This window comes from Allohoeflea poritis, assembly GCF_027889715.1.
Lineage (GTDB): Bacteria > Pseudomonadota > Alphaproteobacteria > Rhizobiales > Rhizobiaceae > Hoeflea_A > Hoeflea_A poritis.
In genome coordinates this window covers 1-57,671 of sequence record NZ_JAPJZH010000022.1, presented here as the reverse complement: position 1 = coordinate 57,671, position 57,671 = coordinate 1, and the positions used below count along the sequence as shown (strand labels likewise).

General features: G+C 61.1%; 53 protein-coding genes (1 of these 53 running past the window's edge). 27 read left to right on the top strand and 26 right to left on the bottom strand.

Annotated features, from left to right (window positions below; all coding sequences use genetic code 11):
- The 3 genes from OOZ53_RS23775 to OOZ53_RS23765 form a co-directional block, all read right to left on the bottom strand.
- Window positions 1-39 carry the 5' end (the start) of a hypothetical protein gene (locus OOZ53_RS23775; RefSeq protein WP_271092265.1) on the bottom strand. Its footprint begins 168 nt before the window's first position, so the window shows 39 of its 207 coding nt (coding positions 1-39); its start codon is at window positions 37-39; its stop codon lies beyond the left edge, outside the window.
- 155 nt (window positions 40-194) lie between these two features.
- Window positions 195-473 (bottom strand): hypothetical protein, encoded by a 279-nt coding sequence (locus OOZ53_RS23770; RefSeq protein ID WP_271092264.1) that lies wholly within the window; start codon window positions 471-473, stop codon window positions 195-197.
- 277 nt (window positions 474-750) lie between these two features.
- Window positions 751-2,007: a helix-turn-helix transcriptional regulator gene (locus OOZ53_RS23765; protein ID WP_271092263.1), complete on the bottom strand. Its 1,257-nt coding sequence runs from the start codon at window positions 2,005-2,007 to the stop codon at window positions 751-753.
- Between the two features lie 159 nt (window positions 2,008-2,166).
- Between OOZ53_RS23765 and OOZ53_RS23760 the strand changes: the two genes are divergently transcribed.
- Window positions 2,167-2,547: a hypothetical protein gene (locus OOZ53_RS23760; protein ID WP_271092262.1), complete on the top strand. Its 381-nt coding sequence runs from the start codon at window positions 2,167-2,169 to the stop codon at window positions 2,545-2,547.
- Between the two features lie 3 nt (window positions 2,548-2,550).
- Here the strand turns inward: OOZ53_RS23760 and recQ are convergent, their stop codons facing one another.
- Window positions 2,551-4,389, bottom strand: coding sequence for a DNA helicase RecQ (gene recQ / locus OOZ53_RS23755; RefSeq protein WP_333780609.1), 1,839 nt, complete (start codon window positions 4,387-4,389; stop codon window positions 2,551-2,553).
- A gap of 333 nt (window positions 4,390-4,722) precedes the next feature.
- Here recQ and OOZ53_RS23750 point away from each other — a divergent pair, with 333 nt between their 5' ends.
- The 6 genes from OOZ53_RS23750 (at window position 4,723) to OOZ53_RS23725 (ending at window position 11,850) form a co-directional block, all read left to right on the top strand.
- Window positions 4,723-5,358, top strand: coding sequence for a hypothetical protein (locus tag OOZ53_RS23750; RefSeq protein WP_271092261.1), 636 nt, complete (start codon window positions 4,723-4,725; stop codon window positions 5,356-5,358).
- A 67-nt stretch (window positions 5,359-5,425) separates the two neighbouring features.
- Complete coding sequence (locus tag OOZ53_RS23745) at window positions 5,426-6,121, top strand: DUF2272 domain-containing protein (protein WP_271092260.1); 696 nt, start codon at window positions 5,426-5,428, stop codon at window positions 6,119-6,121.
- 51 nt (window positions 6,122-6,172) lie between these two features.
- Entirely contained in the window at window positions 6,173-7,264 is a 1,092-nt protein-coding gene (locus tag OOZ53_RS23740) for a hypothetical protein (RefSeq protein WP_271092259.1), read from the top strand.
- A 227-nt stretch (window positions 7,265-7,491) separates the two neighbouring features.
- Window positions 7,492-8,199, top strand: a complete 708-nt coding sequence (locus OOZ53_RS23735; protein ID WP_271092258.1) for an ABC transporter ATP-binding protein — start codon at window positions 7,492-7,494, stop codon at window positions 8,197-8,199.
- Window positions 8,200-8,201: 2 nt separating this feature from the next.
- The gene (locus OOZ53_RS23730) at window positions 8,202-10,637 is read left to right on the top strand and encodes an ABC transporter permease (protein ID WP_271092256.1); all 2,436 of its coding nucleotides are present in this window, start codon (window positions 8,202-8,204) and stop codon (window positions 10,635-10,637) included.
- 4 nt (window positions 10,638-10,641) lie between these two features.
- Window positions 10,642-11,850, top strand: coding sequence for an efflux RND transporter periplasmic adaptor subunit (locus OOZ53_RS23725; protein ID WP_271092255.1), 1,209 nt, complete (start codon window positions 10,642-10,644; stop codon window positions 11,848-11,850).
- Window positions 11,851-11,857: 7 nt separating this feature from the next.
- On the opposite strand, the gene OOZ53_RS23720 is transcribed toward OOZ53_RS23725, so the two are convergent.
- A complete protein-coding gene (locus OOZ53_RS23720) occupies window positions 11,858-12,649 on the bottom strand; it encodes a formate/nitrite transporter family protein (RefSeq protein ID WP_271092254.1) in 792 nt (263 codons plus the stop codon).
- A gap of 144 nt (window positions 12,650-12,793) precedes the next feature.
- On the opposite strand from OOZ53_RS23720, the gene OOZ53_RS23715 reads away from it, so the two are divergent.
- Both OOZ53_RS23715 and pap read left to right on the top strand, forming a co-directional pair.
- On the top strand, window positions 12,794-13,093 hold the full coding sequence (locus tag OOZ53_RS23715) for a hypothetical protein (protein WP_271092253.1): 300 nt from the start codon (window positions 12,794-12,796) through the stop codon (window positions 13,091-13,093).
- Between the two features lie 149 nt (window positions 13,094-13,242).
- Window positions 13,243-14,817, top strand: a complete 1,575-nt coding sequence (gene pap / locus OOZ53_RS23710; protein ID WP_271092252.1) for a polyphosphate:AMP phosphotransferase — start codon at window positions 13,243-13,245, stop codon at window positions 14,815-14,817.
- 13 nt (window positions 14,818-14,830) lie between these two features.
- Here the strand turns inward: pap and OOZ53_RS23705 are convergent, their stop codons facing one another.
- On the bottom strand, window positions 14,831-17,332 hold the full coding sequence (locus OOZ53_RS23705) for a tetratricopeptide repeat protein (protein WP_271092250.1): 2,502 nt from the start codon (window positions 17,330-17,332) through the stop codon (window positions 14,831-14,833).
- Between the two features lie 395 nt (window positions 17,333-17,727).
- Here OOZ53_RS23705 and OOZ53_RS23700 point away from each other — a divergent pair, with 395 nt between their 5' ends.
- Window positions 17,728-19,566, top strand: a complete 1,839-nt coding sequence (locus OOZ53_RS23700) for a hypothetical protein (RefSeq protein WP_271092249.1) — start codon at window positions 17,728-17,730, stop codon at window positions 19,564-19,566.
- 12 nt (window positions 19,567-19,578) lie between these two features.
- Here the strand turns inward: OOZ53_RS23700 and OOZ53_RS23695 are convergent, their stop codons facing one another.
- The 9 genes from OOZ53_RS23695 to OOZ53_RS23655 all read right to left on the bottom strand — a co-directional run bounded on the left by OOZ53_RS23695 (window position 19,579) and on the right by OOZ53_RS23655 (window position 31,310).
- Window positions 19,579-20,412 (bottom strand): methyltransferase, encoded by an 834-nt coding sequence (locus OOZ53_RS23695; RefSeq protein WP_271092247.1) that lies wholly within the window; start codon window positions 20,410-20,412, stop codon window positions 19,579-19,581.
- 53 nt (window positions 20,413-20,465) lie between these two features.
- Complete coding sequence (locus tag OOZ53_RS23690) at window positions 20,466-21,761, bottom strand: twitch domain-containing radical SAM protein (protein WP_271092246.1); 1,296 nt, start codon at window positions 21,759-21,761, stop codon at window positions 20,466-20,468.
- 146 nt (window positions 21,762-21,907) lie between these two features.
- On the bottom strand, window positions 21,908-22,939 hold the full coding sequence (locus OOZ53_RS23685) for a trans-3-hydroxy-L-proline dehydratase (protein ID WP_271092245.1): 1,032 nt from the start codon (window positions 22,937-22,939) through the stop codon (window positions 21,908-21,910).
- A 12-nt stretch (window positions 22,940-22,951) separates the two neighbouring features.
- Complete coding sequence (locus OOZ53_RS23680) at window positions 22,952-23,953, bottom strand: 4-hydroxyproline epimerase (RefSeq protein WP_271092244.1); 1,002 nt, start codon at window positions 23,951-23,953, stop codon at window positions 22,952-22,954.
- A 21-nt stretch (window positions 23,954-23,974) separates the two neighbouring features.
- Window positions 23,975-24,922 carry an ABC transporter permease gene (locus OOZ53_RS23675; protein WP_271092243.1) on the bottom strand — a complete coding sequence of 316 codons (948 nt, stop codon included), beginning with the start codon at window positions 24,920-24,922 and terminating at the stop codon, window positions 23,975-23,977.
- Entirely contained in the window at window positions 24,919-26,478 is a 1,560-nt protein-coding gene (locus OOZ53_RS23670) for a sugar ABC transporter ATP-binding protein (protein ID WP_271092242.1), read from the bottom strand. Before OOZ53_RS23670 ends, OOZ53_RS23675 begins: the two co-directional genes overlap by 4 nt.
- Before the next feature lie 14 nt (window positions 26,479-26,492).
- Window positions 26,493-28,205, bottom strand: coding sequence for a hydantoinase B/oxoprolinase family protein (locus OOZ53_RS23665; protein WP_271092241.1), 1,713 nt, complete (start codon window positions 28,203-28,205; stop codon window positions 26,493-26,495).
- Window positions 28,202-30,235 (bottom strand): hydantoinase/oxoprolinase family protein, encoded by a 2,034-nt coding sequence (locus OOZ53_RS23660; RefSeq protein ID WP_271092240.1) that lies wholly within the window; start codon window positions 30,233-30,235, stop codon window positions 28,202-28,204. Before OOZ53_RS23660 ends, OOZ53_RS23665 begins: the two co-directional genes overlap by 4 nt.
- Before the next feature lie 73 nt (window positions 30,236-30,308).
- The gene (locus tag OOZ53_RS23655) at window positions 30,309-31,310 is read right to left on the bottom strand and encodes a sugar ABC transporter substrate-binding protein (protein WP_271092239.1); all 1,002 of its coding nucleotides are present in this window, start codon (window positions 31,308-31,310) and stop codon (window positions 30,309-30,311) included.
- A 236-nt stretch (window positions 31,311-31,546) separates the two neighbouring features.
- Here OOZ53_RS23655 and OOZ53_RS23650 point away from each other — a divergent pair, with 236 nt between their 5' ends.
- Genes OOZ53_RS23650 through OOZ53_RS23630 form a run of 5 tightly spaced genes read left to right on the top strand, consistent with a single transcriptional unit; the run spans window position 31,547 to window position 36,635 of the window.
- On the top strand, window positions 31,547-32,365 hold the full coding sequence (locus OOZ53_RS23650; RefSeq protein ID WP_271092238.1) for a GntR family transcriptional regulator: 819 nt from the start codon (window positions 31,547-31,549) through the stop codon (window positions 32,363-32,365).
- Window positions 32,362-33,477, top strand: a complete 1,116-nt coding sequence (locus OOZ53_RS23645) for a M24 family metallopeptidase (RefSeq protein ID WP_271092237.1) — start codon at window positions 32,362-32,364, stop codon at window positions 33,475-33,477. The genes OOZ53_RS23650 and OOZ53_RS23645 overlap by 4 nt, the downstream gene beginning before the upstream one ends.
- 3 nt (window positions 33,478-33,480) lie before the next feature.
- On the top strand, window positions 33,481-33,984 hold the full coding sequence (locus tag OOZ53_RS23640; protein ID WP_271092236.1) for a GAF domain-containing protein: 504 nt from the start codon (window positions 33,481-33,483) through the stop codon (window positions 33,982-33,984).
- A gap of 49 nt (window positions 33,985-34,033) precedes the next feature.
- Entirely contained in the window at window positions 34,034-35,260 is a 1,227-nt protein-coding gene (locus OOZ53_RS23635) for a metal-dependent hydrolase family protein (RefSeq protein ID WP_271092235.1), read from the top strand.
- 55 nt (window positions 35,261-35,315) lie between these two features.
- Window positions 35,316-36,635: an MFS transporter gene (locus OOZ53_RS23630; RefSeq protein ID WP_271092234.1), complete on the top strand. Its 1,320-nt coding sequence runs from the start codon at window positions 35,316-35,318 to the stop codon at window positions 36,633-36,635.
- Here OOZ53_RS23630 and OOZ53_RS23625 read toward each other — a convergent pair whose 3' ends face one another.
- Window positions 36,636-37,634, bottom strand: coding sequence for a LacI family DNA-binding transcriptional regulator (locus OOZ53_RS23625; RefSeq protein WP_271092233.1), 999 nt, complete (start codon window positions 37,632-37,634; stop codon window positions 36,636-36,638).
- A 138-nt stretch (window positions 37,635-37,772) separates the two neighbouring features.
- On the opposite strand from OOZ53_RS23625, the gene OOZ53_RS23620 reads away from it, so the two are divergent.
- From OOZ53_RS23620 to OOZ53_RS23595, 6 genes are all read left to right on the top strand, one after another.
- Entirely contained in the window at window positions 37,773-38,963 is a 1,191-nt protein-coding gene (locus OOZ53_RS23620; RefSeq protein ID WP_271092232.1) for a CaiB/BaiF CoA transferase family protein, read from the top strand.
- Window positions 38,960-39,754: an enoyl-CoA hydratase/isomerase family protein gene (locus tag OOZ53_RS23615; RefSeq protein WP_271092231.1), complete on the top strand. Its 795-nt coding sequence runs from the start codon at window positions 38,960-38,962 to the stop codon at window positions 39,752-39,754. Before OOZ53_RS23620 ends, OOZ53_RS23615 begins: the two co-directional genes overlap by 4 nt.
- Before the next feature lie 9 nt (window positions 39,755-39,763).
- Window positions 39,764-40,714 (top strand): MBL fold metallo-hydrolase, encoded by a 951-nt coding sequence (locus OOZ53_RS23610; protein ID WP_271092230.1) that lies wholly within the window; start codon window positions 39,764-39,766, stop codon window positions 40,712-40,714.
- Window positions 40,689-41,660 carry a 3-hydroxyacyl-CoA dehydrogenase family protein gene (locus tag OOZ53_RS23605; RefSeq protein WP_271092229.1) on the top strand — a complete coding sequence of 324 codons (972 nt, stop codon included), beginning with the start codon at window positions 40,689-40,691 and terminating at the stop codon, window positions 41,658-41,660. Before OOZ53_RS23610 ends, OOZ53_RS23605 begins: the two co-directional genes overlap by 26 nt.
- 18 nt (window positions 41,661-41,678) lie before the next feature.
- Window positions 41,679-42,860, top strand: a complete 1,182-nt coding sequence (locus OOZ53_RS23600) for a cobalamin-independent methionine synthase II family protein (protein WP_271092228.1) — start codon at window positions 41,679-41,681, stop codon at window positions 42,858-42,860.
- An 83-nt stretch (window positions 42,861-42,943) separates the two neighbouring features.
- Window positions 42,944-43,801 (top strand): formylglycine-generating enzyme family protein, encoded by an 858-nt coding sequence (locus OOZ53_RS23595; RefSeq protein WP_271092227.1) that lies wholly within the window; start codon window positions 42,944-42,946, stop codon window positions 43,799-43,801.
- On the opposite strand, the gene OOZ53_RS23590 is transcribed toward OOZ53_RS23595, so the two are convergent.
- Window positions 43,798-44,802, bottom strand: a complete 1,005-nt coding sequence (locus OOZ53_RS23590; protein WP_271092226.1) for a LacI family DNA-binding transcriptional regulator — start codon at window positions 44,800-44,802, stop codon at window positions 43,798-43,800. The genes OOZ53_RS23595 and OOZ53_RS23590 overlap by 4 nt on opposite strands.
- A gap of 100 nt (window positions 44,803-44,902) precedes the next feature.
- On the opposite strand from OOZ53_RS23590, the gene OOZ53_RS23585 reads away from it, so the two are divergent.
- From OOZ53_RS23585 to OOZ53_RS23560, 6 genes are all read left to right on the top strand, one after another.
- Window positions 44,903-45,850, top strand: coding sequence for a Bug family tripartite tricarboxylate transporter substrate binding protein (locus tag OOZ53_RS23585; RefSeq protein ID WP_271092225.1), 948 nt, complete (start codon window positions 44,903-44,905; stop codon window positions 45,848-45,850).
- Window positions 45,851-45,939: 89 nt separating this feature from the next.
- Window positions 45,940-46,395 (top strand): tripartite tricarboxylate transporter TctB family protein, encoded by a 456-nt coding sequence (locus tag OOZ53_RS23580; RefSeq protein ID WP_271092224.1) that lies wholly within the window; start codon window positions 45,940-45,942, stop codon window positions 46,393-46,395.
- A gap of 3 nt (window positions 46,396-46,398) precedes the next feature.
- Window positions 46,399-47,895, top strand: coding sequence for a tripartite tricarboxylate transporter permease (locus OOZ53_RS23575; RefSeq protein WP_271092223.1), 1,497 nt, complete (start codon window positions 46,399-46,401; stop codon window positions 47,893-47,895).
- Window positions 47,892-49,391 (top strand): sulfatase-like hydrolase/transferase, encoded by a 1,500-nt coding sequence (locus tag OOZ53_RS23570; RefSeq protein ID WP_271092222.1) that lies wholly within the window; start codon window positions 47,892-47,894, stop codon window positions 49,389-49,391. The genes OOZ53_RS23575 and OOZ53_RS23570 overlap by 4 nt, the downstream gene beginning before the upstream one ends.
- Window positions 49,388-50,125: an SDR family oxidoreductase gene (locus OOZ53_RS23565; protein ID WP_271092221.1), complete on the top strand. Its 738-nt coding sequence runs from the start codon at window positions 49,388-49,390 to the stop codon at window positions 50,123-50,125. Before OOZ53_RS23570 ends, OOZ53_RS23565 begins: the two co-directional genes overlap by 4 nt.
- A gap of 7 nt (window positions 50,126-50,132) precedes the next feature.
- Window positions 50,133-50,879, top strand: coding sequence for an SDR family NAD(P)-dependent oxidoreductase (locus tag OOZ53_RS23560; RefSeq protein WP_271092220.1), 747 nt, complete (start codon window positions 50,133-50,135; stop codon window positions 50,877-50,879).
- Window positions 50,880-50,896: 17 nt separating this feature from the next.
- On the opposite strand, the gene OOZ53_RS23555 is transcribed toward OOZ53_RS23560, so the two are convergent.
- From OOZ53_RS23555 to OOZ53_RS23515, 9 genes are all read right to left on the bottom strand, one after another.
- Entirely contained in the window at window positions 50,897-51,895 is a 999-nt protein-coding gene (locus OOZ53_RS23555) for a zinc-dependent alcohol dehydrogenase (RefSeq protein WP_271092219.1), read from the bottom strand.
- A 321-nt stretch (window positions 51,896-52,216) separates the two neighbouring features.
- Window positions 52,217-52,933: an SDR family NAD(P)-dependent oxidoreductase gene (locus tag OOZ53_RS23550; protein WP_271092218.1), complete on the bottom strand. Its 717-nt coding sequence runs from the start codon at window positions 52,931-52,933 to the stop codon at window positions 52,217-52,219.
- Entirely contained in the window at window positions 52,930-54,042 is a 1,113-nt protein-coding gene (locus OOZ53_RS23545; RefSeq protein WP_271092217.1) for an extracellular solute-binding protein, read from the bottom strand. The genes OOZ53_RS23550 and OOZ53_RS23545 overlap by 4 nt, the downstream gene beginning before the upstream one ends.
- Before the next feature lie 264 nt (window positions 54,043-54,306).
- Window positions 54,307-54,513, bottom strand: a complete 207-nt coding sequence (locus OOZ53_RS23540) for a hypothetical protein (protein WP_271092216.1) — start codon at window positions 54,511-54,513, stop codon at window positions 54,307-54,309.
- Window positions 54,514-54,664: 151 nt separating this feature from the next.
- On the bottom strand, window positions 54,665-55,111 hold the full coding sequence (locus tag OOZ53_RS23535; RefSeq protein WP_271092215.1) for a hypothetical protein: 447 nt from the start codon (window positions 55,109-55,111) through the stop codon (window positions 54,665-54,667).
- 82 nt (window positions 55,112-55,193) lie between these two features.
- Entirely contained in the window at window positions 55,194-55,541 is a 348-nt protein-coding gene (locus tag OOZ53_RS23530) for an RHS repeat domain-containing protein (protein ID WP_271092214.1), read from the bottom strand.
- 224 nt (window positions 55,542-55,765) lie between these two features.
- Window positions 55,766-56,098, bottom strand: coding sequence for a hypothetical protein (locus tag OOZ53_RS23525; protein WP_271092213.1), 333 nt, complete (start codon window positions 56,096-56,098; stop codon window positions 55,766-55,768).
- Window positions 56,099-56,126: 28 nt separating this feature from the next.
- Window positions 56,127-56,492 carry a DUF7668 domain-containing protein gene (locus OOZ53_RS23520; RefSeq protein WP_271092212.1) on the bottom strand — a complete coding sequence of 122 codons (366 nt, stop codon included), beginning with the start codon at window positions 56,490-56,492 and terminating at the stop codon, window positions 56,127-56,129.
- A gap of 47 nt (window positions 56,493-56,539) precedes the next feature.
- Window positions 56,540-57,671 (bottom strand): RHS repeat-associated core domain-containing protein (locus OOZ53_RS23515; RefSeq protein WP_271092211.1); only part of this gene is annotated, 1,132 nt, incomplete at its 5' end.

The window sequence follows — 57,671 nt, the reverse complement described above, 5'->3', positions numbered from 1 at the left end:
GAAGACCAGCCAAGCCGATATCCATACCGCGATAGCCATTTGAATGCTGCTCCTGACAAAAGCCAGCCCGCTTGCTGGGCGCGCGACTCATCCGTCTGGCTGCGCCCCAAGAGGCGCGGGCCGGCACGCACTCCCGCTAAATCAGAATTGCTCCAGGTATCCATTGGCCTGAAGGCGGGACCGGCCCGGCGCTTTCAGCGCATATCGATCGATTCCAGATACGTCATCGTTTCGGGCGTTGCGGCGAACGTGGATGCAAGATCGCTCCAGATCGCCTTGATCTGCTGCGTGGAAGCGGCCGCGGCAGTTTGAGAGTCGTAGACCGCGAAGGTTATGCCCGAGCCGTCCGTGTTCCAGACGACATGGCACGACACAAGGCCGGGCACGGCCATGATCTGCTCGCGCTTGGCTTCCACCTTCGCCCGGATGGTCGCTGCATCGTTTGCCTGCCAAGAGGTCATACGGGTAAACACTGTCTGTCTCCTTAAGCTCCGATGAACTTCCGGATCCTGCCGGTGCCGCTGGATGTCCAGATATCTTTCATGACATCGCCGAACGCCTTGCTGCGCTTCGGCGAGGCAAGGCCGATACGCTGGCGCAAAGCCTCATGGTCCACGCGGACATGCGCTGTTCTGTTTATAGATCCGTTGTCCTGTTCTCACCGCACCAAGGACATGCCGCCTTGCGTCATATCCATGGTGTGGGGACAGGTATGGCGGCTGCGCACACGGCCCGCATGGGCAAATTTACCTATGCCGGGTCCTTTTTTCGGCCCAGCCCTGGGGTCGTCTCGACCCCTGCCTCGTCGCCTTCGAACAAGGTGCCGACGGTGCGAAACACCAAAAGCGCATCCAGCAGGCTGGTATTGGAGGCGACGCCGGTCTTGTCATAGATGGTCTGGATCTGGTTGCGGATGGTTTTGGGCGAACGCCCGAAGATCTCGGCGATTTGCGGCACCTTCCGGCCCATCAAAAGCTCCTTGCAGACCTCAGCCTCGCGCACCGTCAGGTCGAATACATCCTCCAGTAACGCGCTGGAAATGGCCTCATTCGACGTTTGCCCGACCACGATCGCGTAAAGCCGCTCTTCCGCCAGAAGATGGCGATCGATCGCGCTGGCCTCGCGCAAAGCCGGGCGGAAGGGGGCAATGATGAGTGACAGCGGGTCCGGCTCTCCCTCCAGCCGCATGCCGCCCGGCGCATGGTGCGCCTCAAGCTGCCTCAGCTTGTTGTGAAGCAATCTGGTGTCCAGCGGGTCGGACAAGGTCAGGATGCCAGAAGCGCTTACCTTGAACGGCGCATTACGGTCGATCATCCGCCGGCCGGCAGCATTGCCAAGCAGGTATTTCCCGGCCGCATCGGTGACGAGCAGAGGCAGGACGATCCCGTCAATGAATCCGGCAAAAACTTCATTGGCCCGCTTCGACAGCGCAATCGCCCGCGCGAGCCTGGTTGCCCGCAGCACATGGGGCGACAGGAGCTTGAGCAGATCGAAGAGCGGATCATGAATCTGCGCTTCCAGCTCCGGATCGGCCGGGAGGGCAAAGCCGATCATCACGCCCTTATCGCCCAGATGCTCGATCTTCATCTGCAAGGCATGTTTGAAGCCACCCGGCTCCAGCAGTTCCTTGTAGATCGGCGTCTGTACCCAGATCGCCTCGTCGAAAAACATCCTGGTGCGTGCGACAAAGCCGTTCTGCATATGCCGCATTCCTTCGGCAACGGCCATAGAGGCGGGCGTTGCGAGGTTGAGGTAATCCGGGACATTGAGTCCCTGCTCCATCAGGTCAACCGGAATCGGATCGCGATAAAATTCGCGCCCCCCCGAATAGGTATATTCCGGCAGGAGCCCTTTTTCATCATAGCCGTAGACATTCGCGCCAACGCCCGGAAACAGCTCGGTCAGACGATCCAGCAAAGACTGCCAAGGCCGGGGCTCAAACGCCGAATCATAGGCCAGGCCAATGAGTTCGCTCAGCTCTTCCGGAGACAGGTTCACATCGCTCATTTGGATATTAGATATCCAACACATCCTTGGCCGCAAGGGTAAAACACACACTGGTCCGGGGGCCGAAAACGTGGTCAGGTTTTCTGCGGTTTGCCGAGCGGCAACTCGAAAGCCTCGATAACGTTATTCGGACTCGCAGCGATGAAAAGGAAAACTTCCATGGCACATATCCGTCTTTTCGCCCTCATGATCGCGGCGCATTTAATCGGTGTGACGCCGGCGCTTGCCGAGCGCATCGCCAGCAAGCAGGCATTTGTCGAGAAGATCGGCGGCAAGAAGCTGACCGAACGCAACAGGCACGGCGCCAAGCCCCGGGGCTGGATGACGATTGAAGCCAATGGGCGCATCAGCGGACAGACGCCCAATCTCGGCATCATCTCCGGCACCTGGCAGTGGAAGGACCGCTTCTACTGCCGCAACCTCATCGTCGATGCAGTTGCCGTGCCGCCCGATTGCCTGACCGTCTCTGTGAACGGCAACGAGGCCATCTTCACCCGGCATCAGGGCAATGGGCTCGCCAATATCTGGACCGTCGAATAGCGCCTACGTGTTGATCGCTTCCAGGAACACCTCACCATATTCGGCAAGCTTCTTCGGACCGACGCCGCTGATTTCGGCGAGCGCTTCCTGATCGGCCGGACGTGCCGCGGCCATCTCGATCAGCGTCGCGTCGGGGAAGACCACATAGGCGGGAACGTTCTTTTCGCGGGCAAGTTCCAGGCGCAAGGCCTTGAGTTTTGTCAGCAGTTCGTCATCGGCGGTGGAAAGCGACGCAGCGGCGGCGGTCTTTTTCTTCTTGCGCTCGCGCTTCGAGACGATCGGCGCGTCGTGATATTCGAAGCCGCGTTCGCCGCGCAGGATCTGCGCCCCCTCCTCCGTGATCTCCAAGCAACCGTATTTCTGGATGTTGATGCGCAGCGCGCCGCCGGCGACAAGCTGGCGCACGAAGGCCTGCCAATAGGGTTTCGACTGCTCGGCACCGACGCCGAATGTGGGCAGGCGGTCATGGCCGCGTTCCATGATCTTCTGCGTTTCGGCGCCGCGCACAACGTCAATGACATGGGCCGCCCCGAAAACCTGGCCGGTGCGGTAGACGGCGGACAGAAGCATCTGCGCATGGCGGGTGCCGTCGATGCGTTTCGGCGGATCAAGGCAGGTGTCGCAGTTGCCGCACGGTTCGATCTCCTCGTCGAAATAGGCGAGCAGGACCTTGCGCCGGCAGGTGGCGGCCTCGCAATAGGCGAGAAGCGAATCCAGCCGCTTGTGCTCGCGCAGCCGGTGCGCGTCGTCCTCGCCGTCCTGATCGATGAACATGCGGCGCATGCGGATATCGTCGAGCCCGTAGAGCATCAGCGTCTCGGCCGGCGCGCCGTCGCGGCCGGCGCGGCCGATCTCCTGGTAATAAGCCTCGACGCTGCCCGGCAGGTTGAGGTGGCAGACAAAGCGGATATCGGGTTTGTCGATGCCCATGCCGAAGGCGATTGTGGCGACCATGATCACCGCGTCCTCGCTCATGAAGCGGTCCTGGCTATGCCTGCGTGTTCCGGTGTCCTGACCGGCATGATAGGCGATGGCGTTCCAGCCCTCGTCCTTCAGGAAACCGGCCACTTCCTCGGTATATTTGCGCGACAGGCAATAGACGATGCCGCTCTGGTCTTTCCTGTCTTCAAGGAAACCGAGGAGCTGGCGTCGCCAATTGTCCTTCGGGGTCACGGCGAGGCGCAGGTTCGGCCGGTCGAAGCCCTGGACAATCGTCGTCCCCTCGCCCGGAAAGAGCTTTTCGGCAATGTCCTTGCGTGTCGCGGCATCGGCCGTGGCGGTAAACGCGCCGAAGGCCGCTCCCGGGAAGCGCTCCTTGAGCCCTGAGAGCATCTCGTATTCGGGCCGGAAACTGACGCCCCATTTGGAGATGCAGTGGGCTTCATCGATGACGAACATGAAGAGATTCAACCGAGACAGCGCGTCGAGCATGCGCTGACCCATCAGCCGCTCCGGCGACAGGTAGAGCAGTTTCGTCCTTCCGGCCTGCACGGCCTGCCAGGCATCGATCTGTGCCTCGCGGTCCATGCCGGAATGGATCGACACGGCTTCGACGCCGTTGGCATTGAGCGCCGCGACCTGATCGTCCATCAGCGCCACCAGCGGCGAGACGACGATCGTCAGCCCGTCCGCCAGGATCGCCGGAATCTGATAACACAGAGACTTGCCGCCGCCTGTCGGCATAACGGCGAGCACGTGCTCGCCGGCCATCAGCTGTTCGATGATGCGCGCCTGACCCGGCCGGAATTCATGGTAGCCGAAGACATGGCGCAGCACGGAATGCGGGTCGGCGCCCGTTTCCACCGTTGATATTTGCGCATCCGGTTGTCCGATGGTTTCCACACGCCTCTCCGCTTCTTAGGAATCGGCGTAAAGTATGGACGATCCAAAGCTGATTGAAAGGCGGAACCCAAGATAAATCCACCTGGCCATACCGGCCAGCCATTGTCACCCGATGCCGGCTGGCGCGATCGTGCCGTTGTTCGCCCCCCAATTTCGAGTTGCAACGCCACAAAAGTGCAAGCAAGTATAGCGTGTCTTCAACTTGCAATACATCTATAAGTCAACTACGCTTCAAGAAGACACTGCAATTTGGGGGGTGCAATGCCAAGGTCAAAGCTGACGTATTTGCTCGCTGTGTTGGTGCCGGTTCTGCCGATATCGGGTTGCATCAACATGTCCAGTGTCAACACCGCGGAAGAAAACGCACTCACGGAAAACAATGTCACCCTGTCGCTCAAAAATCTGCCAAGCATCGAGATCTATCTTGGGCGTCTTGCCGGTGCGTATAATACTTTGGCAGGAACCGCCGACAATTATCAGACCGCAGCGGCGCTGACGATTATCGGCGCGGCAGGAACCGCGGCGGGCGCACTCACCTATGGCGGGAATATGGACCTGTTGAAAGGCGCGGCGCTCACGGCTGCTTCGGCAAACACTCTGGCTGGACACTTCCAGCCTGGAAAATCGACCACTGATTTCCTTGATGCCGCGCGGCAGGCCACCTGCATGAAACAAGCGACAACCGATGCCCGGCTGGCAATCGGCAGCAATGGAAAACAATTGGATGAAAACCCCGTTGCCATCGGAATCCTGACATCGGGAATTCTTCAGGTGCGGACCAATCTAAAAATAAAACTGGCTCGCGGCAGACCGAACTATGAAAAAATAGTCGCCGAGCTTGTCGCGGCGGCAAAAAAACAGGCTGAGGCCGAAAGGGCCCAGTTCGAAAAATATGGCACTAGGGAGCACGATACACCGGACGTTGTCTTGGCCAAACTTAAGAAGGACGTAACCTCCTGTGTTGCGTGAACAGTTGCCGCAATAATTCGGTGCGGCCCAGAAATGTGGGTGCATCAACAGCTGACGAGAGGGAAATATGCCGGTATCGGAACTTGATCAACGGACCGCAAGGGTTGCGGTGACCGAATGGTGGGCTTGGGGCGGCCAGTTCGTCGACGGGGAATCGTCATCGCTTCCCAAGAAGAAAATATCGAACGGCCCGGGTGCTGCAGGCCTCGAAACGAAGTCCGGCTACAAGCAGCGTGTTTACACCTATTTCAAGATGGGTGTTTACCCAAGCTCCAATGGCTGGAAAAAAAACAAACAAGATCCCTGGTCTGCGGCATTCATATCCTATTGCCTCAGACTGGGTGGAGCCGGGTCGAGCTTTCCCTATTCAGTCGGTCATCACCGCTACGTATCTGAGGCGGCGAGAAACACGATGGCCGGCAACAGCCAGAACACAATCGCCGCATACGACAGCGCCGATATCGCTCCGAGTGTGGGAGACCTTTTGTGGCGCGGTCGAAAACCAAAAAAAGGCCTCGACACATCCAAATGGGATCTGCAAGACATCATCAAGCACGTCAAGGCTGGAAAAGGCGGCTTTCCGTCGCATTGCGATCTCGTGGTCTCAATAGACGACGACGCGGGCCATGTGTATTCCATCGGCGGCAACGTCTCTAATCGGGTGCTCAGAATGCGCTCCCAGATTGATGAGTACGGTATTTTGACGAACACGCGGTACAGGGTGATCATCAGGAACAATATCACTGAAACTGCGGGTGTATAAATTGAACTGTCGCCGTCTCAATTGCGTCGGTCGGGAGTCAGGGGATTTGCTGTGGCCAATATCGGCATTCCGGCCTGTATAATGATGTTGGGCATCGGTTTGTGCATTAGCAGCACAAGTACCGCTCCTGCCGAATCGCAGGTTTGCGACAATCCGGCTCAGGTATTGGATGCCGATTCCGACGTGTATCTGATGCATCTGCTATTCAACGCGACCAGCTCTTCAAGGCGACTGTTTTCCGAAGTTCACTATTACGAACCAGAGGACCCTCATCTCACCATAGGAATGGGGCACTGGGTCGGTGGAAACATTGCGGATTTGTTCCACAAGATGCAGAACAACAATGAGGTGTGGGTTCGTATTACCGAGAAGTGGGCCGGTCAACTGAGCGGCAGTCACTGGGAGCAATTCCGCAAAGAGACAGGTGAAACAGGTGGAGACGCTAACTCCATTTCTGACGGCCTGGGAAAGGTGCTTTGCGCGTCAAATCCAACGAAAGCATGCGTTGTCGACAACCTCGTGCCCTGGACCAAAAACGTCGGTGAGAGGTTTAACAGCACCGGACACTGGTTTACCAAGGGATGGAAGGCGATAAGCCGGGACAAATCGGTTGCCCGAATTCAGGCTGAACACTGGAGCAGCAGTGTCTTGGAAACAGGAGCCGAGGACGCGCGAAAACGGGGTATTACAAAACGCGGAGGTATCGCCTCCGTGATTTCAGCCAGAAGCAGCGGACTCGGTGCAACAATGTTCCCCGTTGGAACCACGGTAGCAAAGGCTAAGAAGGGTTCTCTGTCGCGTCGGTGGTCGCTTACTGAAGTTCCCGATGCAGCGCGCCCAACTCAGTCGAATGTCGACGAAGAACAGCTCCTCAAAGACTGGATCTCAGTTGCTGCGTGGCAATACTATACGTTAAAAAAGGGTCGGGTCCGCAGTCGGATGAGAGCTATCTGGGATGTCTTCTATTCACAAAGCTGGGGACCTTTGACAAATCCATCCTCGCTGTCGAAATCCACAGTACCGGTTCCCCACAACGGCTGTGTAATGGTCAGTGAGCCATTTGACTTTACGGTAACGCTCTCCCAAGACCCGACTGATTGCACCAAACCAATAAAAAAAATTGTGATTCAGAGCCCCTGTTAGGTGCAATGAAATCCGAATATCCGAAAAGGGCATAAGCTAGCGACCGGTCTTCGCTGCATTGAAAAACCATCAGGCACCGTGGCCCCTTACAAGCCCCAAACCACTGCGATGCCTACAAACGGGCGGCAAATGCCGTCACGCTGTCAGTTGCGGCCGTGCCTTTGATGAAGATCAATGCGGATATATATTAAAAGGTGCATGGGTTGCGCGGCGAAAGGTGTTGCGCAATGGCTAAAGCCGTCTTCAGGACCGAAGGCCTGACGAAAATCTATGGCAGCGGCGACGTCGAGGTGCGGGCGCTGAACGGTGTCGACGTCACGCTCTATGAAAGCGAGATGGTGGTGCTGCTCGGCCCGTCGGGAAGCGGCAAATCGACCTTTCTGAACATTGTCGGCGGGCTCGACACGCCGACCAGCGGCACCGTGCATTTCCGCGACCGGGAACTGACCGCCTATAGCGAACGGCAATTGACGCGCTACCGGCGCGATCATGTCGGCTTCGTCTTCCAGTTCTACAACCTGATTCCCAGCCTGACGGCCTGGGAAAACGTGGCTCTGGTCACGGAAGTGGCGCGCGATCCGATGACGCCGGACGAGGCGCTGGCGCTTGTCGATCTCTCCGACCGGATGTCGCATTTTCCGGCGCAGATGTCCGGCGGCGAACAGCAGCGCGTCGCCATCGCCCGCGCGATCGCCAAGCGGCCGGAAGTGCTGTTGTGCGACGAGCCGACCGGGGCGCTCGATTCCAAGACCGGTATCCTGGTGCTCGAGGCGCTGGCACGCATCAACAACGAACTGGGCACGTCCACCGCCATCATCACCCACAACGCGACGATCCAGGAAATCGCGCACCGGGTCATCTTTTTCATCGACGGAAAAATTTCCGAGGTGAAGACAAACGAGACACGCATCCGGCCGTCCGAGGTGGTTTGGTAACGATGGCCGTTCTCGACAGAAAGCTTTATCGCGATCTCGGCCGCCTGTGGGCACAGGCACTGGCCATCGCGCTGGTGATGGCCTGCGGCGTCGCGACACTGATCCTGTCCGTCGGAGCCTATCGCTCGCTGGAGGAAACCCGCGCGGCCTTTTACGACCGCTACCGTTTCGGCACCGTCTTCGCGTCGGCCGTGCGGGCGCCGCGGCATCTGCAGTCCAGGATCGAGAACATCTCCGGTGTCGCCTCGGCCGAACTGCGGATCGTGCGCCCGGTGCTGATCGATGTCGTCGGAATGGCGGAACCGGCCTCCGGCAAGGTCGTTTCCATTCCCGAATTCCGCGAACCGTCGGTGAACCGGCTTTACCTGCGCCACGGGCGGCTGCCGGAATCAGGCCGCGAGAACGAGGTGGCGGTCAGCGAAACCTTTGCCGAGGCGCACGGCTTCCGGCCGGGCGATACGTTCGAGGCGATCATGAACGGGCGCAAACGGGCGCTGAAGATCGTCGGCACGGTGCTGTCGCCGGAATATGTCTATGCCATCGGGCCGGGCGACATGGTGCCGGATCCGCGCCGATACGGCGTCTTCTTCATGGCGCAGAAGGCCCTCGAAGGGCTGTTCGACATGGAGGGCGCGTTCAACGATGTCAGCCTTTCGACAGTCCGCAACGCCGAAATCCCGGCGATCATCGAGACACTCGACGAGCTTCTCGATGCCCATGGCGGCACCGGCGCCTATGACCGCGACGACCAGTTCTCGCACGCCTTTCTCGATTCCGAATTGCAGCAGCTTGAGGCCATGTCGTCGATCATCCCGCCGATCTTCCTCGTCGTCGCCGCCTTCCTGGTCAACATGATCCTGTCGCGGCTCATCGCGCTGGAGCGGGAGCAGATCGGCCTGCTGAAAGCACTCGGCTACGGAAATTTCGCCATCGGCGGCCACTACGCGAAGCTCGTCATCGCCATCGCGCTCGTCGGCCTCGTTATCGGCTCGGTTGCCGGGCTGTGGCTGGGGCGCGGCATGACGCGGCTTTACGCGGACTTCTTCTCCTTTCCGTTCCTGATTTTCCGCCAGAGCATCGATCTCTATGTGCTGGCCGGCACCGTCACCGTCGCGGCGGCGCTTGCAGGAGCGGCAAAGGCCATCTGGTCGACCGTCTCACTGCCGCCGGCCGTTGCCATGAGCCCGCCGGCGCCGACCACCTATCACAGCCTGTTCCTGGGCCGGCTGGAGCGGCTGGGCATCTTCTCGCAACTTACCGTCATGGCGTTCCGCCATCTCATCCGCTGGCCGGTACGCTCGCTCCTGACGACGCTCGGCACAGCGATGTCGGTCGCTCTGCTGGTGACGTCCATGTTTGCCTATGATTCCATCGACTTCATGATCGACGCGATCTTCTTCCAGGCCGACCGTCAGGACGCAACGCTGACCTTCTCGGATGAACTCGGACCGGAAGCGATTTTCGCGGTGTCGTCGCTGCCCGGCGTCCTCAAGGCGGAGCCCTTCCGGCAAACCGCGGTCAAGCTGCGCAATGGTCACCGCGAGCTGCGCATGTCCATCGTCGGCGTGCCCGAGGACGCGGACCTTTCACGCATACTCGATCTCGATCTGAGCCCCATGCCGCCGCCTGCGGCAGGCCTCGTCCTTTCCGAGCGCGTCGCCGACAAGCTGCACCTCAAGCCGGGCGATTTTGTCGAGGTCGAACTCCTGGAACGCGACAACCGGACCATCGAGGTCGAGGTGGGCGCGCTGGCGCAGAGCCCTGTCGGCAGCCCCGACACGGGCGGGCCGGCCGTGCCCGGCGCGATCGCCGTCAGCGGTCTTGCGCAAAGCTATGTGGGGCTTACCGCCTATATGCGCGCCGAGGCGCTCGATCGCCTGTTGCGGGACGGACGGCGCATCTCCGGCGCCCGTGTTCAGGTGGACGAGGCGGAACTGGCGGCGCTTTACGGAGAGATCAAACGCACGCCGGCCATTGCATCGATCGCTCTGCAAGGCGTGTCGCGCCAACGCTTCCGCGAGACGATCGAGCAGAACATCACCACGAGCACCACGATCTATATCACCCTGGCGGTGATCATCACCTTCGGCGTTATCTACAACTCGACGCGCATCCAGCTTTCGGAGCGCGCGCGGGAGCTGGCCAGCCTGCGCGTCTTCGGTTTCACCAAGGCGGAGGTGTCCAGCGTGCTGATGATCGAATTGTCCGTCATCGTCTTCCTGGCGCAGCCACTCGGCTGGGCCTTGGGCTACGGTCTTTCCTGGTCCGTCGTGCGCGGATTCGAAAACGACCTTTTCCGAATTCCGCTCATCGTCAGTCCGCAGACCATGGCGATCTCCAGCCTCGTGGTACTGGGCGCCGCCATCGTCTCGGCCCTGATCGTGCGGCGGCGGGTCGACCGACTCGACCTCATCCGCGTGCTCAAAACAAGAGAGTAAACCCATGCGTGTCTGGATAAAACGGATCGGACTGCTCGCCATTGTCGCCATCATCGGCGGCGGTTTTTATCTTGCCCTGCGCGAGCAACCTGTCGCGGTCGATACCGCCCTCGTCTCGAAGGGGGCACTTCATGTGACCATCGACGAGGAGGGGGTTACGCGCGTCAAGGACGTCTACGCCGTTTCCTCGCCCATCGCCGGCTATCTCGCCCGTACCACGCTCGACGAGGGTGAGGCCGTAACGGCCAATGAAACCATCATCGCCTCCATCCATCCGCTCGATCCGCCGTTTCTGGACGAGCGCGCCCGGGCGGAATTGCGCGCCGCCGCCGAGGCAGCGCGTTCGGCCGTCTCTCTGGCACAGGTCGAGCTGCGACGTGCGCAGACGGCGCTCGACCTGGCGCAGTCGAACTACGAACGGGCTGAAAAGCTGGCGCAGTCGCGGACGATTTCGATCAGCCAGCTCGAACAGTCCTACAGCGAACTGGAGCTGAAGAAGGCTCAGATCTCCAGTGCCGAGGCGACCATCAAGCTGCGCCAGGCGGAGCTGGCGAGTGCGGAAGCGCGGCTGCAGCAGCCGGGCGGCCGGCGCACCGCCGATCCGGCCGGCGATTGCTGCGTCAGCATCACGGCGCCCATCGACGGGGTCGTGCTCAAGGTGCTTGCGCGGAGCGAACAGGCCGTCTCGCCCGGCACCCGCATTGCCGAGATCGGCGATCCGCGCAATCTCGAAATCGTCGTCGATCTTTTGTCGAGCGACGCGGCAAGGATCCGTCCCGGCGCGTCGGTGGTGATCACCGACTGGGGCGGCGACAATGATATCGCCGGCACGGTTCGCACTGTGGAGCCCGCCGCGTTCACCAAGGTGTCGTCGCTGGGCATCGAAGAGCAGCGGGTCAATGTGGTGATCGACCCGGCCGAAGTGCCGGACAATCTCGGCCATGGCTACCGGGTGCTGGCGCGCCTTGGCATCTGGCAGGAGGACGAAGTGCTGCGGGTGCCGATTGCCGCGCTGTTCCGGACCGGCGGGCGGTGGTCGGTCTTTGTTGTCGACCAAGGCAAGGCAGACCTGCGAGAAATCGAAATCGGCCAGATGAACAGTGCCCATGCACAGGTGCTCGACGGTCTGGAGCCCGACGATACCGTCATTCTCTATCCCAGCGATCTGCTGGAGAACGGCGGCCTTGTCGAGCAGCGGCCGAACGCGCGCTGACCGGCTGTTACCGCTGCGACCTGGGACCGTAGGCCAAGCGGTAGGCCAACGCCACGCCGCCCGCGCCGCCGATGATGTTGCCGATCGTCACGAAGAACAGATTATGCGCGAAATCGGCGGCGGAAACCGTTGCGCCCGCAAATATGCCCTGCGGGATCAGATACATGTTGGCGATCGAATGCTCGAAACCCAGCAGGACGAATGTTGCGATCGGCCAGACGATCGCCAGGATCTTGCCCGTCACCGTCCTTGCGGCAAGCGACAGCCAGACCGCAAGGCACACCAGCACGTTGCACAGGACTCCGCGCATGAGCGCCTCCAGCGACCCCAGCGCCGCCTTCGCCTCGGCTATGCTCGCCGCCGTGGCGCCGATCGGACCGTCCAGCATGCCGCTCAAGGCCATCGCCGCGGCAAGGCCGACCGCGCCGATGAAGTTGCCCGCATAAACGACCATCCAGTTCTGAAGAAGTTCCGCCGGCGCGACCAGCCTGTCGACGGCGGCCATGACGATAAGCGCGTTGCCGGTAAAAAGTTCCGCGCCGCCGACGACAACGAGGATCAATCCCAGGGAAAAAACCACGCCGCCCAGAAAGCGCGACGGGCCGAAGCCGGGGTCCGTTCCGGTCATGACCATGGAAAAGGCCACCGCACCGAATGCGATGAATGCACCGGCCAACACGGCGAGCGTAAACATGTTGACCAACGGCAGATGAACCTTGGCAACGCCGGCTACCCGAACGAGATTGGCAATCTCCGAGGGTTTATAGGCATCAATGCCGGTCGGATGGATCTCAGACATGGGTTTTCTCCTCAATGCCAGGATGGCAAACGCCGATCCCGCCGGCCTATTAAAGTTCAAATCGAAGGCTTCCCATTTGATCTGACGCAATGCGTTCAACGATGAACGCGCCCTAGAATCTGTCCAAAGGTACAGGAGGTATTCATGTCTGAATTTGCACGTTCAACCCTGTTTGCGGCGGCTCTGGCGTTCTGCACGGCATCCGTCTCTCCGGCGCTCTCTCAGTCCTCCGATCCGGCCTGGGTGGACGATCTCGGACTGCAGCTCCAGGCCGAACTGGAATGTGCCGTGAACTATTATCTCAATATGCGCGAAGGCGAGATCGGCACCAGCCGGTATTATGAGGCGCGCGTGCAATGCGTTGACGGTCGGATGTTCGACGCGTCGCGCACCGAGCCCGAGGAAAAGTTCACCATACGGCCCTGCGGCGTAGCGGTCTGCTGACGGTCCGTCACCATGACGACGCACGCGACGCTTGCGCAGCGCCGAAGAAACGGGTTCCGCTGCGATCCCGCCGGATTGTCATCGGCCGGACGGATCGGATAGTGTTGCGCCGGAATACAGTAGAAATGGCATGATACCAGGGATTTGACATGTTCGAGACCGCGGAACTGGGCCGGACGATCGCCAAGGCCGAATTCAAGCGGATGGCGCCCAATCTGCGGCAGGAGCTTCTTGAACTTCAGGACACGCTGCACAAGAGCAAGCTGTTTCCGGTCATTCTGGTTTTTGCCGGCGTGGACGGCGGCGGCAAGGGAGAGACCGTCAGCCTGCTCAACGCCTGGATGGATCCGCGCTGGCTGATCACGCGGGCCTATGACGGCGACGGGGATGGCGACTGGAGCCGGCCCGAATTCTGGAAATACTGGCGTGACCTGCCGCCGCGCGGACGCATCGGCATGTTCCTGAGCGCCTGGTATTCGCGTCCCATGCTCGACCGGGTGTTCGAGAGGACCGACGAGGCCACGTTTGTCAACCAGCTTGAGCGGATCGTCGGATTTGAAAGGGCGCTCGCCCGTGACGGTGCCCTGATCCTCAAATTCTGGATGCATCTGAGCCGCGACGCCCAGGAGAACAGGCTGAAAAACCTGGAGAACGACCCCCTGACGGCGGCCCGGGTTACCGAGCGGGACTGGGAGCATTGGCGTATCTACGACAGGTTCATCGGCGCGGCCGAACAACTTGTCTCGCGGACCAATCGCGGCATAGCGCCATGGACCGTTGTGGAAGGGACGGATGCGAACTACCGGGCGGTGACCGTGTCGACGATCCTGCGCGACGCCATCGCGCACCGGCTGGATGACATGGAGAGCAAGGGCGGAGCGAGCAAGAACGGGCCTGCCGCCAAGAAGAAATCCAAGGGCGGCAAGAACAAACACCGACAGGCAGCGGCGGCATCGGCCGCTGCCGGCAATGCCAGCGCCTACCAGGATGCCAAATCGATCACCGTGCTGAGCGGGCTCGATATGGCCCAACGTCTGGAAAAACATCGCTACAAGGAACGGCTGCTCGACCTTCAGGCGCGGCTGCATCGCCTGCACCTGTCAGCCAAGACAAAGGGTGTCTCGAGCGTCCTGTTGTTCGAAGGTCCCGACGCCGCCGGAAAGGGCGGCGCGATCCGGCGCATCAACGAAGCGCTTGACGCGCGCAACTACCAGGTACACGGGTTTTCCGCACCGACCGAGGAAGAACGGGCACAGCATTATCTGTGGCGTTTCTGGCGGCGCATCCCGCGCGCAGGACACGTCACGATCTTCGACCGGTCCTGGTACGGACGGGTGCTGGTCGAACGCGTCGAGGGCTTTGCCACCGAGGACGAATGGCGGCGTGCCTACGCCGAGATCAACGATTTCGAGGAGCAGCTCAACGACGCCAGTACGGTTCTCGTCAAGTACTGGATACACATCACCGAGGACGAGCAGCTCGCCCGATTCAAGCTGCGGGAGAAGACGCCGTACAAGCGTTGGAAACTGACGGACGAAGACTGGCGCAACAGGGACCGCTGGGACGATTATGAAGAGGCGGTCAACGACATGGTGCAGTACACCAGCACCTCGGCGGCGCCGTGGACGCTGGTCGAAGGCAATGACAAGCGCTTTGCACGTATCAGGGTGCTGGAGACCTATTGTCAGAGGCTGGCAACAGTTCTGGGCGAATCCCAGGACTGAAACGGAACCGCGCCTATTCCGGTATGCCCAGCGCCGCAACGCGCTCCAGAAGCGGCTCCATGAATTCCGGCTTCATGCCGGAAAACATGACGCCCAATTTTCTGCAGTTCATATCGGGGCGTTTTTCCAGCGCCATTCTGACAGATTGGCGTGCTTCCTCCAGCCGGCCCTGCTGGCTCAATATGATGGCAAGGAATAAATGACCGATCATCTCGCCGCTGCCGACCTCCACGGCCTGCTGCATCAGTTCCTCGGCCTTCTGTAAACGGCCGAGAGCAAAGTATGCGGCCGCCTTGACGGTCAGTTTGAAGACGAGCCCCTGGTTGTATTTGCCGAGTTTGAGCGAGAGTTCGATGATCGGCAGCACCTCGGCGGGCTTGCCGGCCCAAAGCATGGCGATTGCCAGCCAAAGATGCGCCGATGACGAACTGGGATTGAGTGAAACGGCGGTTTCGGCTTCTCTGACGGCCGGAGCGATTCGACGGGCGAACAGGTAGGCCCGGGCCAGGGATTCATGCGCGTAGCTGCTGCCCGGATCCAACGACACCGCGCGGCGGGCCAGGTTCACCGCGTCCTCCATTTCGCCCTCGCTCCATTCGTTCCAGCCGAAAAAGAAAGAGCGGATCTTGATTTGCGTGAGCAGTGCATGGGGTGCTGCATAGCCCGGCATCTTCTCGACTGCCCGGAGCGCCAGTTCGCGGGCGGCCTCGTTGTCCTCCCTTGTCATCTGGGACATATGCCAGCGCGCCCGCATGACCAGTCCCCAGCAGTCGGGGTCTTCCGAGCTGGCGCGCATCGCATTGTCCTGCTCGTTGCGGTCGACCTCCGTATCGATGCTTGCAGCGATGGTGTTCGCGATGATGTCCTCGTTCGTCAGAAGATCGTCGACCCCGGAATCGAAACGGTATTTTTCAGACCAAACCTCATTGCCGGACTCCGTCTCGATCAGGCGAATGGAGACCTGAATATTGTCCTCCACCTTCCTGACGGAGCCGCAGGCCACATAGTGTGCATCAAGTTCACGGCCCGCCGTCCGCGGATCGATATCGCCGCTGCGATAGGATCGCATCGCCGAGCGCGCCACGGTGGTGAACCAGTCGATCCGAGACAGGTCGGATATGATCCCGTCGGTCACACCATCGGCGATCTGTTCCAGGGCCTGCTGATCATTCGAACACAGAAGGGGAAGCACCGCCACGACCCTTTTCGGCGGGCGATTGAGCGGCTGTCCGGGCGCCGCGGCAGATTGTGGCTTGCCAATCGCCTCCGTACCCGCGCCGACAACGGACGAATAGCTTCCCTCATAAAGGTTCTGGATTGCGAATTCGGGACCGTGCCTCGGCCAGTCGAACTCATGCAACGCAAGGTAATCCTTCAGATTGAATGCCGCGTAGAGGAACCCGAGCGCCCGTGACACGTCGTCCCGGCGCTGATGGGAAACCGCCAGGCCGGCGGCAATCCGGGCGAGCATGTACTGGCTTTCCAGAAAGGACAGGCGGTTCGGCTCGTGACGGTCGATCCAGTGCCGTGGTTTGTCGCGGAACTCGCGCACGAGCTGGAGGATGCCGATATCCTCGCCGACGAGTCCGGCATCCCTCGGCCCCTGCGAACCACGCCGCAGGTTCTGCATGATGGTCTTCCAGTGCCGCGGCCTTATCGCTTCGCGCGAGGTGAGAAGATAGTCCAGCTCGAACATTGCGTGATCGTAAAACAGGAACCCGTCGTCGCGGTAGAAATCGAGGTCGATCAGATAGTAGTTCGGATCGATTTCCGCCTGTTTGGTGACCAGCACATTCTTGCCGTGCAGATCGCCGTGCTGGTTGCCCCGGATTGCCCTCAAGTGTGCGGTGTCGGGCAATGATACAAGGCCGACGGCGAATGCCAGCGGATTGGGCAGCCAGTCACCGTCGAACAGCAATGTCGGCGCGCTAGCGTTCAGCGAGCATTTCGATTCGATGAAGTCGTGGATACGGCTGCCGCTCTCCCGGTGAATCCGGTAATCCAGCCATTGGCTGAGCAGGTCTTGCGGCAGGAGCATGTCCGGCTCGAGGCTGTAATTCGCGTTCCAGCGTTCAAGCAGGTCGTCGGAAAGACGGACCGCCGTTTCAAGTTGCGGGCCATAGGAGCAAGCGCTCCACGGCAAGGCATATTCGAGACCGCGGCCAGCGATGGTGGTCAGGGCCGCCACCTTGTCCGCCTCGGTCACCGCGCAAACGAGCTTGGGCAGGTAGTGCGCGGCGTAATCGGGTGCGACTTCTATGGCCCTGCGATGCCGCTCATGTTCCAGCGCCTCGGCGCGGCGAGCACTCTGAGCCCGGTCCAGTTTCAATATCGCCAGCCCGGTAAATTTCTCGCTCGTCACATCGGCAACCATTACGTGGGCACCGGACTTGCCCTCGCTAATGAGCCGATGCAGGAAAATCCGGCTGTCTCCGCCAAGCTCGGCAAGCAGCAAGCCCTCGAGCGCCGTGAAGTCTTCAGGCCATGGAATCCTTGAATTCGGGTTTGACTGCATGGAGTCAGGCAATTCCTTTCGGTGTATGAGTGCCGGACACCGCCGGGCTTCCGGCCAGGTGCAAGGCAAGCTGCGTTCTCACTCTATGGTAGGTGTGCGACAAGGCTGAAACAAGGATTAGGCTGTGGTGACGATTTAACTTATGTGCCGGTTTGTCCAGATTTGTTCAGTGATCTGGCGCGGCGCGCCGGTCATCGGAAGCGGCGGGTGAGCAGGAAAAAGCGCGCAAGTGAGCAACCGCAATCATTCATTTGCACACAGAAACAGATTATGCATTTGTTTTTCCGCAGATTTGAGATTAACCGTCCGAACGTAAATCATACGATCGCACACGGAATATTATGAACCACGACCGAGCCATATTATCAGCGGTCATCGTTGGATATTCGCGATTGATGCGGGTCGATTCGGCCCGCACCAGAAAAGCCGTCGACGCTATCAACCGCGATCTGGTCCAGGCCAGCCTGGCCGCTCACCAAGGCCGCCAGCTCCGCGAACTAGAAGGCCGGGCCGTCCTTGAGTTTCCGGACACACGGAACGCCGTGCTCTTCGCCGTGACGATGCAGCTTGCCCTTCTGGCAAGAAACAAGAACATACGTACGGACCGGCAAATCCAGTTCCGTATCGGCATAGACAAAGTTCAGCAGGAAGGGCTCGAAGCCGCCGAGCAGATCGCCTACGGTCTGATGGAACTGGCCGAACCCGGTGGCATCTGCATCTCCGAAACCGTCAGGAACGAGGCGTCATCCGGTCTGGATCTGACGATCGAGCCGGTGGGTTCGGCGATGCTCAATGCCATTCCCGACACGACGTCCGCCTACGAAATCATACTCAATGAAAAATCCCGCAGTGCTGCGGTTGACGGGCAGCAACGGGACAAGCAGCCAATGCGCGTGATCCTCACTGCCGGCCTTGCGGCGGTGGTGCTGGCGGCGATTGTGGTCGTTGCCGGGATCTGGATCTGGGGCGGCGAGCGGTCATCGCGCGTTACCACCGCTTCCCAAACGCAACTGTTCGACCGGCCATCCATTGCCGTTCTCCCCTTCGATAGCGTGACGACGAACCCGGAGGGCGCGATGTTCGCGCATGGCATCACGGTATCGATCATCTCGGCATTGTCCGAAGTTCCGCAGATCGCCGTCATTTCGTCGAGCGCCGCCTTCGCGGTCGCTGAACAATCGCAGGCGCCGCAAGCCGCAGGCGCGGAACTGGGCGTGGAATATGTGCTGACCGGATCGGTTCAGCTCAGGGACAACCAGATACGAGTGATCGCCGAGCTTTCAGACGTGCAGACCGGTGAATCCCTGTGGAGCGAGCGGTTTGACCGTAGCGAGAACGATGTCTTTGCCGTTCAGGACGAGATCACGTTGAGGGTGCTGGTTGCGCTTGAGGTCACGCTGTCGGACAGGCGTGAACTTGCGAGCCGCGGCGCGGGGACGACCGATGTGGATGCCTATCTCGGCCTCATGAAGGCGCAGAAAGCCTTCCAGAACTATACGAAGGATTCGATGATCGAGGCCCGCCGCCTGCTGAAACAGGTGCGCGAACGCGATCCGGACTATTACCATGCGCTGATCCTGGAGGCGCGGACCCACACGTTCGATGCGCAATGGGGTTTTTCGGACGACAAGCTTGCCTCGCTTGAAGCGGCGACGGAACTGCTTCGGGAAGCCTCGCTTCTGGACGGCAACCTTACGGACGCGGAAAATGCCGAACTGAACATTGCGCAAGCCTATATCGACCAGATTGCCGGCAAATATGAAAACGCCCTTTCGCTGGCCCTTTCGGCAGCGCGGAACAGCCCGAACAATTCGGAACTGCTGGCGACCGCCGGCTGGGTTGCCTCGTTCGACCGGGATTACGACCGCTCCATCAGCCTGTTGAAGAACGCGATCGCGCTCAATCCGGTCTATCCGAGCTGGTACGCCAATTTCATTTCCCGCGACTTTACGTTCAAGGGGCAGTTCGAGGAGGCAATCGCGTGGTCAAAAACCGGTGTTGAGCGCGCCGAAAACGACCACCGGCGCGCATGGGCGCTGGTCAACCAGGCCTTTGCCTATGCCGAGGCCGGCAGAACCGATGATGCCGAAGCCGCCGGCGCAGCGGCGTTGCAGGCCTGGCCGGACATTTCGATCGACACGCTGAAGAAGGCGCAGCCATTCCGCTTCGAGGAGGACTGGCTGAAGTTCGAGCAGGCAATGAGGATTGCAGGCATCGACGGCGGCTCCGGCTGATATCAACTGTCGTCAATCCGTCCGGCGCGCCAGAACAAGATGTCCGGGCACCGGCTCGCCATCCTCCAAACGCACCGCGATTTGCTGCAGCTCGATCAGGCTAAAACCGTTTTGCTCCAACACGCTGCGGAGATAGCTCAGCGCGTGCGCGAAACGCTGCCGCTGCCCGACCTTGTAGTCCTTTCCGCCAAATGCCGCATTGTCGAGCGTTTCGGTCGAAAAGCCGAAATGCCCGGACGGATTCAAACGTTTGGCCGCCGCCGAAACGATGGGCTCAATGGCGCCCAGATAGGGAAATACGTCGGTCGCGACAATCAGGTCCCAGTTTGGCCGGTGCCCGTCGTCATCCTCGAATTCCTCGAGAAACCCGACGGCCTCCCCGACATAGAGATCGTCATATATCTCCCGGTCAAAGGCCAGCTCGACGATCCGTTCGGAAAGATCCACGCCGGTCAGGTGGCCGGCCACATCCCGCAGGGCCAGCCCCGCAAGGCCGGTCCCGCAACCGAGATCCAGCACATGGGCGAAGCGGCGGTCGCCATGCGCGCGCAGCACTTCACGCAACTGCAAGGGCACGCAATATCGCAATTGTTCGACCAGAATGTCGTCGAAATCGTCGGCGTGCTGGTCGAAGAGCGTGGCGACATAGGCATCGGGCATCCTGTCCGGCGTTCCGCCGAGGCCCATCGCGGCAAGACGGATGGCAACGCCGCCGTGGTCCTGCGGATCGAGCGCAAGGACGCGCCGATAGGCCTCGGCCGCACCCTCCCGGTCGCCGGCCTTCTCGAGCGAAAGCCCCTGATTGTAGGCTTTCGCGACCGCCGCTTCGTCGAATTCGCTCACCATGTCCGTCTCAAAACAATTCACCTGCTATCGGTTCGCACCCCTGCGCTTAGGCTTCAGACCCGGCCGGGCAACAGCTTGTTGACCTTGCGCAACATCCGCGGCAGCTTCTTTTGCGACCGCCCGAGATAGGGTGCCAGCTCCGGAAGAAGGCCCAGGCTGTCCTCGCCGCGCAGCGTGTCGAGTTTCCGGGTCATCCTGGCAAATTTTTCAAACTGTGCCGACAGGTCACGGCCATTCATGTAATCGATGATGCCGCGCACCAGCCGAATATGATCATCGCGTCCCCGACCGGCCGGACCGGTCCGTTGCGCGATTGCCTCCACATAGGCTTCAAGGTCTTTTGACACCCGGCGCTTTTGCCAGGCGGGAAGAATCTGCGTGCTGTAGAATTCGGGCTCCTGAAGCGAGTGCAGGTAGATTGCGCCCGGCGGCGCACTGAATTCCCTCTCAAGCGCTTCCAGCAATTCGCGCAGGTTCCGTATGTTCAGCACCGAAACCGTCACACCGAATTCAAGGTCCACATGCGGACAGCTTTCGCGCAGCGTTTGAATGTTGGAGGCAAAAACCTCCCAATCAAAACCGTTGCGGACCATTGCGCCGAGGTCTCCCGTCGCGTCCACACTAGCGGCCACTTTGATGTTCGGGAACTTTCTCCACAGATCGAAAATCGATTGGCCGCGAAACGCGTTCACCGACATGTTGCTGTTATAGGCCAGCGCCACGTCCGTGCGCCCGCACCGGATCAGTTGCTCAAGCAGCGCGTAGTGTTCCGACATCATCAGCGGTTCACCGCCGGCAAAATATATTCGCTCGACGCCGTCAAGACCTGCACCGACCTGACCGATGAAATCGTCGACGTTCCTGAAGCTGTTGATCTCCGCCTTGTCGGCCATGGTGACGCCGATGGCCTTGCCGTCGGAATACCATCTGGAACTCGATCCGTGCCAGCAACTGCGGCACCTGAAATTGCAGAGATTGGAAAACCGAAGGTCGTAGGATACCGGATGCGGAGGCGCCTCCGGCACTTCGCCGGCACCGGCGTCATAACGCTCGATCCAGTGGGAAAACAGCCGATTGGATTCAAGCCGCAGACTCGCACCCTCATGGGTCTCCCGGTCGAAACATTTGCGGCAGGCCGGCAGCGGCCGACCTTCCAGAAATGCGTTGCGGATTTCCTCCAGCGCATTGCTGTTCCAGGCTTCGTTCAGCGAGGATTGCGACAGGTTCGCCACGTCTCCATCGAACTCGCAGCACGGCGAAATCGCGCCCGTCGTTGCGATGTGCTGATTGATCCAGGGAAGAATACAGAAACCGCGCGGCAGGTTCTGACTTTTGCTACCGTCTGCCATCGGGACGCCCAATATCCGGTTGTTTACGCAACAGGCGCCGATGTTGGCCCGCACGGGCGACAAATGCAACATATGGGCGGGTTTTCATGGGCGGCTCGAAGGCATCTGTACTACGGGCCGCAAGGCAGCCCGACGGGCATTCAATCTCAATCCCTAAGGCCCCAGGTATCGCTGATCCGATAGCCCTCCGGCCAGGGATCATCCGGATCGAGCATGTGTTGATGCGTGCCGGTGACCCAGGCCCGGCCGGTGATCTCGGGAACAATGGCCGGCTTTCCGCCCACCCGCGTCTCATCGGCGATCCTGCCGCGGAAAACCGAACCGATGATCGAGCGCGCCTCCAAGGCATCGCCGGCTTGCATGCGCCCGCGCGCATGCAGCACCGCCATGCGTGCCGATACGGCCGTCCCCGTCGGCGAGCGGTCGATCTTGCCGGGCCGGATGGCGACGGCGGACCGCGCGGCCAGGTCCGCATCCGTTTGTTCCAGCGGCCCGGCGAAGAGGCAAAAGGAGATATGGTCCCAACCGGGAAGCTCGGGATGGGAGAAGCCAAGCTGTTCATTGGCCGCCGCGGTAATGCGCACGCCAAGCTGCGCCAGCTCGCGGGCCTCTGATTCCACGAGACCAAACCCCAGCGCCTCGGCATCGACCATGACAAAACTGTCACCGCCGAATGCAGTATCGACATTGAGCGTTCCGAGACCCTCGACCTCCAGGTCTGCATCCAGCCGGGCAGCGAAGGAGGGCAGGTTCTGTACGGTGATGCTTTGCGCCTTTCCGTCCCGGCATTCGGCCCTCACCCGCACCAGACCGCCGGGCGCCTCCAGAACCATTTCCGTTACCGGTTCACGCATCGCAACGATCCCCGTATCGAAAAGCACGGTCGCAACGCAGATCGAATTCGAGCCCGACATGGGCGGTGTATCTTCGGGCTCCATGATGATGAAACCCATCACAGCGTCAGGATGTTTGGGCGGGACCAGCAGATTGACGTGCCGGAAGACGCCGCCGCGCGGCTCGTTGAGGACGAAATTGCGCAAGGTCCCGTCGGCCGCGATGAATTCGCGCTGCTGCCACAGCGTGTCGCCGGGTGGCGGCGCGACGCCGCCGACAATGACATCGCCCACCTCTCCCTCGGCATGGCAGCTGACGACGTGAACTACTTTTGTGGAGCGCATGGGTGCCTTCCGTCAGGTCACGACGAAGCCGTGCGCATAAGGATCGCGGTCGTCGATGAAGATCGTGCTGAAGCCGGTGACGCGCGCCCAGCCGCCTATGGAGGGAATGATCGCCTTGCGGCCGGCGACTTGCGTCTCCTCTTCGACCCGTCCGTTGAAGAGCGATCCGATGATGCTCTCATGCACGAAATCGCCGCCCACCGACAGGTTTCCCCGCGCATGTTCCAGCGCCATGCGGGCGGATGTGCCGGTCCCGCAGGGGGAGCGGTCCAGTGCCTTGTCGCCGTAAAAAACGGCATTGCGGGCATGGGCGCCGGGCGCATTCGGCTTGCCCGTCCACATGATATGAGACAGGCCCTGGATTTCGGGCTTCTCCGGATGGACGAAGGTGTATTTCGCATTCAGCGCCACCCGCAGTTTCGGGCTCCAGCCCACCAGTTCGGACGCGCTGTGTTCGGCCATGTCCGAGAACGCCTCCTGCGGCTCCACAATGGCGTAGAAATTGCCGCCATAGGCGACATCCACCGTGACCGTTCCCAATCCATCGATCTGCGCCGACAAGCCGGATTCATGGAAGAAGGATGGAACGTTGGTGATGCGCACTTCCTCGACGAACCGGCCTTCCTGCCGGTATTTCGCAACGACAAGGCCTGCCGGCGTGTCGAGGCGCAATTCACCGGGTGTGCGCGGTGAGACCAGGCCGTGTTCGATGGCCGTGGTCACCGTGCCGATGGTGCCGTGCCCGCACATCGGCAGGCAGCCGGACGTCTCGATGAACAGGATGCCGACATCGCAATCGTCGCGCGTCGGCGGATAGAGGATCGAGCCGGACATCTGGTCATGTCCGCGCGGCTCGAACATCAGGCCAGTGCGTATCCAGTCGAACTCGGCCAGAAAATGCGCCCGGCGCTCCAGCATCGTATCGCCTTGCAGGGGCGGCGCACCGCCGCTGACCACACGCACCGGATTGCCGCATGTGTGCCCATCGATGCACTGGAACGTGTGGTTCGCCATATCTGTCGTTTTCCACCTGCGCTAACGCCGCTGGCCCGAGGCGCTGATGCCGACGGCCGCGAGGATAATAAGGCCTGTGGTCAGATCGCGATAGAAGGGATCGGCATTGAGGATATTAAATCCGTTGTTGATCAATGCCAGCAGCAAAACGCCGGCGATGCTGCGCCAGACCGCGCCGGCGCCGCCGTAAATACTGGTTCCGCCGAGAATGACGGCGGCGATGGCCTGCAGTTCCATGCCGATCCCGGCACCGGGCTGGCCCATGGAGATGCGCGAAACCGAGATCGCCGCGGCCAGTCCCGCCGCCATGCCGGCAATGGCGAAGGTGGCGATCTTGATGCGGTCGGTGCGCACGCCCGAAAGGATCGCCGCTTCCTCGTTACCGCCCACCGAATAGACCTTGCGACCGAACGATGTGCGGTTCAGCGCGAAGGTCAGGATCACGGCGAAGGCGATCATGACGATGACGGCAATGAAGATGCCGCCGATCTTGTCGCGTCCGAGCCAGGTGAATTCGGCGATGCGTACCGGAATCAGCCGCCCGTCGGTGATCAGGATGGCAACACCCTTGAAGACCATGCTTGTGGCGATCGTCGCCAGGAAGGAGTGGATATTGAGCGTCGTGATGACAATGCCGTTCATTGTGCCGAGCGCCAGGCCGATGAACGGGGCGATGGCAAGCCCCAGGAACGGATCGACATTGAGCGCGATCCAAGCGGCCGAGACGCCGGCGACCGCGAAAATCGAGCCCACCGAAAGGTCGAAGCCGCCGCCGATAATGACCAGGGTCATGGCACTCGCCATGATGGCCAGCGGGGCGTTCTGGTTGAGGATGTTCTGTAGGTTCCGGAAAGTCAGGAAACTGTCGCTCATCAGGCTGAGCGCCACGATCAGCAGCGCGATCATGATGAGAACGGCGTAAGTCTGGAAGAACCGGGCTATACGGGCGGAAGAAAGCACGGATGTCACGGCGCGCTACCCCTTGATGTGTCGATATTGGGATCGTCCTGGTGGAAAAGCGTCCACAGCACGTCCTGCGTGGTCGCGTTGTCGGGATCGACTTCGCCCACAAGCGTTCCCTCGTGGACAAGATAGGCGCGGTGGGCGAGCCCGAGGACCTCCTCGATTTCCGAGGAGATCAGGAGCACACCGGCGCCCTTTTGGGCAAGATCGGCAATGGCCTCATGAATGCGCTGGCGAGCGCCGACATCGACGCCGCGGCTCGGCTCATCGAGGATGACCATGCCCGGATCGCGCATCAGCCATTTGCCGAGCAGAACCTTCTGCTGATTGCCGCCGGAATAGTGGGTGACATCGCCGTCGATACGGGCCGGCACGACCCGAAAATAGTCGATCAGCGCCTGAACGCGGCCACGCTCCAGCGCCGCGCGGATCACCCCTCCGGCCATGGTGAAATGTTTCAGATGCGGCAGCGTCATATTGGCGCGGACCGGCACGGTCATGACAAGGCCCTGCTTGCGACGGTCTTCCGGAACCATGACCATGCCGCGCTCGGCTGAACTGGCCGGCGTGCGGTTGGCATAGGGTATGCCGTTCAGGCGCACCTCGCCGCTGCTCGCGCTGTCGGCGCCGAAGATCGCGCGCACGATTTCGGTCCGTCCGCTGCCCACCAGGCCCATCAGCCCGACGATCTCGCCGGGGCGCACTTCGAGCGACACGTCGGAAACGCCCGTCGGCGCGCTGAGGCCATCGACCCAAAGCACGGGCTTTTCGCCGGCGAATTCCGAACGCACCTTTGCCGGATAGGGCGTTTCCGAGCGGCTGCCGCCGAGCATGGCGGACACCAGGGAGCCCTTGGTCTCGTCGGCCGCATCGGCGGTGCGCACCAGACTTCCGTCGCGCAAAACGGTCACGCGGTCGCAGACGCGAAGAATGTCGTCGAGAAAATGCGAGACATAGATGATCGTCGTTCCGGTTTCCTTCAGGCGCAGCATGGTCTCGTGCAGCCGCTCCGCCTCGTCCGCGGTCAGCGACGAGGTCGGCTCGTCCATAACGATGACCCGGGCCTCACGCGCCAGGGCGCGCATGATCTCGATCTTCTGCTGATCGGCTATGGAAAGGTCGGACGTGATCGCCGCCGGATCGAGCGCGAAGCCCGATGTGGCCATGACATCGGCCAACCGTACATTCTCGGTCTGCCTGAGAATGCCGTAACGTTCTTCTTCTATGCCAAGGAATACGTTCTGCGCGACCGACAGCGCCGGCACGAGCTGCAGTTCCTGATGCATCATGGCAATGCCGCGTTCAAGGGCGAGCGGCGGCGTCCAGGAACCGACCGTTTCCCCGAATACCTCGATGCTGCCGGCGCCGGCGGAGTAATATCCGCCAATGATCTTGCCGAGCGTCGACTTGCCGGCGCCGTTCTCGCCGACAAGGCCGTGGATCTCACCGGTCCCGATGTCGAGATCGATATCGGCAAGCACCGACACGCCGCCGAACGACTTGCCGATGCCGCGCAGGCGGATGCAGGGTTCGCCCCGGTCCGGAACCTCGTCAGCCGACATCGTTCTTCCCGGCTTCAGTCCGATTGGCGCGGTTGGGATGCGGTTTCGTCAACGCTCATGTCTCCGGCTATGCGAACACCATAGTCATTCCACGCCGCCTGAACAGAGACATAGCCCTGTCGGACGTCGGCGAGCACCTCATCGAATGGTCTTGCCTTCGGATTGCCATAGCCGCCACCGCCGCCCGTCCGGGTCTCGACGACCGTTCCGGCCGGAAACTCCCGCGCGCGCATCTTCAGCAGTTTCTCCGAGGTTCCGTCCGGGTGGGTGATGGTGTTTTCGGGGCCGGAACCGTCGGCGCCGCCCTCAAGGCCCCAGGCCGGCGTTCTGGAGCGTTCGAACCAGAGCGCGCTGAAGCAGTCCTCGAGCAGCTTGTAGGTCCGCACGACACCGCAGCCGCCGCGCCAGCGACCGGGTCCGCCGGAGTCGCGGCGAATGGAGAACTCCTCGATACGCACCGGGAACTTGGTCTCATAGACCTCGGCCGGAATATTGCGGAACCCGCCATTGACGAGGTTGACGAGCGCCGACTGGCCGTCGCTGCCGACGCCGCCGCCCCAGCCGCCGGCCGTCGGCTCGACCGAGATCCACTGACCGCGCTTTTCGTCCATCGAGAAGAACGCCGCGACCATGGAATCACCATAATGCGCGGCTTTCGCCTTGTCCGGCATCGCTTCGCTCATGCAGGAGATCATCAGGTCGGCGAGCAGTCCGAGACCGGTGAAATACCATTCGCAGGCCGCCGGTTCGCGGGCATTGAACAGGCAGTCGTCGGGAATTTTGACCGTCATCGTCTCGAACGAGCCGCCGGTGATGGCGCGGTCGGGATTGATCATCGTCTTGTAGGCAAGGCGTAAAAGCGACTTGGTCTGCACCGCGCCGCAATTGATCGAACCGAGCACCGGCCCGGACGTTCCTTCAAGGTCGATAATCATGCGCTCGCCATCGATGGTCATGGACATGGCGATCTTGACGGGTTCGTCGCCGACGCCGTCATCGTCCAGATAGCCCTCGCGCGCATAGGTGCCGTCCTTGAGGGCCGCGATCGCCTCGCGGTCGAGGCGGCGCGCCTGTTCGAAAATATTCTCGCAGGCGCTCTTGTAGGTCTCGATGCCGATCCGGTCGAGAAGCTGGCCGAGACGGCGCTCGCCCGTCCGGATCGAGGCGATCTGGGCATTCAGATCGCCGATCGACATATCAGGCATGCGGGTGTTGCGCCGCAGAAGATCGTACCATTCCTCGATCGGCTCGAACTTGCGCATGATGCGGGTCGGTCCGAGGCGAATGCCCTCGTGATAGATCGAGGTGGAGCCCATGGTCGAGCCCGGATCGATGGCGCCGATATCGTTCCAGTGGGCGCGCGCGGCGCCGAAGCCGACCAGCGTGCCCTCGTGGAAGATCGGGCCGACGGCGGTGATGTCGTGCAGATGGGTGCCCTGCAGGTAGCTGTCATTGATGAGGAAGATGTCGCCCTGCGCCATGTCGTCGCCATAGCGCTCCTTGACGAGATGCACGCAGGCGTCAATCGCGCCGATGAACAGCGGCACGCCCGTCGACTGGCCAAGCATGTTGCCGTCGACATCCAGAAGCGCGACCGCGCTGTCGCGGCCCTCGTAGATGATGGCCGAGAATGCGGAGCGCCACAGGGACGCGTTCATGTCCTCGGCGCAGGAGATGACGAAATTGCGCACCACTTCCGTGGTGATCGGATCGGCCTTGGCGCTCATTGTGCATTCTCCGTTCTTTTCACCGAAAGATGTCCGCCGGCAATGACTTCGGCCTGCCAGCCGGGCGGCACGAGGGTGGTCGCGGTGCCTTCCTCGATGATGGCGGGTCCGGGCGTTACCGAACCGGGCGCAAGACCGGCGCGGTCGACAATGGCCGTTTCCTGTTCCTGGCCGCTGAAATAAACCATGCGCGAACGGGCCGGGGCCGGCTCGGACGGTTCGGGATCGGCGGTGTCCGGCCGGTCGAGCTTGCCGATCGCAGCCACACGGATATTGGCGATTTCGACGCGTCCTTCGGGGCTCGAATGGCCGTATTGCCGGTCATAGGCGGCGTCGAAGTCGCTGCGGGCCGCACCCATGTCGATCGTGCCGGGCGGGACCGGAATCGTGAGCACGTATTCCTGGCCGTGGTAGCGGAAATCGGCGCTGCGCTCGAATTCGATCGCTGTTTCGCCCACGCCCTCTTCGATGAGATAGGCACGCCCTTCGGCTTCAAGCCTTGCGAAACGGGCCTCCAGATCGTCCTTCTCGACCTGGTCCCAGAAACCATAGAAGGTCTCCTTGAAGTCGTGCCGGACATCGGTCTGCAGCATGCCCCAGGCGGAAAACGCGCCCGGATGCACGGGTATGATCACCTCGCCGATTTCCAGTTCCTCGGCCAGCGCCGCGGCCTGGGCCGGGCCTGCGCCGCCGAAAGCAAGCAGCGAGAAGTCGCGCGGATCGATGCCGCGCCGGATGGTGATGGTGCGGATGGCATCGGCCATCTTGGCATTGATGATATCGATGATGCCCTGCGCCATCTGCTGCGGCTCCATGCCGAACTGCGCGCCGAGCGCCCCGACGGCTTTTTCCGCCAGTGCCCGGTCGAGACTGATGTCACCGCTCGAGAAATTGGCGCTGTCGAGCCGTCCCAGCACAAGATTGGCGTCGCTGACGGTCGGGTCGCTGCCGCCGAGCCCGTAGCAGGCCGGGCCGGGTTTCGATCCCGCCGATTGCGGGCCGACGCGAACGGCATCGGCCTCCGTCCAGGCGATGGACCCGCCGCCGGCTCCGATCACATGAATGTCGACGACCGATATCTGAACCGGCAGACCTTCCAGCCTTGTCTCGGTGGAGGCCGACGGCAGTCCGTCGATCACGAGACTTGCGTCAAAGGACGTGCCGCCCATATCGACGCAGATAAGATTCCTGCGTCCGGTCGTCTCGGCCAGAGCGCGTCCCCCGATGGCGCCGCCGACCGGGCCGGAGAGCAGGGTCTGCAGGGGCGTGCGGCTGGCCGAGGCCGCCGACATGACGCCGCCATTCGATTCCATCACGTGCAGAACCTGATCCGGCGGCAGTCGGTGCTGGAGTTCGCCGATAAGCGTTTCCAGGTAACGGTGCACGACCGGCGCCAGATAACCGTCCATCACCGTTGTCGATGTACGGTCGAATTCGCGCCATTCCGGCGAGACCCGGTGCGATACGGCGATGGAGACGCCCGGAAGACGTTCGCTGAGATAGGCCTCCGCCTCGAGTTCGTGCCGGGGATTGCGGAAGGCGAAAAGGAAGCAGATGGCAATCGCCTCGTAACCGTTCTTCCGCGCCGCCTCGACCAGTTCGTCGAGACCGGCCGTGTCCAGCGGCGTGACAATCTCGCCCTCGGCGGAAATGCGCTCGCGCACTGTGTAAGTATGTTCGAGTGTCGCCAGCGGCTCCGGCTTGTTCCAGCGGATCGAGAAGATCTCGCCGCGGTCATTGCCCTGGATGGTGTAGATGTCGCGGAAATTCTCCGTGGTCAGCAGCGCCACCTTGGCGCCGCGGCGGGTCAGGAGGGCGTTCAGGCCGACGGTCGTGCCGTGCACGAAGAAGTCGATCTCGGCATCTGCCGGAACGGCGCTGTTGATACCTTCGATGACGGCAAGCGCCGGATTTTCGGGCGTCGACAGGACTTTCGTGGCGCCGCAGACGCCGCTTTCCCGGTCCTGATAGACAATATCGGTGAACGTTCCGCCGATGTCGGCGGAAATACGGTAGCTGTTGCTGGTCACGGGATGTGTTCCGTCTGTTTAGGAATGTTGGGGCGGAGGGCACACGCCCTCCGCCGGGGTTCGCATTGCGATCCTACTGTTCCCACTCGCCGACGAAGTCGGGGCTGGCATCCAGTTCTTTCTTGGTGATGATGAACGGCATCGGGCCGACCTCATCCATATTGACCGATGAAGGCACATCCTCGCCTTTCAGCTTCTTGACGACGATGTCGAGCGCCATCGAGCCCATGGTCTTGGGGAAATAGGCAAGCGTTGCGTCCCAACGGCCCTCGCGGATCGCGGTGATCGCGATATTGGCCGCGCCGCCACCGGAAAGATAAAGATCCGGAACCGTGTAGCCTGCCGCCTCAAGCGCGATTTCGGCGCCGACGAGATGCTGGTCGGCATTCGACAGGACGACATGCACATCGGAGTTGGACTGCAGGATATCCGTCATCGCCGTCAGCGACACGTCGGGGCTGTAGCTGCCCTCGCCCGTCGCGACGACCTTGATGTTGTCATGCGCGTCGAGCACTTCGCGGAAGGCCTCGTAGCGCAGATTGTCGAACGGGAATATCAGTTGCCCGATAATGATGACCACGTTGCAGGGATCGCGGTCCTTGCAATGGTCGACGACCGCCTGGGCCTGTGCCTTGGCGCCATCGGCCGGCGGGGACGCCACGGTCGATGTCAGGCCTTCGACCTGCGGATCGAGCGTCGTCAGGTCCGGGCCGATCGGAAACAGGGTGGAAACCACCGGTTTTCCGGCTGCAACAAGCTGCTCGACAGCGCCGGCAATGCCGACCGTGTCGTTCGCCATGACCACATAGCCGTCGAACTTGCCGCTCGCCAGCACGTCCTCGATCTGGCTGTATTGATGCGCGGCGTTGAACTGACCGTCATAGATCTCGGTCGTTACATTGCCGAGTTCCTTGGCCTTTTCCTCGATGCCTTCGTAGATCGCCTGGTTGAAACCGTTCTGTGACGATGCCGCGAAGAACGCGATGTTGTAGTCCTCTGCCTGGCTCGCGCCCGCATAAAGGCCCGCCGCCGCGAGGCCGGCGGCAAAAACCGTCATTTTGAATTTGCTGATCACTGCTTCCTCCCTTTGCCCGTCCAAATTGATTGGACAAGGAACCATATTAATTATACAAACTTTATGCAAGCTAATTATGCAAACATTATGCAAGATTGCATTGGCGCCTGCGTTATGCACACTTGCAGGTGTTGCAACCCATGGCGTATTGCGCGGCGTCGCTTATGATGCGCGGTGCGATTCTAGCCGCCGCCCGCTCGTGGCGGACCCGGCGCGGGGTTGCGAGGAGGAGGAAAATGGTCGCAATAGGTCTCATGAATCCATCGACGAAAAAAAAGAAGCTCAAGACCGGCCAGCGCAAGGACTTCCCGCCCATCAAGCTGGACCTGGCCACCGGCGACAAGCCGAAGCGAAAACGCGGCTCTGCGCGTGTCTATGAGGAGCTGCGGGAGGACATTCTGTGGATCCGTATCGATCCCGGCTCCGTGCTTGACGAGGTGGCACTCGCAGCACGCTTCGACATGTCGCGGACACCGATCCGCGAAGCACTCGTCATGCTTGCCAGCGAGGACCTCGTCTCCTTCCTGCCCAACCGGACCAGCATCGTCGCGCCGCACATGCTCGACAATATGAGCGAATATCTGGACAGCCATCTGCTGCTCGCCCGCGCCGTGGCGCGCCATGCGGCGATCCGGCGAACGGGTGAGAACCTGACGCGGATCACGGCGGCGGCCGAGGCCTATGAGGAAGCCTTGCCGAGCAACGACGTCTACAGGATCTACGGGGCGGACCTGGCGCTGCACCGGGAGATTTCCCAGAGTTGCCACAGCTATTTCACCCGCAAATTCCACGATCTGAGTATCGATTGCGGCCGCCGTGCCTATGTCCTGCACTACTATCCGGCCTTCGGGCAAAACGAGGCGAAGGTCAGCCTCGACGAGCACCGGGAACTGGTCTCTGCGATCGAGGACCGCGATGCCGACCGGGCCGACGCGGCGATGGCCCAGCATGTGCGCACCGAACTCGAGGTGATCAAGAATTCGCTCGATCCGGCGGTCGGCTACGAGATGGATATATCCGCGCCGGCCAGGGGCGGCGGAGGCAAGGGCCGATGACCGATCCCTCCGTATTTGCCGAGCGCAGGGCACGCCTGGCCGCTGCCTTGAGCCAAAACGGACTTGATGCGGCCGCGCTGGTGCCGGGCCCGAGCTTTTACTATCTCACGGGTATTCATTTTCACCTCATGGAGCGGCCGACCGTTCTGTTCATCGGCGTCGACGGTGAGATACATGCGGTGATCCCGTCGCTGGAAAAGGCCCGCTGGCAGGCCGGCATGCCGGATGCGGACACCGAATACTGGCAGGACAGCGAAGGTTCCGGCGGTGCCTTTTCCCGTATCGCAGCGCGCATGAATGTGAAGAAACTGGGCGTTGAAGGACAGCGCATGCGTGTTTTCGAAAGCGATCTTTTGCGCGCGCATTTCGGCGAAGGTGCGGTGCATGACGCGCAGGCTTCAATCGCCGGCATCCGACTTCTGAAAGATGCACGGGAAATCGAATGCCAGAAGGAAGCCATTGCCATCAGCGAGGCGGCGCTGGGCGCGACCATCGAACAGGTCCGCGCCGGCATGAGCGAGCGCCAGATCCAGCAGCGCCTGCTGATCGCCATGCTGGACGCCGGCGCTGAGGGGTTCGGATTCGAGCCGATCGTCCTGACGGGCGCCATGTCGGCGGACCCGCATGGCGAGCCGAGCGGCGAGCGGCGGCTGGAGCCGGGCGATGCCCTGCTGATCGATTTCGGCGCGGCCTATGGCGGCTACAGCGCCGATCTGACCCGCACTTTCTTCTGCGGACATGTCAGCGACGAACACCGGGCCATCTACGAGACAGTCAAACGAGCCAACGCCGAAGGCCGCGCCAAGTCTGCACCCGGCGTCACCGCTCACGATGTCGACATGGCGACAACCGATGTGCTTCGGACATCGCCCTTTGCAGACCTGATCGTCCACAAGACCGGACACGGGCTCGGTCTCGACGTGCATGAAGCACCGCAGATCATGGAGGGCAATCATCAGGATCTTGTGCCCGGAATGGTGTTCACCGTGGAGCCCGGCCTCTATCGGATCGGCGATGTCGGCGTGCGCATCGAGGACAATGTGCTGGTGACCGAAGACGGCAGTGTCTCGCTGAGCAGCTTTGACCGTGAACTGACCATCATCGGCGGCTGAGCTATGGATCGCCTTGAGTATCCGGCTGTTCTCGGCCACGCGGCCGCCGGTGCACATGAACCGCTCTTCGCGCTGCTTGCCGACCGGCTGGCGGCGCGCGTCGGCTATGAACTCTTCACCGTTCTGGTCGCCGATCCATCAGAACAGCAGTTGCGGCGGATCTTCTCGACGGACGAAGCCGCCTACCCGCTGGGACCTGCCGACAAAGTCGAACCGTCGGCCTGGTTCGAGCAGCTGTTTGTTCGAAGACAACCGATTGTCGCCGGTAACCGCGCGGAAATCGCCCAATGGCTGCCGGATTATGACGGGTTCGACGGGACGGCGACCGGGTCCTTGATCAACTATCCCGTCGTGGCGGACGACCGGACCATCGCCATCCTCAATCTGACCGACCGCGCCGGTCGGTACGGACCGGAAGCACCGGCGCGGCTCGCATCGGAAACCGGGCTCTGCGCGATGGCGGTTTCGGCTTTTCTGGCGCAAACGATGAAGTCCGGCGAAGCATAATACGCCGAAGGGCAAAACGAACTGAGTTCTGTACGGGAGGTATCATTTCATGACGGCTTGCATTCTGGCCAATGCGCGGCTTTTCGACGGCGTATCGGAGACGATCCGCGAACCGGTCGACGTTCTTGTCGCCGACGGGCTCATTCGCGAGATCGGTGAAGGTCTGACCTTCCCGGATGCAACCCGCATCGATATCGGCCGGCGTTTTCTTATGCCCGGCCTGATCGACGCGCACTACCACGCCAATACGCCGAGCTATGATTTCTACGGCACAGACCGCATGCCGGCGGCTCTGCTGGGCGCGCACGCGGCGCGGCTATTGTCCGGCGCGCTCGATCGTGGCTACACAACGCTGCGCGACGCGGGCGGCGGCGATCTCGGCCTCAAGCTGGCCATCGACGAGGGTCTCATCGACGGGCCGCGCTTCTATTTTCCCGGTCGGGCGCTGACCCAGACCGGCGGCCATGGCGATATGCGCAGGCGCAATTATGTCGAGCCTTGCGGCTGCGCCTATTCGGGCATCGTGACACAGGCCGTGGACGGGCCGGACGAGGTGCGCAAGGCGACGCGCGAGGAGTTCCGCAAGGGCGCGACGCATATCAAGATCTTTGTTTCGGGCGGCGTGTCGACCGACCTCGCGCCGCTGGACATGCCGCATTTTTCCGACATCGAAATCGCTGTCGCCGTCGAGGAAGCCGAGCGGCGCGGCAGCTATGTGATGGCCCATTGCCACACGGACGATGCGGCACGGCGCTGCCTGCGGCTCGGCGTGCGCACCATCGAGCATGGCAGCCTCATCGAGGCCGAGACCGCCGGCATGATCGCCGCGGCCGGCGCCTTTGTGGTGCCGACCCTTTCGGCCGGCGAGCTGATCGCGGAAAACGCCGACGCCCTCGGCCTTCCCGCCTCAGCCGCCGAAAAGATCCGCGAGGTCAACCGCCGTTCGCTGGAGGCGGTTGCGCACTGCGCGGCGGCCGGGGTCAAGCTCGGCCTCGGCTGCGACCTGCACGGCCACGAATTCGTCAAGACGCAGGGGCGCGAACTCTTCCTGCGCGGCCAGATCCAGCCGGCGATCGATGTCCTGCGCTCGGCGACATCGATCAATGCCGAAATCGTACAGGCTGCCGGCAAGCTGGGCGTTGTCGCGCCGGATGCGTTCGCTGACCTGATCGTCGTCGATGGCGATCCGCTCGCCGATCTTTCGGTCTTCATCAATTCCAGCGAGACGGTGGCGCTCGTCATGAAGGGCGGTCGCATCGTGCGCTCGCGGCTTTGAATTTGCCGCGCCCGGGCGCTAGTTTGACCGGGGGACACCGATGGGAGGCGTCTGATTGGCACAGGATCATGCTTCGGCTCCGGCAACCGGCCTCGGGCCGCTCCTGCCCATCCTGTCGATCAACTTCGTCGGCACGCTGGGTTTCAGCATCGTCCTGCCCTTCCTTGTCTTCCTCGTCGCCGACTGGGGCGGCAATGCGCTTGTTTTCGGCATTCTCGCCTCGACCTATTCGGCATTTCAGCTTATCGGCGCGCCGATCCTCGGCCGCTGGTCGGACAGTATCGGCCGGCGCAAGGTGCTGCTGGTCAGCCAGCTCGGCACGCTGATCTCCTGGGTCATCTTTCTCGCTGCCTTTTTGTTGCCGGCCGATGCCCTGTTGTCAGTGGATTCGGCGTTGCTCGGCCAGTTCACGCTGACCCTGCCGCTGCTGGTGCTTTTTGTTGCCCGCGCCGCCGACGGCCTGACCGGCGGCAATGTTTCCGTCGCCAATGCCTATCTCGCCGATATCACCGACGACAGCCACCGCACGGAGAATTTCGGCCGCATGGCGGTGTCGACCAATGCCGGCTTCATCCTCGGCCCGGCGCTTGCCGGGATACTGGGCGCAACCATCTACGGTCCGGTCTTGCCGGTCATCGCGGCGCTGCTCATTTCGGCGCTTGCGACGCTGATGATCCTGTTCGGCCTGCGCGAAAGCCGGCCGAACCTGCTGGACGCCAAGCCCGGGATCAACAATGCCTGCAAGGTCTTCGGCCAGGAAACCAAGGAATGCTATGAGCTCAAGGGCTGCGATGAGACATCGAATGCAAGCATCCTGAAGCTGCCGCACATGCCGGCCATGCTGGCCGTCAATTTCCTCGTCATGCTGGGGTTCAGCTTCTTCTATGTCGCCTTCCCGACCCACGCGGCCCTCGGGCTGGACTGGTCCGTCACCGATGCCGGCACCTTCTTCGCGGTGCTGAGCCTGCTCATGGTGCTTGTCCAGGGACCCGTTCTGGCGCGGTTGTCCAGAACGGTCCCTGAAAAGACGCTTGTTGTCGGGGGAAGCCTGATCCTGGCGTGCGGTTTCGCCCTGCTGCTGAGCAGTTCGGGGATTATCGTCTATGCGGCCGGCGCGCTGATCGCCCTCGGCAACGGTCTGATGTGGCCGACCTTCATGGCCATGCTGTCGCGCCTGTCCGGCGAGAGGCTGCAGGGCGCCGTCCAGGGGCTCGCCAGCAGCATGGGCGCGGCGGCCAGCATTGCCGGGCTGATTGCCGGCGGTCTTGTCTATACCTGGGCGGGCGCATGGGCCTTCCTGCTGTCGGCGCTCACCATCGCCACGGCGGCAATCCTGGCGGCGGCCCTTCCCGGGCGGGAAACCGCGAGACGTTGACTAACCGGATGCCGGAGCGACGCTGCCTCTTCGAACCAGTTTGGGAGCCTTGTCGACGACGGTTTCGCCGGCAACCGCCTGTTCCCGCGACAACACATCCAGTGCATAAGATCCCATCTCGTGAAGCGGCATGGCGACTGTTGTCAGTGGTGTGCTCAGCACATCGGCAAAGGGAACGTCGTGGATCGCGATCAGTGAAACGTCTTCCGGCACACGCCTGCCGGCGCGGTTCAGCCCGCGCAGGGCACCGATTGCCGAAAGAACGTTGAAACACATAATGGCGGTCGCATCCGGCGCCTGCGCCGTCAGTTGAGCCAGGGCCGCTTCGCCGCCATCGATTTCCGAGGGCGCGAAGATGAGCCCCGCTTCATCGAGTCCGACTGCAGCCAGGGCCGAGCGCCAGCCATGGAGACGGCGCTCGGTGAACCGCATCCCCTGTGCGGTGGCAATGCAGGCAATCCTGCGGTGGCCGTTTTCGATCAGATGCCGGGTTGCAATGCGCGCCGCATCCTCATCGGGCAGGCTGATCATATGGGCGTCGAGTTCGAGGTCGGCCTGCAGCAGGACTGTCGGCACTTTGCGCGCGGCGGCGCGGGCAATCACCGAATCGGAAACCTCGCCCGACGCCTGTATGATCAGCCCGTCGAGGGCACCGCCCGCGATCAAGGTCGCCATCCTTTGCGCGCTTTCCTCACCCATGGCGGAATCGAATACCAGCAGCGCCTTTCCGTTTCTCACGGCCGCGGCCTGTGCGCCGCGCAGGATCTCGGTATAGACCGGATTCGTGATGTCGTTCAGAAGGATGCCAATGAGCCCGGAACGGGCGGAACGCAAGGATTTGGCCGCAATATTCGGCGAATAATCAAGCGCCGTGATGGCTTCGAGCACCCTCTCTCGGGTCTCCTTGCCGACACGCAGTGTCGGGTCCTTGTTGATCACGCGCGAAACCACGGCGGAAGAAACGCCGGCCGCCTTGGCTATGTCAGCAAGTGTCGCCACCTGTTTTCCTTTCCCGGCGAGCTTACGATCACCGGCACACTTGACAAAGCACATATTCTGCTAGCAAGATTTGGTAAATCGTATTACCAACTGGAATTCATGGCAAGACAGTCTTGCTCTGGACCGATGGAGGAGACCATGACCACCCAACGGAGCCTGGCACTCGAAGGCATTCGCGTTCTCGATTTCACGCAGATGATGCTTGGCCCGCTCTGCACGCAGATGCTGGCCGATATGGGCGCGGACGTTCTGAAAATCGAACGCCCAGGAAAGGGCGAGTGGATGCGTTCCATGCCGATGATCGGCGAGCTGGTCGGCGGCGACAGCGCGGCCTTCCACGCGTTCAACCGCAACAAGCGCTCGGTCACGGTCGATCTCAAGAGCCCGGAGGGGCGCGAGGCCCTGCTGGAGATGTCCAAGCATTGCGATGTCGTTACGGAGAACTTCCGCTCCGGCGTCATGGACCGGCTGGGTCTGGGATATGACGACTTCAAGGCCGCCAATCCCAGGATCATCTATGCCAGCGGCTCGGGCTGGGGTTCCGACAGCTATCTGGCCAAGAAGGGCATGCCGGGGCAGGATCTGCTGGTGCAGGCAATGTCCGGCGTCATGATGAACACCGGGCGGCGCGACGACCCGCCCACCAATTGCGGTACGCCGATCGCCGATTTCGCCGCCAGCCAGGCGCTGGCCATCGGCATCCTCGGTGCGATCGTGGCGCGCGACAAACACGGCATCGGCCAGCGGGTGGAAACGAATTTGTATCAGGCGACGCTGAATGCCATGGCGCAGGAAAATTTCGCCGTGATGAACCAGAAGATCACCTTGGAACGCTCATCGGCGGGCATTGCCTCGGCATGGAATGACGTGCCCTACGGGCCGCACCCGACCTCGGACGGATGGGTCGCCATCGCCATGTGCCCGCTCGACAAGCTGGCGGAACTTCTGCAAGACCCGGGGCTGGCCGGGATGGACCCGTGGGAAGAGCGCGACGCGGCCAAGCTGCGCATTGACGAGATTACGCGCAAATTCACGACGGCGGAGCTGCTGGATGTCCTCGGCGCGGCCGATGTGTGGTGCGCGCCGGTGCGGACCACCGAGCAGGCCCTGGAAGACGCCCACAGCCGGGAACCGCACCGGCTGGTCGAGATGGATCACCCGAAGGCCGGCAAGATTACCACCATCGCCAACCCGATCCACCTTTCCGAGACCCCCGTTTGTCTGCGGCAGGTGCCGCCGCAGGTGGGCGAGCATACCGACGAGGTCATCGGTGAGGTTCTGGGGCAGGATCGGCTTGCCGAATTGCGCGCATCGGGAGCTCTGGGATGAGCGAGGAACGTCTCCACCCCAATCTGGTTCTGGAACGCAAAGGCGCCGTTGAGATCCTGCGGGTCGACCGCGAAGAGGCGCTGGGCGCGCTGAATTTCGAGATACAGGCGGCGCTGGGTGACTATGTGAACGGGCTGCATGGGCGCAAGGACGACGTACGCGTCGTGATCCTGACCGGCACCGGGCGCGGCTTTGTGGCAGGCGCGGACATCGCCGGCTATCACGGCGCCGATCAGGTTGCCTTTGACGGCTTTCAGCGGCGGTCGCGCCAGACCTTCGACGCCGTGGCGAACCTGCCGCAAGCGACGATCTGCGCGGTCAACGGCTATGCCCTTGGCGGCGGGTTTGAACTCGCCATGTGCTGCGATTTCATACTCGTCAACGAGAAAACCAAGCTTGGCTTGCCCGAGATCAAACTCGGGCTCCTCCCGGGCGGGGGTGGGACACAGCGCCTGCCCCGCTTGGTGGGGCCGATGCGCGCCAAGCAGCTGTTGATGACAGGGCGCATGATCACGGCCCAGGAGGCCGTGGAATATGGCGTGGCACTGGAGGCATGCGCGCCCGACGCACTGATGCCCCGGGCGATCGAATTCGCCGAGGAACTGGCCGGCATGGCTCCGGTCGCCTTGCGGGAAGCCAAGCGGGTCGTCGATGACGGCCTGGATGCAGCGCTTTCGGCCGGATTGACGATGGAACAGCGTGTCCTCGGAGCGCTGTTCGCCACACAGGACGGGAAGGAAGGCATTGCGGCCTTCATGGAAAAACGCGAACCGGAATTTAAAGGGAAGTAGGTGAAGAACATGGCAAAATCCGTCATCAGCCATCAGTCGGGGCCGTTCTCGGTTGTCTCGATGGGACTGCCGGGCGATCACGAGGGAAAGACCGCGACGCGGGTGTTTTTCGTGCGCGGCGCGGACAAGATCGCGTTGATCGACAGCGGACTTTACGGCGGATTGGGCGATCTGCAGCAGGCGTTCGACGAACTCGGCATCGCCTATGGCGACCTCGATCTGCTGTTGCTAACCCACGAGCACATGGACCATGTCGGCAATAATGGCTGGTTGAAAGCCGAAACCGGATGCACCATCATGGGCCATGAAGCCCGCGCCGACCGGGTCGCCGACAACATGCTGAACGCCAAGGCGATCGTGCACGCATTCCCCGAAGGCGAGCACTTTTCCCTGGAGGAAGAGTATCTCGACTGGATGGGGCCGACCGAAGGGCCGATCGAGCGCTTCGTCAAGGACGGCGACGTCATCGACCTTGGCGGCGGCGTGGAACTGGAGGTGATCGAGGTGCTGGGCCATTCGATGGCCGAGATCGGCTTTTTCGAGCGCTCGACCCGGACGCTGGTGATCGCCGATCCGCTGTTGCCGCCCTTCAACCCGGTGCTCTACCTCTATGAGGAGCCCAATGTCATGCGCGCGACATTCGACAAGATCGAGCACTTCCTCTCCGAGCGCGACGTGCAGGCGGTCCTGTTCGCCCATGACGAGGTCAAGACGGCGGCCGAGACCGTCGAACTGGTCAATGATTGCCGGCGGCGCGTGGACAAGGTCGAGGCTTCGATGGTTGCGCATATGAAATCCAATCCCGGCATCTCATTCGCGGAACTGCGGGATAAATGTTGCGACGATCAGAACATGGTGCGGGAGTGGCGGGCGCTGGTCTCGATCGATGCGAGCCTGAAGGATTTCGCGGCCAAGGGACTGGCCGAGCAACGCGATGGCGGCTGGCACTATGTCGGCTGACCTTCCCGTCTGCACGGTCCTGGGACCGGGCACCATGGGGGCGCAGATCGCGCTCTCGCTGGCGCTGGGCGGGGCGACGGTGCGGCTGTGGGGCCGTAGAGCAGAGGCCCTGTCGCCGGCGATGGAGCGTTGCGGCGAAGGCTTCGATTTTCTGGCTGCCGAGGGGCTGGCCGATCCTTCCGAGCGAACACAAATTCTCACGCGGATCACGCCGAGCCCGGGGCTGCCGGGTGCCGTGGAAGGCGCAGGGTTCGTGATCGAAGCCGCGGCCGAGGACATTGCCGTCAAACAGGACCTGCTGGCGCAGGCGGAAGCCGCTGCCAGGTCGGACGCGATCCTGTCGTCCACGACATCCGCCCTCTCCGCAAGCGCCATCCAGTCGGCGCTGAAGCGGCCCGGGAACTTCTGCATCGCTCATTACGCGCAGCCGGCGCACCTGGTCGAACTGGTCGAGGTCGTACCGGGCGCCAAAAGCAGTGATCAGGCGGTCAAGGTCACCACCGACCTCCTGCTCGCGACCGGCAAGACGCCGGTTCTGTGCCCTGATATTCCCGGTTTTCTTTGGGCGCGCATACAGCACGCGGTCTTGCGTGAATTCGCTTCGCTGGTCGGCAAGGGCCTGGTGACGCCGGAAGCCTGCGACACGATCCTCAAAATCGGCTATGCGAGCCGCCTGCCCGCCATGGGCGCCTTCGAGCACGCCGATCTGGCGGGGCTGGACCTGATCAATTCCGATGCGGCCAAAGCCGTGTGGGCGGATCTTTCCAACGTCACCGATCCCGGCGAGACGCCGGTGGGCGCGCTTCTTGAGGAGGGGAAGCTTGGCATGAAATCCGGCCAGGGCTTCTACAATTGGCGCGAACGGAATCCGGAGGACTTCAAAGCGACCCGCGACGCGGAGATCGTCCGACGGGTCAAGATCAACCGAGGAGGACGGGTGCGCTGACGCGCCCGGTGGGAACATATGAGAACCAGCAAAGAGCGAATCCTGACCACCCATGTCGGCAGCCTGCCCCGGCCCCATGACCTCCTGGACATTCTCAAGCTCAAAATGGATGGCGCTGATTACGACGCCGGCGCGCTCGACGCGCAAATCGCCGCCTCGGTGGACCAGATGGTGACCCAGCAGGTCGACGCGGGCATCGACATCGTGGCCGACGGCGAGATGTCCAAACCCGGCCATGCGATCTATATCGAAGAGCGCCTGACCGGGTACGAACAGCGCCCCGGCTTTGATACGGGTTATTATGCCGCCGAGAAAAAGGCCTTTCCGGAGTATTACGAGGACTATTTCGCCCGCGCCCATCTGGGCGGTGCCATCGCACCCGCCCATCCGGTTATCTGCGTCGGCCCGGTGGAATATGTCGGCCACGAGGCCCTGAAGAAGGACCTTGAAAATCTGCGCGCCTCGTGCACCAAACACGGCGTAGAGGAAGCGTTCATGCCCTGCGCTGCCGTGACGGGCGTCGGTCACAACGAATATTACGGCAGCCAGGAAGAGTACATGTATGCGGTCGCCGACGCCCTGTCGGTCGAATACAATGCGATCATCGACGCCGGTTTTCTGTTACAGGTCGACGATCCCTTCCTGCCTCACGTATACATGGACACGTCGCTGAGCGAGAAAGAGCGCCTGGCCAAGGCGAACATGTTTGTCGAGACGGTCAACCACTCGATCAGGGGCATTCCGGCGGAGAAAATCCGCTATCATACGTGCTATGGCATCAATCAGGGCCCACGGGTCCATGAACCCGACTTGCCGATGATGGTGAACGAAGTGCTGAAAGTGAACGCCGGCGCCTACAGTTTCGAAGCGGGAAATCCGAGGCACGAACACGAATATCACCTGTGGGAGGAAGTGAAACTGCCGGACGGCAAGCTCGTCGCTCCGGGCGTAATCACGCATGCGAGCTCGGTCGTGGAGCACCCCGAATATATTGCCGAGCGGATCGTGCGTTTCGCTGACCGCTGCGGCCGCGAGAACGTTCTGGCCTCGACCGATTGCGGGTTTTCCAGCCAGGCGATCTACAAGACCGAGGTCGAGAACCGCGTGGTCTGGGCCAAGCTCAGCGCCTTGGCGCAGGGCGCGAAAATCGCGTCAGACAAGCTCTGGGGCCGGGTCGGCACCGAGAGGCGGGCCATGTGATGCAGAGCTGCGGCTGCGGTCCGGCCCAAGAAAGATCCTTTGTGCGCCCGCGCACTTCGGATCCCCTTTCGTCACGAGAACCATTGGCGAAGCCGCAGCAATCGAGCATACATATTCCCGGCGGGCGTTCACTTCTGGGAACAAACCGGCCCGTCCTGGCGGCGGACGGCGAAGGCCCCCTTAGAACGACACGCGTCAAACCGTTCCGGATCGATCCGGCGGCCGTTACCAACGCCCGGTTCGAAGAGTTCGTCTCCGCGACCGGTTATGAAACCGATGCCGAGAAACTCGGATCCTCCTTTGTCTTCCAGAACTTTCTGCCTGCCGCGGAACGTGACAAACCGAGGGTCGCCGCCGCCCCGTGGTGGTGCGAGGTGCAAGGCGCCTCGTGGCGCGACCCCTTCGGTCCGGGCAGCGCCGATCGGCGCGCGCCGGAACATCCGGTGGTTCACATTTCCTGGCACGATGCCTGCGCATTCGCATCCTGGGCCGGCGGCCGGCTGCCCAGCGAGACCGAATGGGAACACGCCGCCCGCGGCGGTCTGGGCGATGTGCGGTTTCCCTGGGGCGACGAAGAACCGGACGATACAGACATCTTTCCCTGCAATATCTGGCAGGGAACGTTTCCCGAGAAGGACCTGGCACTCGATGGCTATGAGGGGCTGGCCCCGGCACAGTCATTCGCACCAAACGGCTACGGTCTGTTCAACATGGTCGGCAATACGTGGGAATGGACATCGGAACCATTCAAGGTCCGGTCGTTGAAGAAGGCCGCCCGCACCGCGCATGCCGGCACGCGCGGGTACAAGCTGGTCAAGGGCGGCTCTTTCCTGTGTCATATCAGCTATTGCTACCGCTACAGGATCGCGGCGCGCAGCGGCACATCGCCGGACAGTTCCACGTCGCACACCGGCCTTCGTCTTGTCTACGATATTGATTAGGCCGTTTCGCCAATGAGCAGATCGAAGGGAAATTCCCGGACTTTCGGCATTGCCTGGCCGACAAGCAGATTCAGGATAGTGCGTGCGGCGGTGCGGCCCACACCTTGACGCGGAAAATCTATGGTGGTGAGCTTCTGGCTCAGCGACTGCCCGATTTCCATGCCGCCGAAACCGGCAAGGGCGATATCTGCGGGCACCTGCCACCCCATTTTCATGGACAGAAGATACCCACCTGTCGCCATAAGATCATTGCCGAAAATGACGACATCGATATCGGGCCGCGCCGCGCGCAGTTCCCGCAGCCCCTGGGTTCCGTCCTCAATGCCCGGCGGCGCATTGTACCAGCTCGGCGCAAAGAGCTCGAACCCGGCTTGCGACAGGACGGTCTGGACCCCTTCAAAGCGGGCCGATGCGGCAAATTCCATTCCGTGCCACCCCAGGAAGCCGAAGCGCCTGTAGCCGCGGGAGACGAGATGGCGAACCAGTTCGGCCCCGGCCTCGAAATGGTTGAAGCCCACACAATGATCGATGGGATCGCCTGCGACCTGCATGATCTCCACCACCGGCGCCGGCGACATGGAAAGGAGTTTGGCGGCACGGCGGGTGTGCACGAAATCATTGACGATCATGCCTGCCGCATTCCACGACAGCATCGATTCAATCAGCCGTTCCTCGCGGTCCGGATCGTAATCGGTTATTCCGATGACCGGGTTGTAGCCCGCCTTTTCCAGTTCCATCGCAATACCGGCGGCGACGTCCGGAAAAATTCCGACGGTGATCGAAGGCAGGACGACACCGACCTGGTTGGACCGGGCGCTCGCCAGAGAGCCCGCCACACGGTTCGGAACGTAACCCATCTCGGCAACGGCCTTCAGGACTTTTTCGCGTGTCTTGCTGTTGACCACGCCCCTGCCGGCCAACACACGGGACACGGTCATGTCCGACATGCCGATAGCCTTCGCAACATCCCTCTGCGTCAGCCTTTTCTGGCCCTTGGCCAAGCGCTTTTCCTCCAATTGTTGACGCCAGACAATCAACAATAGCCAGGTATTTTCTGTCAAGCTAAGCTCGCAGTGAAACAAAACAAATCGGGAGGAATACATGATGAATTCGGTCCTAAAGACCTTGTGCTCGGCGGCGGCTTTGACAATCTGTACGGCAGGCGCGGCCTGGGCAGAATATCCCGATCGCACCATTTCATTGATGGTGCCTTTTGCGGCCGGCGGAGGGGCAGATGTTCCGGCGCGTTTCATTGCCGAAGAGCTGGAGAAAGAGCTTGGTCAATCCGTCGTTGTCAGCAATGTGACCGGAGCGGGCGGCACGGTCGGCGCGACACAGCTGTCGACGGCAACTGCCGACGGGTACAGTCTCGGCTTCATGCCCGTCGGCACCACAACCACCCAGCCGCATCTGCGCGGCACCAGCTATGGCGTCGACAGCTTCATTCCGATCTGTATGGTGGCCTCGGGGCCGTTTTATCTGGTCGTCGACGCGGACAGCGAGTTCAAGACCTGGGAAGACCTGGAAGCCAAGGCCAAAGGTGACGGCATCACCTTTACCGGCGCGGCACCGGGTTCGCTGGCGCATGTCACCTCTGTCGCACTCGGCGCCATGTGGGGTGTCGACGTCGGCTATCTGCCCACCAAGGGTGGCGGCGATGCAATGAATGAACTCAAGGGCGGGCGCGCCGATGCGACGGCCTGGTTCTCGGACTTCGACGTACGCTTCGGCCTGAACGCATTGGCCATCTTTGCGCCTGAACGGTCCGAAATCCATCCCGATGTTCCGACATCAGGCGACAAGGGCCATCCCGCGGACATCGCTGTCTGGATGGGGGTATTCGCACCGGCAGGCACACCCGACGATGTCGTTGCCAAGCTCGATTCCGCTTGCGAGGCCGCCATCACATCGGAAGGCTTTACCGCGAATATGGAAAAGGCCAATCGTGAAATTCGCCACATGAATGCCGATGAATTCGGCGCCTTTTTCCGCAAGGCGTTTGAAGAGAACGGCGAGCTGCTGCGAAATGCCGGTCTGGTGAAAAACTGATATTTCACTCTTTGCCCCCGAATGCGATGGTATTCGGGGGCGCCGCGATTTGAGACCGCAGAGCCCTGCCAAGTCGGCCGGAGGTGAAAATGCGCGCACTTGACCTTACGATCTCCGCAGTGTTTTTCGCCACGTCGATCCTGTTTCTTGTCCTGACATATTCCAGCGACTTCGACGTGCCGACTTTTGGTGGCGATGTCGGACCGGCATTTGCGCCGCGCGGGTATCTCATCATTGCAATCGTCCTGTCAGCCATCGTTTTCTTCAACGCAATGCGCTCGGAGGATACGGGCCCGGTCGGACAGCATATCGGCCGGATGGTCTTGGTGAGTTCCATCGGCGCCGTGACTGGACTGGCAATGCTTTATGTCGGTTTCGTGTTTGCGGCGATACCTGGCTTTTTCTGTTTTTGCTATGCGTTCGGCTACAGGCGGATCGCCATTCTTCTGGTGCTCAGCATCGCCGCGCCCTTGTTGATCTGGTGGATATTCACCTTCGGTTTCGAGCTTTGGCTGCCGCGCTCGCCCTGGTTCGGGAGGCTGTGAACCATGGAGCTCTTCTATTCCGCGCTGGGCCTATTCAATTCTCCGACCGTTTTCGTGGCGCTGCTGATCGGCGGGATATGGGGCACCGTTGCCGGGGTCCTGCCGGGAATGGGCACGGTTGCGGCACTGATTATCGCCCTGCCCTTCACTTTCGCGATGCCGACCGAAAGCGCGATGGCCCTTTTCATGGCAATCTACGTGACTTCCGTCTATGGCGGATCGATCTCGGCCATACTGATCAATACGCCCGGCACCCCGCAATCGGCCGCGACGGTCCTTGACGGCTATCCGATGGCGCAGGCCGGCAAGGCGGATCTGGCCATCGGCTGGGCGACGCTGGCCTCGTTCATCGGGGGCATCTTTTCGCTGATCATCCTGATCGTCGCGGCGCCAGCGCTTGCGCGCGTCTCGGTGGCCTTCGGTCCATCGGCCATCTTCGCAATCGTTCTTTTCGCGCTGACCTGCATCGCGTGGCTGTCCTCCGGCAGCATGGCCAAGGGCCTGCTTGGCGGCGTGCTTGGACTGTTTCTGACAACGGTCGGGCAGGACAATTACACCGGCATGACCCGGTTCAGCTTCGGCTCGGACATCATGCGCGGAGGGTTCACCCTGATCCCGATCCTGATCGGTCTATTTGCCCTGTCCGAGGTCTATCACAGGGCACTGTTGCAAGGTACGCACCGCACCGGGGCCGAGATGAATGTCGGCTTCCGGCTTCCGCCGCTTTCGGACGTGATCGCGCGGTGGAAGGAACTGCTTCGCGCCTGCTCGATCGGAACGTTCATCGGCATTCTGCCCGGCACGGGCGCCATGGCAGCGACATTTGTCAGCTATACAGCAGCAAAGAAATTCTCGCCCAACCGGGACAAGCTGGGCACGGGCGAACCCGACGGTCTGATCGCATCGGAGGCGTCCAACAATGCGGTCACGGGCGGCGCCCTCATCCCGACCATGGCGCTCGGCATTCCCGGCGATGGCGGAACGCTGGTCCTGTTGGGCGTTCTGACCATCAAGGGCATCGTTCCGGGCTTCGATCTGGTCAACAACAATCCGCATATACTGACGGCTGCTTTCATGATGGTTCTGCTGGCCAATATCATCATGTTCGGCACCGGCATGCTCAGCGCCCGACTGTTCGAGCGGCTTCTGCGCGTGCCCGAGCCCATCCTGATGGGACTGATCCTGTTGTTTTCGCTGGTCGGCGCCTTCGTCGTGCGCGGCAATCCGGTCGACCTTATCGTCTGCGTTGTCGCCGGAGCGGTCGGCGTGCTGTTGCGTCTGGCACGATACCCGATCGCGCCGATCGTGATCGGCGTCGCACTCGGGTTTATCTTCGAGGAAAAACTGCGCCAGGGTCTCATTGCCAGCAAGGGCAACATCTGGACCTTCCTCACCGACCCGATTGCCCTGCCCATATTCGGGCTGACCGCGGTGATCATTGCGGCGACAATTGTCAGTAATGTGCGCCAGTACCCACAAACGAAAGCGTTGAAAGAATGACCAAGCCAAACATCTTGCTGATCGTCACCGACCATTGGATGGCGCAGTTGCTCGGCTGCGCAGGGCACCCGGTCGTCCGCACCCCGACGCTGGACACGATCGCGCAGTGCGGCACACGGTTCACCAATGCCTATTCCGAACATCCGGTCTGCATTCCCGCACGGCGCAGCCTGATGACCGGCACCTCGGCCCGCGAACATGGAGACCGCACCTTTCAGGCGAAGCTCGAGATGCCCGCCCACCTGCCGACAATGGCGCAAACCTTCCGCGAAGCCGGATATCAGGCGCAGGGCGTCGGCAAGACCCACACCTACCCTCAACGCGATCGCCTGGGATTCGACGACATCCAGCTGGACGATGAGGGGCGCACCCATCATGGCGTCACCGACGATTACGAGATTTTCCTGGGCGACAATGGCTGGCTGGGCAAGCAGTTCGGCCATGGCATCTCCAACAACGGCTATGGCGCCACGACGTGGCACCTTCCGGAGGAGGCGCACGCGACCAGTTGGGCGACGGAGACCATGTGCCGGATCATCCGCCGCAGGGATCCGAAGAGGCCGGCTTTCTGGTACCTGGGATACCGCCATCCGCATCCGCCACTGGTGCCGCCGCAACGGTTTCTGGAGTTTTACCGCGACATCGAGATGGACCGGTCCATTCGCGGCGAATGGTGCGATGAAGAGGAGCTGCCCGTGCTGCTGCAGGGCTTTCAGAAGCGCTACAATCTGTCGGACGTCGAGGCGGATTGGGCCCGGCGGCACTTTTACGCGCTGTGCACCCAGATCGACCAGAAGATCGGCGCTTTGATCGGGACCATTCGCGAAGAGGGCATTCTCGACAATACGATCGTCATGTTCACCTCGGACCACGGCGAAAGTTTCGGCAATCATGGCATCTGGGCCAAGCAGAACTTTTATGAGAGTTCCGCCAATATTCCGATGATCGTGATGGGAAAAAAAGGCGACAGGCGCGTTGCGGCCGGCGCGGTCGAGGATCGGCTTGTGTGCCTTGCCGACGTCATGCCGACCCTCCTGGACCTGGCCGGGATCGAAATCCCCGAGACGGTGACCGGTCGCTCGATGTTCGGCGAAGCGCGCGACCACCTCTACGGCGAGTTCGGCGAGGGCGAACTCAGCAGCCGCATGATCCATGACGGGCGTTTCAAACTGATCTACTATCCGGCGGGCAACCACTTCCAGCTTTTCGACCTGGAGGCCGATCCGGATGAGCTGGCGGACGTCGCGGCCCTGCCCGAATATTCCGACAAGCTTGCCGAACTCAAGGACAAGCTGTGCAAGGAACTTTACGGCAGCGACCTGGAATGGCTGGCAGGCAACGACCTCAAGGGTCTGCCCAACCGTACCTACCGGCCCGCGCCAAACCGGGGCCTGGGACTGACCCGGGGAGATCAATGGCCGGTACCGCCGATCAATCCCGATGGCCTGATGAATTTTTTTCCGGAATTGGATGACGACGCCGGAGCCTCCGAATGACCGAACTCAGCAGAGCGATTGTCACCGGGGCCACAAGCGGCATCGGGGAAGCCACGGTGCGGGCGCTGACGTCTTCCGGGCGGCAGGTGCTGGCCATTGCGCGCCGCGAAGAGCGGCTGCGCGCATTGGCAAACGCGACGGGCGCTGAATTTCTGGCCGCCGATGTGCGCGATCTGGATGAGCACGCAGCACATCTGACCGGGTTCGAGCCGGATATCCTGATCAACAATGCCGGTGTCGGCCACGGGATCAGCGGCCTTGACGGGATGACCTCCGACCAGTTGCAGGAGGCGTTCGATATCAATGTGGTGGCGCCGTTGAATCTGATCGCCTGCCTGACGCCGGGCATGAAAGCGCGCAGGCGCGGCCATATCGTCAATATCGGCTCGATCGCCGGGCTACACACGCTGCTTTCGGCCGTCTATGGCGGCACCAAATCGGCGATCCACCGGATCAGCCAGAATCTGAGATTCGAACTGTCCGGCACCGGCATCCGCGTGACCGAAATCGCGCCGGGCCGGGTCGCGTCCGAGTTTTATCAGGCCGCAGAGGGCGACCGCGAAAGGCTGGCCGCGATGGGTGTCTCTGGCATCCGCGAACTGCAGCCCGAAGACATCGCCAATGCCATTTTGTTCGCCGTGGACGCGCCGGCGCATGTGAATGTCGCCACACTCGAAATTTTGCCGACGGAACAGGCCGTTGGCGGCATCAAAGCCGAAGCCGTAAAGGACTAGAGAGCAAATGGAACGATTGGCGGGCAAGACCGCGTTGGTAACGGGAGGCGGCAACGGCATCGGCAGGGCCTGCGTCCTGCGCTTCGCCGAAGAAGGCGCACGGGTGATCGTCGCCGATTTCAATCCCGATGCCGCCGGGAAGGTGGTCGAGGAAGTGGTGGCGGCAGGCGGCGAAGCGGTGCCGGTGACCGGCGATGTCAGTGACGAAACCAGTGTCGATCAGATGGTCGCCGCGGGCATTGAAGCCTTCAGCGGGGTCGACATTCTTTTGAACAGCGCCGGCGGCGGCTCTACGGCAGACGGAGCCGTGACCGACCTGTCGCTTGACGAGTTCTGGCGCACAATCCGCGTCGATCTTTTCGGCACGCTGATGATGTGCCGCAAGGTGATTCCCGTGATGAAGGAGGGCGGCGCAGGCTCGATCATCAATATCTCTTCCCTGCGCGCGGTGATCGGAACCGAAGGCGCGGACGCCTACACCGCCTCCAAGGGAGGCGTGTTGGCGATGAGCCGCGCCATGGCCATGCAATGGGCCAAAGACAATATCCGGGTCAATGTCATGGCGCCCGGCGTTGTCCTGACCGAACGCGTCGCTGCCTTCATCAAGCCGGACAATCCCATCTACCAGAAGTCGATCCTCGGCCCGGCGGAACCGATCGACGTGGCCAATCTGGCGCTCTACCTGGCGTCGGACGAGTCGCGCCGGGTCACCGGTGCCGTAATGCGGCTGGATGGCGGCGCGAGTATTTACTGAGCCCAGCGGGCATCGGATCAGGCGGGCTTGATCAGCACTTTGCCGACAGCGCGCCCCTCTGCCATCAGATCGCAGGCGGCCTGGGTTTCGGCCACCGGATAGCGCGCCGCCGTGATGGCCTCGAAGTCCACCGTACCCGCCTCGATCAGAGCCACCGCATCGGCAAACTCCGACGTGAAAAGGATCGATCCGATACTGTTTACTTCCTTGAGCGCATTGAGGTGCAGATTGATCGGGACTTCGCTGGGCTGGATCAGCGACAGGACGCCGATCGTGCCCTGTTTGCGCACGGCATCGAGCGCCTGATTGTAGGCGTGCGGCGAACCGCTGGCCTCAATCACCACGTCATATCCGGCCGCAGGCGGTGTGCTGCCTCCGATAACGAACCCGGTACGTGCACCCACGGCGCCGGCCGCGTCAAGCGCTTCCTGTTTGAGGTCGGTGACATCGACTTCCGCGCCCTTTGCGACCGCGCCGACGGTGGCCAGCAATCCCATCGGCCCGCAGCCCGTAACAAGCACCTTATGCCCCACCGTAACTCCGGCCCGATTGACGGCATGCATGGCGCAGGCCAGCGGCTCGGCGAAGGTCAGGTGATCGGGTGAAACGGTCTCGGCAACGGCGTGGCAGCACCGCGCCGGAAAATCGAAGAGATCGCGGAAAAACCCGTCAATATGCGGCTTGGTCGTGGCGGAACCGGGAAAGCGCTTGGTGGCGCACATATTGATATCGCCGGCAGCGCAGTTTTCGCAGGCGCCGCAATTGATGACCGGGTTGATGGCCACGAGCTGGCCGGGCGCAAAACCGTGCCCGTTGGCGTCCTCCACAAAAGCGCAGGCCTCATGGCCCAGGGTCACAGGGCGGTCCAGATAAAAGCCGGCATTGGCGAAATGCCTGAAATAGTGCATGTCCGTGCCGCAGATGCTGGCCGTGGCGAGGCGCAGGCGGACATGATCCGATGCGATTTCCGCCGGCATCTCGGCCAGCTCGATCCGGATCTCGCGCGCGGCGTTCAAAATCGATCTCGTATACATGGTCTAGAGCAATTCTGAGTTAGATTGGATCATTTGACCGTGGCGATTTTGGTCACTGGCTAGGCGGATTGCGCGCCGTGGTGCCAACCCACCACAAGCGCGAGCCAACAACGCCAGGGGCCAAAATCGCCCGACCCATTCATCTTTGATTTTCAACCCGATAATCCTTTCGAGGGTGGGGAAAATCGGCCCATCGGCGTCGTTGCGCCACTTGCCCGATGCACCACATCGCGCTGCGCGACGCGCCTAGCCGAGTGAACCGATTTTCCTCCATCAAATGTCCCAATCTAACTCAGAATTGCTCTAAAACCCGATCGAGAAGCCGCCATCGACAGGCAGCACAACGCCATTGACATGCGCCGCCTGATCGGAAGCCAGGAAAAACACCGCGTTGGCGACATCCTCTGGCTGGCCGAAGGCGCCGCCGGGTATGCGTTCCTCGATCTTGGCACGGCGCGCCGGATCTTTTTCCAGGATCGCCCTGGTCATATCGGTGTCGATGAAGCCGGGGGCAACGGCGTTGCAGCGGATTGCGAAGGCGGCCGCGTCGACGGCGACCGAGCGTGTCAGGCCGATCACGGCCGTCTTTGCCGTCACATAGGCCGCGGCCGCGGGCAAGGCCAGCAACCCGCCCATGGACGAGATATTGACAATCGCGCCGCCTGTTTCCCGGTGCAGATCCACATAGCGGCCGCAGGCGGCGAAAACCGCCTTGACGTTCAGATCGAGGCGTTGTTCGAGTTCGTCCGGCTCCACCTCCCAAACGGGCTTCTTCAGATGCATGCCCGCATTGTTGACGAGTACGGAAACCGGACCGGTCTCGTTGTGGATGCGCGCCAGATAGTCCGTGTCCCGCCAGTCGCTGAGATCGTGCTTCACGAAATGCACGTCGCCGGCGAGTTCGCCGATGTCGCCCTCGGAGCGCGCGACGACAAAGACCCGGTATCCTTCACCCAGGAACTTGCGCGTCTGCGCCAGGCCCAGGCCCTTGTTTCCACCCGTTATGACAGCGACATTCATTTCTCGACCTCGGCGATATTGCGGCGGTACAGCGTATTCAGCTCCGCCCAGAAATCTTCTTCGTCCCTGTCCTTTCGGAAAAAGTCAGGGAATATCTCGCAGGCGTCATCGACAAAGCCCAGGAACCAGATGTCCCGCGGCCGGGTCCATGCCGTATCCATGGTACGCCGCGCGCCTTTCAGGAAACCGCTATATCTGGGATCGTCGGCCAACCGGTTCCATGTCGCGGGGTTGGCGGGCTGTCCCTCGTTTTCGATGTATATGCCCGATTGCACGGGTTCCGATGCGATCCAGGCGGCAAAGCGCCTTGCCGTATCCGCGTTGCCCCTGCGGGCCGAGACGCCGATCCCGGCGCCACCCAGAATGCCGCGCTTCAGACCGGTGTCGGCGAAGCTGGGCAGATCGACATATTCCAGCTTGTGCGGCCGGAAATCGTCGCGCGCATAGTTGATGTATCCGAACATTGCGGGAGAATACGCAAACTCATCCGTCGTCGACATCGCCTCCAGAACAGTGATCGGGTTCCAGCCAACGGCCTCGGGCGGGCCCAGCCTGTAGAGCGATTTGAGCACCTTGAGCGCCATCACACCATTGGCCTTCGACGTGAACCGCGTTTCCGAGAAAGGCAGATTTTCCTCTCCCTTGCCGGCTACAAGCGTCATGAACAGGTCAAGGGCGTCGACCGGCAGCAGAGGCGTGGCCATCCTGAAGTCACGCGGCTTCGCCTCGAAGACCGCTTCCCAATGGGGCAGTTGAACCGGCTTCAGGTCCGGGCGGGAGACGGCGACCTGACAGGCGGCATCGACGGGATAGGCCCAAAGCTGCCCCTTCCAGATGTAACTTTCCAGGCTCCCCCCAAGAGAGCCGTCGCCATCGGGCGGATCCAGCGGGAGCAGGCATTGCGTTTCCGCGATCAGACCGACATGCGGATGGTCGAGAACGATCAGATCATAGGTCCTTGCCAGATCCTCGATAGAGGCATCGGCGAAAGCCTGAAGGCTGCGGCGGTCCCAGGTGATCGCGTTGCCGGTTTCAGCCAGATAGCGTTGCGAGGCCGCCTCGAGGCACGCATATCCCCGCGGATGGTCCCACGTCATACCTCGAAGCATGTCGTCCATTATCTCCCTTTTTCTCTATGGTAAATCGTATTACCAAGCAAATCAACCACACGATTCGATTTGCACGCTCTCATGTTGCTGACACTTGGACCCTAATCCTCATCAGGTCCGTAAAGGTAACCACTGCCGAGTTCCATCGGAGCAAGCACCGTTATGACCGCTACACCGACCGACTCACCAACAGCACCGACTACTCTGCCACCAAAATGCCAGAGAGTGCTTCGGCAATAGCTCCACAGAAACCGCGGGATGCAATCACCGCCGAAAACCGATGCCTGTTGGGATCGGCTTTATTGACGGGATCGTTTTGAGCGTAGGCGTATCGCTACCGGCGCCGACCTTGCATGCGCGCTTGCCGTCGGGTCCATAGGCAAAGTCGATCGTGGCGGAGGCCGCATTGACCACCTGACCGAGACGGTTCGCCCCGTCCCAGATAAGCGTCCTTGCCCCGTCCGCCGTCATGTTGCCATGCCCGTCGTCGTCGTATGGGTCGCACCGTCAATGGTGACCGTGTTCTTCGCCTCATTGCCAGACGCATGATAGTCGATGGTGCGCGCGGCGCTGGAATTGGAGGCACGCGGTGATTGCAGTGCAGTTCTGTCACGGAACGCGACTAATAATACCCCTTAGCAAATGCAAGGACACTTCCGGTTTCATCTTCGTCATCGTCTTCGTCCAACACACGTTCTTCGTAGTTATTTTCACGAATTGCGATTCCGCATCTTCTGGATATCAGTAGATCGATGCTCTGTTTCTCCATCAAAATATCAATTCGCTTCAAATATGCGATTGCATCACTGTTCTTCAGCTTTAATATTTCCACGTCCTCGACAAAAAAGTTGGCATCCCCATAGAAAATTACTGCCTCAACATTCCCGTTATTCTGGTCCAAATCGACAAACAGAAACAAATCCCTATAGCTAAGTGTCAACTCGCGTTCACCTTTGTGACGATGAAACACCTTATACGGCGGACCAAGTTTTTCTATCACGCTCGCTTGCGTTTCGCCGAACTCGATCGGACCAACACGGACGTAAGGGACTAAGTCAAATCTCAACATGCTGCACCAGTCATATGTTCACTCCGACCTAGTCGGTTTGTTTCCCGATTCTGGAGGATCGTAACGTGGGTCACCGTAGCGCTCATCCCCAGCCTTTTGGATCCGATTTATTGGCCGGATCGTTTTGTGCGTAGGCGTATCTGTTTGGTCCGACGCCATCGATGATGGGGTCCCAGTCGTCGGGGGAGATGAAGCGGCCGAAGGAGGGGTCCATGTAGCGGGCGTTGAGATACATCAGGCCCGTTTCGGGATCATGCCGCTCGTTGATGTAGCCCTTCTGCGTGGCCATCGCCGCATTGGTCGGCTCGCCATAGGACGCATAGGCCGTCTGCTCGACAAGGTTGCCCGTCGCATCGGTCACGAAGCGCACCGATGACAGGTGATCGCGGTGGATGTAGTGCGGGCTGTTGGCCACCAGCTTGATGTCCATATGCGGATAGCGCGTATATGCACCAAGTGCGTAGATGCCGGGTGAGACAGGGCTTCCCGTCGCATCGACCTCAGCATCCGCATTGGGATAAATCGTACCGGTGCAAGCACCGATACTATTTGATGGCTTGAATTTTGCTCTATTGGCAAATTTAGTATTCGCCGAGGCAATTAAAATAATTACCGCATATCTGCCTGCCAATGCCAATCATTTCAGATGTAATTCTATTTTTCTTTGGCTTTTTTATTCGCATGTTGATTTATCGCATTGATTAAGGCGCGTGAGAGGCTGTTCCTTGCTTCTTCGTCTTGCACTTGTTTAACAAAATCAATGTCCCGGACGAGCGCCCACAATGACGAAATTGTTTTCTTTGACACTTTCCTAAGTTCAGGAATCTTGTCTTTCGGGAAAGGTTGTTGCCTTTCCCACATCATATTGTCCCACGTTCCAGGAAACCTCTCCTCCAATAGCTCGAGCGTTAGCTGAAGTTGTTCATCTGTGATTTCTGGCAGATAAACGCTGGCTACCCATGTCCCTTTGTCTGATGAATGGTTCACAATTTTGAGCCTCCTTGTTAAGTGCAATCTAGTAATATGCGTAGTGGACACCAACTCTGCTCTCTGTTCCGTCGCGCAAAACCTCAAAGACTAAAACTATGTAGTCCGCAGGATCCACCATGCCATTTGCAGTTAACAACTCTACTTCGACGAAGAGGCCCCTTCCATCCATAAACTCTCCTACATCGATCCGATCAGCGAAGTTTTCATTGGGCAGGGCGAAGGCTGTCGCTCCGTATTCATCCATAGTGCTCGCTATACTTAAAATACTACTTCCGTCGCAATCAACGTTTCGCATTCCTAGAAGAGCCGTAAAGTCACCTTGCGCAATTGCTGTAACGATTTTTCGTAGCAAAGAAAGCTCATAACCGTTGAGTTGCGACCTACTAGTCATACGGAAATTCAAATCAGCTTATTGCTGTTGCGTTCGAAGTCCCAGAATTATCTGTAGTCACGGGTTCCATAGTCGCCGCCTTCATCCTTGTCATTTGATGAGGAGCTACCGCCTGATTGCTCCGGAGTTTCATTTGCTTCATGAAAACCTAAACCCAAGGAAAACCCAGCTATGCCTACATTACCGCCTTTCCGCATCCTCTGTCCTGGGATTCTCGTTTTGGTACCGGGACCATGACCGAGAGATTCAAAATAAGCGACAGCAGATTCGACCCGGGCCTTTGCTATATCTGCGGGAACTCCGGCCGCGATGAGGGCATCGTAAGCAATTCCATACTCGGCACCGAGGCTGCCTCTCAGATCTTTTGGCGTTCCAGTCTGTATTGCGGAAGCACGTGCGTGTGAAGTCACATCCAATCCAATTGCAGGAGCTCTGCTTCTTCTGTACCCCGCAAGATCTCTAACGGCAGCATGCATAACTATGTGGTGACTTTGTCTACCTTCAGTTCTGCTACTCCATTCTTTCGCTACATCTTTGTGCCCGCCAACGACATATCCACCCTCCAGGTAGGTGTTTCTCGCAGCAGTGTTAGCGTCCGCAACTTGATTTTCATCGTAAGTTGTTAAAGCCGCATAAGCGGCTGCAATAAGACCAGCGCCGACCACCACACCCTTCCAAGCAGCTGGTGCGGCCGCTACAAAAGCGACATGCCCGTTCGGATCTGATTTATTGACGGGATCATTTGCGGCATATGCGTATCGGTTTGGTCCGACGCCATCGATGATGGGGTCCCAGTCATCGGGGGAGATGAAGCGGCCGAAGGAGGGGTCCATGTATCTTGCGTTGAGATACATCAGGCCCGTTTCCGGATCATGCCGCTCGTTGATGTAACCCTTCTGCGTTGACATCGCCGCATTGGTCGGCTCGCCGTATGACGCATAGGCCGTCTGCTCGACAAGGTTGCCCGTCGCATCAGTCACGAAGCGCACCGACGACAGGTGATCGCGGTGGATGTATTGCGGGCTGGTGCCAACCAGCTTGATGTCCATATGCGGATAGCGGGTATAGGCACCGAGTGCGTAGACGCCGGCCGAAACCGGCGTTCCCGTCGCATCGATCTCGGCATCGGCATCCGGATAGAGCGTATCGGTACCGGCGCCCACCTTGCGCACCCGTTTG

Bases quoted from the DNA above. Each gene is read 5' to 3' on its own strand.
- OOZ53_RS23745 (WP_271092260.1), top strand. From the start codon at position 5,426: ATGCCGGTATCGGAACTTGATCAACGGACCGCAAGGGTTGCGGTGACC.
- OOZ53_RS23760 (WP_271092262.1), top strand. From the start codon at position 2,167: ATGGCACATATCCGTCTTTTCGCCCTCATGATCGCGGCGCATTTAATC.
- OOZ53_RS23610 (WP_271092230.1), top strand. From the start codon at position 39,764: ATGGCAAAATCCGTCATCAGCCATCAGTCGGGGCCGTTCTCGGTTGTC.
- OOZ53_RS23530 (WP_271092214.1), bottom strand. From the start codon at position 55,541: ATGGACATCAAGCTGGTGGCCAACAGCCCGCACTACATCCACCGCGAT.
- OOZ53_RS23765 (WP_271092263.1), bottom strand. From the start codon at position 2,007: ATGAGCGATGTGAACCTGTCTCCGGAAGAGCTGAGCGAACTCATTGGC.
- OOZ53_RS23580 (WP_271092224.1), top strand. From the start codon at position 45,940: ATGCGCGCACTTGACCTTACGATCTCCGCAGTGTTTTTCGCCACGTCG.
- OOZ53_RS23720 (WP_271092254.1), bottom strand. From the start codon at position 12,649: ATGTCTGAGATCCATCCGACCGGCATTGATGCCTATAAACCCTCGGAG.
- OOZ53_RS23520 (WP_271092212.1), bottom strand. From the start codon at position 56,492: ATGACTAGTAGGTCGCAACTCAACGGTTATGAGCTTTCTTTGCTACGA.
- OOZ53_RS23620 (WP_271092232.1), top strand. From the start codon at position 37,773: ATGACCACCCAACGGAGCCTGGCACTCGAAGGCATTCGCGTTCTCGAT.
- OOZ53_RS23690 (WP_271092246.1), bottom strand. From the start codon at position 21,761: ATGGCAGACGGTAGCAAAAGTCAGAACCTGCCGCGCGGTTTCTGTATT.
- OOZ53_RS23600 (WP_271092228.1), top strand. From the start codon at position 41,679: ATGAGAACCAGCAAAGAGCGAATCCTGACCACCCATGTCGGCAGCCTG.
- OOZ53_RS23730 (WP_271092256.1), top strand. From the start codon at position 8,202: ATGGCCGTTCTCGACAGAAAGCTTTATCGCGATCTCGGCCGCCTGTGG.
- OOZ53_RS23570 (WP_271092222.1), top strand. From the start codon at position 47,892: ATGACCAAGCCAAACATCTTGCTGATCGTCACCGACCATTGGATGGCG.
- OOZ53_RS23605 (WP_271092229.1), top strand. From the start codon at position 40,689: ATGGCGGCTGGCACTATGTCGGCTGACCTTCCCGTCTGCACGGTCCTG.
- OOZ53_RS23695 (WP_271092247.1), bottom strand. From the start codon at position 20,412: ATGGTGAGCGAATTCGACGAAGCGGCGGTCGCGAAAGCCTACAATCAG.
- OOZ53_RS23545 (WP_271092217.1), bottom strand. From the start codon at position 54,042: ATGCTTCGAGGTATGACGTGGGACCATCCGCGGGGATATGCGTGCCTC.
- OOZ53_RS23645 (WP_271092237.1), top strand. From the start codon at position 32,362: ATGACCGATCCCTCCGTATTTGCCGAGCGCAGGGCACGCCTGGCCGCT.
- OOZ53_RS23725 (WP_271092255.1), top strand. From the start codon at position 10,642: ATGCGTGTCTGGATAAAACGGATCGGACTGCTCGCCATTGTCGCCATC.
- OOZ53_RS23650 (WP_271092238.1), top strand. From the start codon at position 31,547: ATGGTCGCAATAGGTCTCATGAATCCATCGACGAAAAAAAAGAAGCTC.
- OOZ53_RS23585 (WP_271092225.1), top strand. From the start codon at position 44,903: ATGATGAATTCGGTCCTAAAGACCTTGTGCTCGGCGGCGGCTTTGACA.
- OOZ53_RS23715 (WP_271092253.1), top strand. From the start codon at position 12,794: ATGTCTGAATTTGCACGTTCAACCCTGTTTGCGGCGGCTCTGGCGTTC.
- OOZ53_RS23540 (WP_271092216.1), bottom strand. From the start codon at position 54,513: ATGACGGCGGACGGGGCAAGGACGCTTATCTGGGACGGGGCGAACCGT.
- OOZ53_RS23560 (WP_271092220.1), top strand. From the start codon at position 50,133: ATGGAACGATTGGCGGGCAAGACCGCGTTGGTAACGGGAGGCGGCAAC.
- OOZ53_RS23575 (WP_271092223.1), top strand. From the start codon at position 46,399: ATGGAGCTCTTCTATTCCGCGCTGGGCCTATTCAATTCTCCGACCGTT.
- OOZ53_RS23680 (WP_271092244.1), bottom strand. From the start codon at position 23,953: ATGGCGAACCACACGTTCCAGTGCATCGATGGGCACACATGCGGCAAT.
- OOZ53_RS23750 (WP_271092261.1), top strand. From the start codon at position 4,723: ATGTCCAGTGTCAACACCGCGGAAGAAAACGCACTCACGGAAAACAAT.
- pap (WP_271092252.1), top strand. From the start codon at position 13,243: ATGTTCGAGACCGCGGAACTGGGCCGGACGATCGCCAAGGCCGAATTC.
- OOZ53_RS23565 (WP_271092221.1), top strand. From the start codon at position 49,388: ATGACCGAACTCAGCAGAGCGATTGTCACCGGGGCCACAAGCGGCATC.
- OOZ53_RS23685 (WP_271092245.1), bottom strand. From the start codon at position 22,939: ATGCGCTCCACAAAAGTAGTTCACGTCGTCAGCTGCCATGCCGAGGGA.
- OOZ53_RS23665 (WP_271092241.1), bottom strand. From the start codon at position 28,205: ATGAGCGCCAAGGCCGATCCGATCACCACGGAAGTGGTGCGCAATTTC.
- OOZ53_RS23705 (WP_271092250.1), bottom strand. From the start codon at position 17,332: ATGCAGTCAAACCCGAATTCAAGGATTCCATGGCCTGAAGACTTCACG.
- OOZ53_RS23615 (WP_271092231.1), top strand. From the start codon at position 38,960: ATGAGCGAGGAACGTCTCCACCCCAATCTGGTTCTGGAACGCAAAGGC.
- OOZ53_RS23700 (WP_271092249.1), top strand. From the start codon at position 17,728: ATGCGGGTCGATTCGGCCCGCACCAGAAAAGCCGTCGACGCTATCAAC.
- OOZ53_RS23670 (WP_271092242.1), bottom strand. From the start codon at position 26,478: ATGTCGGCTGACGAGGTTCCGGACCGGGGCGAACCCTGCATCCGCCTG.
- OOZ53_RS23550 (WP_271092218.1), bottom strand. From the start codon at position 52,933: ATGAATGTCGCTGTCATAACGGGTGGAAACAAGGGCCTGGGCCTGGCG.
- OOZ53_RS23735 (WP_271092258.1), top strand. From the start codon at position 7,492: ATGGCTAAAGCCGTCTTCAGGACCGAAGGCCTGACGAAAATCTATGGC.
- OOZ53_RS23535 (WP_271092215.1), bottom strand. From the start codon at position 55,111: ATGTTGAGATTTGACTTAGTCCCTTACGTCCGTGTTGGTCCGATCGAG.
- OOZ53_RS23635 (WP_271092235.1), top strand. From the start codon at position 34,034: ATGACGGCTTGCATTCTGGCCAATGCGCGGCTTTTCGACGGCGTATCG.
- OOZ53_RS23640 (WP_271092236.1), top strand. From the start codon at position 33,481: ATGGATCGCCTTGAGTATCCGGCTGTTCTCGGCCACGCGGCCGCCGGT.